At 61.7% G+C, this 57,671-nt stretch carries 45 protein-coding genes (1 of these 45 running past the window's edge); 25 read left to right on the top strand and 20 right to left on the bottom strand.

What is annotated here, in order from left to right; genetic code table 11:
- On the bottom strand, nucleotides 1-1,076 hold the 5' portion of the coding sequence (locus KGJ62_12285) for a glycosyltransferase family 39 protein (protein ID MDE2127359.1). Its footprint begins 769 nt before the window's first position; 1,076 of the gene's 1,845 nt are visible here — the first part of the coding sequence; it begins with the start codon at nucleotides 1,074-1,076; the stop codon falls past the left edge of the window.
- A 202-nt stretch (nucleotides 1,077-1,278) separates the two neighbouring features.
- Here KGJ62_12285 and KGJ62_12280 point away from each other — a divergent pair, with 202 nt between their 5' ends.
- The 3 genes from KGJ62_12280 to KGJ62_12270 all read left to right on the top strand — a co-directional run bounded on the left by KGJ62_12280 (nucleotide 1,279) and on the right by KGJ62_12270 (nucleotide 4,955).
- Nucleotides 1,279-2,394, top strand: a complete 1,116-nt coding sequence (locus KGJ62_12280) for a sugar phosphate isomerase/epimerase (GenBank protein ID MDE2127358.1) — start codon at nucleotides 1,279-1,281, stop codon at nucleotides 2,392-2,394.
- Nucleotides 2,391-3,623 (top strand): PD40 domain-containing protein, encoded by a 1,233-nt coding sequence (locus KGJ62_12275; GenBank protein MDE2127357.1) that lies wholly within the window; start codon nucleotides 2,391-2,393, stop codon nucleotides 3,621-3,623. The genes KGJ62_12280 and KGJ62_12275 overlap by 4 nt, the downstream gene beginning before the upstream one ends.
- Nucleotides 3,624-3,707: 84 nt before the next feature.
- Nucleotides 3,708-4,955: a DegT/DnrJ/EryC1/StrS family aminotransferase gene (locus KGJ62_12270; protein ID MDE2127356.1), complete on the top strand. Its 1,248-nt coding sequence runs from the start codon at nucleotides 3,708-3,710 to the stop codon at nucleotides 4,953-4,955.
- Here the strand turns inward: KGJ62_12270 and uvrA are convergent.
- The 3 genes from uvrA to KGJ62_12255 all read right to left on the bottom strand — a co-directional run bounded on the left by uvrA (nucleotide 4,939) and on the right by KGJ62_12255 (nucleotide 10,614).
- Entirely contained in the window at nucleotides 4,939-7,791 is a 2,853-nt protein-coding gene (gene uvrA / locus KGJ62_12265; protein MDE2127355.1) for an excinuclease ABC subunit UvrA, read from the bottom strand. The genes KGJ62_12270 and uvrA overlap by 17 nt on opposite strands.
- Before the next feature lie 226 nt (nucleotides 7,792-8,017).
- Complete coding sequence (locus KGJ62_12260) at nucleotides 8,018-9,220, bottom strand: insulinase family protein (GenBank protein ID MDE2127354.1); 1,203 nt, start codon at nucleotides 9,218-9,220, stop codon at nucleotides 8,018-8,020.
- A gap of 86 nt (nucleotides 9,221-9,306) precedes the next feature.
- On the bottom strand, nucleotides 9,307-10,614 hold the full coding sequence (locus KGJ62_12255) for an insulinase family protein (protein MDE2127353.1): 1,308 nt from the start codon (nucleotides 10,612-10,614) through the stop codon (nucleotides 9,307-9,309).
- On the opposite strand from KGJ62_12255, the gene KGJ62_12250 reads away from it, so the two are divergent.
- From KGJ62_12250 to KGJ62_12215, 8 genes are all read left to right on the top strand, one after another.
- Nucleotides 10,592-12,853, top strand: coding sequence for a DUF5060 domain-containing protein (locus KGJ62_12250; GenBank protein MDE2127352.1), 2,262 nt, complete (start codon nucleotides 10,592-10,594; stop codon nucleotides 12,851-12,853). The genes KGJ62_12255 and KGJ62_12250 overlap by 23 nt on opposite strands.
- A gap of 34 nt (nucleotides 12,854-12,887) precedes the next feature.
- A complete protein-coding gene (locus KGJ62_12245; protein ID MDE2127351.1) occupies nucleotides 12,888-14,678 on the top strand; it encodes a serine/threonine protein kinase in 1,791 nt (596 codons plus the stop codon).
- A 99-nt stretch (nucleotides 14,679-14,777) separates the two neighbouring features.
- Nucleotides 14,778-16,562 carry a long-chain fatty acid--CoA ligase gene (locus KGJ62_12240; GenBank protein MDE2127350.1) on the top strand — a complete coding sequence of 595 codons (1,785 nt, stop codon included), beginning with the start codon at nucleotides 14,778-14,780 and terminating at the stop codon, nucleotides 16,560-16,562.
- A 10-nt stretch (nucleotides 16,563-16,572) separates the two neighbouring features.
- The gene (locus tag KGJ62_12235; protein ID MDE2127349.1) at nucleotides 16,573-17,502 is read left to right on the top strand and encodes a glycosyltransferase family 2 protein; all 930 of its coding nucleotides are present in this window, start codon (nucleotides 16,573-16,575) and stop codon (nucleotides 17,500-17,502) included.
- A gap of 36 nt (nucleotides 17,503-17,538) precedes the next feature.
- Nucleotides 17,539-18,711, top strand: a complete 1,173-nt coding sequence (locus tag KGJ62_12230; protein ID MDE2127348.1) for a glycosyltransferase family 4 protein — start codon at nucleotides 17,539-17,541, stop codon at nucleotides 18,709-18,711.
- The gene (locus KGJ62_12225) at nucleotides 18,711-19,805 is read left to right on the top strand and encodes an alcohol dehydrogenase catalytic domain-containing protein (protein MDE2127347.1); all 1,095 of its coding nucleotides are present in this window, start codon (nucleotides 18,711-18,713) and stop codon (nucleotides 19,803-19,805) included. The genes KGJ62_12230 and KGJ62_12225 overlap by 1 nt, the downstream gene beginning before the upstream one ends.
- 589 nt (nucleotides 19,806-20,394) lie before the next feature.
- Complete coding sequence (locus KGJ62_12220; GenBank protein MDE2127346.1) at nucleotides 20,395-21,450, top strand: hypothetical protein; 1,056 nt, start codon at nucleotides 20,395-20,397, stop codon at nucleotides 21,448-21,450.
- The gene (locus KGJ62_12215; protein ID MDE2127345.1) at nucleotides 21,450-22,355 is read left to right on the top strand and encodes a hypothetical protein; all 906 of its coding nucleotides are present in this window, start codon (nucleotides 21,450-21,452) and stop codon (nucleotides 22,353-22,355) included. Before KGJ62_12220 ends, KGJ62_12215 begins: the two co-directional genes overlap by 1 nt.
- On the opposite strand, the gene KGJ62_12210 is transcribed toward KGJ62_12215, so the two are convergent.
- Nucleotides 22,346-22,651 (bottom strand): hypothetical protein, encoded by a 306-nt coding sequence (locus KGJ62_12210; GenBank protein ID MDE2127344.1) that lies wholly within the window; start codon nucleotides 22,649-22,651, stop codon nucleotides 22,346-22,348. The two genes, KGJ62_12215 and KGJ62_12210, sit on opposite strands and share 10 nt — an antisense overlap.
- Nucleotides 22,652-22,992: 341 nt before the next feature.
- Between KGJ62_12210 and KGJ62_12205 the strand changes: the two genes are divergently transcribed.
- From KGJ62_12205 to KGJ62_12160, 10 genes are all read left to right on the top strand, one after another.
- Nucleotides 22,993-23,469 (top strand): Rrf2 family transcriptional regulator, encoded by a 477-nt coding sequence (locus tag KGJ62_12205; GenBank protein MDE2127343.1) that lies wholly within the window; start codon nucleotides 22,993-22,995, stop codon nucleotides 23,467-23,469.
- The gene (gene sufB / locus KGJ62_12200) at nucleotides 23,466-24,914 is read left to right on the top strand and encodes a Fe-S cluster assembly protein SufB (GenBank protein ID MDE2127342.1); all 1,449 of its coding nucleotides are present in this window, start codon (nucleotides 23,466-23,468) and stop codon (nucleotides 24,912-24,914) included. Before KGJ62_12205 ends, sufB begins: the two co-directional genes overlap by 4 nt.
- Before the next feature lie 48 nt (nucleotides 24,915-24,962).
- Complete coding sequence (gene sufC / locus KGJ62_12195; GenBank protein ID MDE2127341.1) at nucleotides 24,963-25,730, top strand: Fe-S cluster assembly ATPase SufC; 768 nt, start codon at nucleotides 24,963-24,965, stop codon at nucleotides 25,728-25,730.
- Between the two features lie 81 nt (nucleotides 25,731-25,811).
- Complete coding sequence (sufD, locus tag KGJ62_12190) at nucleotides 25,812-27,134, top strand: Fe-S cluster assembly protein SufD (protein ID MDE2127340.1); 1,323 nt, start codon at nucleotides 25,812-25,814, stop codon at nucleotides 27,132-27,134.
- A 5-nt stretch (nucleotides 27,135-27,139) separates the two neighbouring features.
- Complete coding sequence (locus KGJ62_12185; protein MDE2127339.1) at nucleotides 27,140-28,393, top strand: cysteine desulfurase; 1,254 nt, start codon at nucleotides 27,140-27,142, stop codon at nucleotides 28,391-28,393.
- An 8-nt stretch (nucleotides 28,394-28,401) separates the two neighbouring features.
- On the top strand, nucleotides 28,402-28,878 hold the full coding sequence (locus tag KGJ62_12180) for an SUF system NifU family Fe-S cluster assembly protein (protein MDE2127338.1): 477 nt from the start codon (nucleotides 28,402-28,404) through the stop codon (nucleotides 28,876-28,878).
- On the top strand, nucleotides 28,850-29,221 hold the full coding sequence (locus KGJ62_12175; GenBank protein ID MDE2127337.1) for a DUF59 domain-containing protein: 372 nt from the start codon (nucleotides 28,850-28,852) through the stop codon (nucleotides 29,219-29,221). The genes KGJ62_12180 and KGJ62_12175 overlap by 29 nt, the downstream gene beginning before the upstream one ends.
- A gap of 17 nt (nucleotides 29,222-29,238) precedes the next feature.
- The gene (locus tag KGJ62_12170) at nucleotides 29,239-29,616 is read left to right on the top strand and encodes an iron-sulfur cluster assembly accessory protein (GenBank protein MDE2127336.1); all 378 of its coding nucleotides are present in this window, start codon (nucleotides 29,239-29,241) and stop codon (nucleotides 29,614-29,616) included.
- Nucleotides 29,617-29,637: 21 nt separating this feature from the next.
- Nucleotides 29,638-31,185 carry a glycosyltransferase family 39 protein gene (locus KGJ62_12165; GenBank protein MDE2127335.1) on the top strand — a complete coding sequence of 516 codons (1,548 nt, stop codon included), beginning with the start codon at nucleotides 29,638-29,640 and terminating at the stop codon, nucleotides 31,183-31,185.
- Between the two features lie 167 nt (nucleotides 31,186-31,352).
- Complete coding sequence (locus KGJ62_12160) at nucleotides 31,353-31,544, top strand: hypothetical protein (protein MDE2127334.1); 192 nt, start codon at nucleotides 31,353-31,355, stop codon at nucleotides 31,542-31,544.
- A 25-nt stretch (nucleotides 31,545-31,569) separates the two neighbouring features.
- Here the strand turns inward: KGJ62_12160 and KGJ62_12155 are convergent, their stop codons facing one another.
- The 15 genes from KGJ62_12155 to KGJ62_12085 form a co-directional block, all read right to left on the bottom strand.
- Nucleotides 31,570-32,613, bottom strand: a complete 1,044-nt coding sequence (locus KGJ62_12155) for a hypothetical protein (protein MDE2127333.1) — start codon at nucleotides 32,611-32,613, stop codon at nucleotides 31,570-31,572.
- Nucleotides 32,614-32,765: 152 nt separating this feature from the next.
- Nucleotides 32,766-36,038 carry a glycosyltransferase family 39 protein gene (locus KGJ62_12150; protein MDE2127332.1) on the bottom strand — a complete coding sequence of 1,091 codons (3,273 nt, stop codon included), beginning with the start codon at nucleotides 36,036-36,038 and terminating at the stop codon, nucleotides 32,766-32,768.
- A complete protein-coding gene (locus tag KGJ62_12145) occupies nucleotides 36,035-37,378 on the bottom strand; it encodes a hypothetical protein (GenBank protein ID MDE2127331.1) in 1,344 nt (447 codons plus the stop codon). Before KGJ62_12145 ends, KGJ62_12150 begins: the two co-directional genes overlap by 4 nt.
- On the bottom strand, nucleotides 37,375-38,718 hold the full coding sequence (locus KGJ62_12140; protein MDE2127330.1) for a TolC family protein: 1,344 nt from the start codon (nucleotides 38,716-38,718) through the stop codon (nucleotides 37,375-37,377). Before KGJ62_12140 ends, KGJ62_12145 begins: the two co-directional genes overlap by 4 nt.
- 115 nt (nucleotides 38,719-38,833) lie before the next feature.
- On the bottom strand, nucleotides 38,834-40,540 hold the full coding sequence (locus tag KGJ62_12135; protein MDE2127329.1) for an efflux RND transporter periplasmic adaptor subunit: 1,707 nt from the start codon (nucleotides 40,538-40,540) through the stop codon (nucleotides 38,834-38,836).
- Nucleotides 40,537-41,334 carry a class I SAM-dependent methyltransferase gene (locus KGJ62_12130; protein ID MDE2127328.1) on the bottom strand — a complete coding sequence of 266 codons (798 nt, stop codon included), beginning with the start codon at nucleotides 41,332-41,334 and terminating at the stop codon, nucleotides 40,537-40,539. Before KGJ62_12130 ends, KGJ62_12135 begins: the two co-directional genes overlap by 4 nt.
- A 16-nt stretch (nucleotides 41,335-41,350) precedes the next feature.
- Complete coding sequence (locus tag KGJ62_12125; protein ID MDE2127327.1) at nucleotides 41,351-42,394, bottom strand: flippase-like domain-containing protein; 1,044 nt, start codon at nucleotides 42,392-42,394, stop codon at nucleotides 41,351-41,353.
- Nucleotides 42,395-42,492: 98 nt separating this feature from the next.
- Nucleotides 42,493-43,602, bottom strand: a complete 1,110-nt coding sequence (locus KGJ62_12120; GenBank protein MDE2127326.1) for a glycosyltransferase family 2 protein — start codon at nucleotides 43,600-43,602, stop codon at nucleotides 42,493-42,495.
- Between the two features lie 234 nt (nucleotides 43,603-43,836).
- Entirely contained in the window at nucleotides 43,837-46,251 is a 2,415-nt protein-coding gene (locus KGJ62_12115; GenBank protein ID MDE2127325.1) for a PD40 domain-containing protein, read from the bottom strand.
- Between the two features lie 30 nt (nucleotides 46,252-46,281).
- Nucleotides 46,282-48,036 (bottom strand): threonine--tRNA ligase, encoded by a 1,755-nt coding sequence (gene thrS, locus KGJ62_12110; protein MDE2127324.1) that lies wholly within the window; start codon nucleotides 48,034-48,036, stop codon nucleotides 46,282-46,284.
- 730 nt (nucleotides 48,037-48,766) lie between these two features.
- Nucleotides 48,767-49,021 carry an exodeoxyribonuclease VII small subunit gene (gene xseB / locus KGJ62_12105; protein ID MDE2127323.1) on the bottom strand — a complete coding sequence of 85 codons (255 nt, stop codon included), beginning with the start codon at nucleotides 49,019-49,021 and terminating at the stop codon, nucleotides 48,767-48,769.
- On the bottom strand, nucleotides 49,011-50,390 hold the full coding sequence (xseA, locus tag KGJ62_12100; GenBank protein ID MDE2127322.1) for an exodeoxyribonuclease VII large subunit: 1,380 nt from the start codon (nucleotides 50,388-50,390) through the stop codon (nucleotides 49,011-49,013). Before xseA ends, xseB begins: the two co-directional genes overlap by 11 nt.
- Before the next feature lie 184 nt (nucleotides 50,391-50,574).
- A complete protein-coding gene (locus KGJ62_12095) occupies nucleotides 50,575-51,075 on the bottom strand; it encodes a DUF1854 domain-containing protein (GenBank protein ID MDE2127321.1) in 501 nt (166 codons plus the stop codon).
- The gene (locus tag KGJ62_12090) at nucleotides 51,068-53,290 is read right to left on the bottom strand and encodes an ABC transporter ATP-binding protein (GenBank protein ID MDE2127320.1); all 2,223 of its coding nucleotides are present in this window, start codon (nucleotides 53,288-53,290) and stop codon (nucleotides 51,068-51,070) included. The genes KGJ62_12095 and KGJ62_12090 overlap by 8 nt, the downstream gene beginning before the upstream one ends.
- 381 nt (nucleotides 53,291-53,671) lie before the next feature.
- Nucleotides 53,672-54,028: a hypothetical protein gene (locus tag KGJ62_12085; protein MDE2127319.1), complete on the bottom strand. Its 357-nt coding sequence runs from the start codon at nucleotides 54,026-54,028 to the stop codon at nucleotides 53,672-53,674.
- A gap of 433 nt (nucleotides 54,029-54,461) precedes the next feature.
- On the opposite strand from KGJ62_12085, the gene rpsL reads away from it, so the two are divergent.
- From rpsL to tuf, 4 genes are all read left to right on the top strand, one after another.
- The gene (rpsL, locus tag KGJ62_12080) at nucleotides 54,462-54,833 is read left to right on the top strand and encodes a 30S ribosomal protein S12 (GenBank protein ID MDE2127318.1); all 372 of its coding nucleotides are present in this window, start codon (nucleotides 54,462-54,464) and stop codon (nucleotides 54,831-54,833) included.
- A gap of 56 nt (nucleotides 54,834-54,889) precedes the next feature.
- Entirely contained in the window at nucleotides 54,890-55,360 is a 471-nt protein-coding gene (gene rpsG, locus KGJ62_12075) for a 30S ribosomal protein S7 (GenBank protein ID MDE2127317.1), read from the top strand.
- A gap of 17 nt (nucleotides 55,361-55,377) precedes the next feature.
- Complete coding sequence (gene fusA / locus KGJ62_12070; protein ID MDE2127316.1) at nucleotides 55,378-57,471, top strand: elongation factor G; 2,094 nt, start codon at nucleotides 55,378-55,380, stop codon at nucleotides 57,469-57,471.
- A 53-nt stretch (nucleotides 57,472-57,524) separates the two neighbouring features.
- A partial coding sequence (gene tuf / locus KGJ62_12065) for an elongation factor Tu (GenBank protein MDE2127315.1) occupies nucleotides 57,525-57,671 on the top strand: 147 nt, incomplete at its 3' end.

Raw genomic sequence — 57,671 nt, 5'->3', positions numbered from 1 at the left:
CCGGCGCTGAAGAAGATGAAGATCGTCCAGAACCATACGCGCAAGAACCGCTCCAGTGGTTCGGCGCCGGAACCTCCACTATCCAGTCTCGGCAATCGCCGGCACAACGCAGGAAATGCGAAGCAGCTCCATGGGAAGAAACCGAGTGCGAAGAACAGCAGATAGCTCAGCATCGGTTCGTTGTGAAGCTTATCCAGCCCCTGGAAGCGACCGATATGCTGCCGGATGATGTACTGCTGCACCCAGGTGAAGCCCAGGCCGTCCACGCCCCCGGCCCGCCAGATCAGGTAGTGCCACGGACCCGCGATAACGATCAGTACCAGGCACCCTGGGAGTGGCCGCAGCGCGCGCAGAACCCGTATTGCACCGGGCGCCGGCGTTGGCTGTGGCTCAAGGCTTAAAGTCGCACCGGCGCCAAGTCGGCAGCTAAGGCGCCACTGCCCGCCTGCTATGAAGACGGCGATTACGAGCGCCGGCAGCACGATGCCGATTGCGCCTTTGGTTAATATCGAAAGTGCGCACGACGTCCAGAACAGCAGCCAGCCGGCACGGTGCAGCCATGTGCCGCCGTCGGTTCGCAGAATCGTGGCGTAAGCCAGCCAGAAGCCCGCAAGACTGGCTGCGAAGCAAAGCACCAGTAGCCCATCCGTCGTCATCTGGCGCGCGTCCACGATCGTCATCGGCGCTGCGGCGAAGCAGATCCCGGCAAAAAGGCCAGCCCGCGGGCACCGCCAGCGCCATCCGATCACGGTGATCAATCCAACCGTCAGAAGCGCCACGAGGGCGCTCGGCAGTCGAGCTGCGCCTTCGGAGGATCCGTACAGCTTCATAGATGCCGCGCACAGCCAGTATGCCAGTATCGGCTTTTCGAAGAACGGTACCAGCGTCTGAGCCGGATTGTATGGCGGCCGGAAGTTAATCTGGGGCGTAATGAAGTTGCCGGTGACCAGCATCTCCTTCGCGCACGTCACATACAGCGCCTCATCCAGGTCGAAAAGCGGCACGCGGCCGATGCGCCAGAAGAAGAGGAAGAGACATGCGGCAAGCAGCGCGCCACATGCAATCACGCGTCGCACAGTGCGGCCGCGTCTTGGGTCGAGTGATGCCGGGGTGGTAATGATGCCGTTTTCCGTGCCTGCTGCCCGCACGCGACGTCAAAAACGCTCCCGCGGGCCCCGCACTATTCGGTTCGCTGGCCGCAGGTTCCTTCGCGGGAGGAAGCCGAGACCCATGCCGCGAAGTAGCCTCAGGCAATTCCCGGGTTTGCGGAGGCGAATTATGCAGGTGGACGCAGGTGCTTTAAGCAGTCTGGATTCCGAATTCCCCGGCTATCTGGAGCACGAGGATGTTGACCGGTTCTTCGCACGCTTTGGTATTCGCTTTTCCGCCGGCCACTGGTGCGCCGGGGGCTTCAGCGACCGGTTTTGCAGAACTTACCTTGAGGAGCCGATTGACGAAAGCCCGGTTGGTCAGCTGACGCGGGTCGCGGAGGCCGGCATCGCCGGTGTGGAACTGAATAACGAGATGTTCCTCGATGCAGCGCTACAGCCCAGCGATGCGCTGATTCGCGAGGTGACGCATGCGCTCGATCGCCTGGGACTCGTCGCCACCAACATGAACACGAACATCTGGACGCGGGCCCGCTACAAGATGGGATCGATCACCAACCCGGACGCGGCACGTCGGCGCGAGGCTATTGACTACTGCCTCCAAACCGTCGAACTTGCGCACCGGCTCGGCTGTCCCAGCGTACAACTATGGCCCGGTTCAGACGGATGGGACTACCACTTTGAGGTCAACTATGGTCGGCAGCTGGATTGGTTCATCGACGGCTGCGTGCAGATCGCGCGGAAGGCCGCGTCGCTTGGTCTCCGGTTTGGCACCGAAGCCAAACAGAAGGAGCCGCGCGAGGGCAACATGATTCTGAACACCACGGCCAAGGCGGCCCTGGTGGCAAAAACAGTCAATGAACAATTGGGCAGCACGGTAATGGGCGTTGTGATCGACTATGGGCATGAGCAGATGGTTGGCAATCAGCCGGCAGACAGCCTCTACCTTCTGCGGCGCGTCGGCGTGCCGATTGCTAATTTCCATATCAATGCCGCCAAATACAACTCCAACGACGAAGACCGTGTCACGGGGACGGATGATATCTGGCGGCTGGCCGAGTTCTGCTACGCAGCTATCGATACCGGATACGACGGATGGTTTGGCGAGGACCAGTTCACCTATCGTATGGATCCCGTGCGCGCCATGCGGCTCAGTCGGGAGCTGTTCGCCAACGCCATGAAGAAAGCGCTTCGGATATATGCTCAGAACGATCGCCTGCGACAGGCGCAGGATAGCGGTGAGTCTGCCGACGTTATCGACGTTGTGAAGCGCGTACTCATGTGAGCGAGCGCCTTGCTCGCGACTTTGCGCTGCTCCTCGCTCTCGGTGCGGTTCTTGGCCTCAGCGGCTGCGGTGTACAGCGTACGCTTGCCCAGACGCCGGTTGCAGCGGATCCGGGAAACTGGGCCGACGTCAATCCCTGTTTCTCTCACTCGGGTCATCGGATTGCCTTTCTCCGGACCTGGCCAGATGGTCAGGAGCAGCTCTGCATCACCGATGCGGACCTGGTCCGGTCATCGCCGCTGCTGGAGAAGGAACTTCTTGAGCCGGATCGCGGCTACAGCAGTACGTGGAGGCGTTACGATAGCCCCGAGACGCTCGCATGGTCGCCGGACGACGGCAGTATCGCCTTTGAGCGCGTTGAGTGGTTCACATTTGAGAACGGTGACAATCTGCCGGGTACGGCTCTCTGGGAAATCTCACTCCGCACCGGTGCAATTCAGCCGATTGCCCTGCATCCTCGCAAGTACCTCGGCGGGTTCTACTACTTTCGGGATCCGCAGTGGTCGCCGGACGGCCGGTATATCGCGTTCTGTGGCGAGGGCATGTATGGAGAACGTGCGCTCTTTGTCCGCCCCGTGACGGCGCCATCACCGGTGGCGGCCCGTCCGCGCTACGACTTTTACTCCGAGAGCGACTGGCCGGCGTGGCAGCCGATGAGGCCGCATCGTCTTGCCTTCCGACAGAGCATCCGTCGGAGCGCCGCGGTCGTGCCGGTGGAGACGCTCCGATACCTCACACCCGGCGATCCATCTGTCGCGGCCGCTGGCGAACTGTGGCGGCTGGCCATAGCGCCGGCCATTGCTGCCATGCAGCCTCAACCAGGACATACTGTGGTTCCGCGGATCGGTCAGCCTGCATGGTCGCGCCATGGGTTCCAGTTGGCATTCACCGTAACGCCCGATGCTACCGACTACAGCCGCTACGAAATCTGGACTCTTGACTTGCAAAGCGGGAAAGCGGGCCCGGCAGTCGTCAACCTGTCCGGTTGTCTGCATCCCGTGTGGGTCGACTCGAATCACATCGGAGCGATCCAACTCTCCGGACACGGCTGGTCGGTAGTGGAGATTGACCTGCGCTCGCGCACGGTTCGGAAGCTCGGGCGTATCGATAGTGCCGACTGCTCATGGTCGCCCGACCGCAGCCGGATCGTATACGCATCGCGCAGCCCGGGCCCCGGACCACTGCGGCCAACCACCCTTCGCCTCTTTTATACAGGACTGCACCGGTGACGAACGGGCAGGAATAGCGCCGCCCACACGCGTAGTTGACAGTGTGACCGCACCGGCGCGACGCGTCGAGCATGGGAGAACACCATGGCCGTGAGCTCGGTTGGCAGGCTTGCCATAGACGGCGGTACCCCGGTTCGCGACATTCAGAAACGGCCGTGGCCGCAGTGGCCGGTGTACGACGAACGCGAGCAGGCGGCGCTGGAGCGGGTTCTGAAGAGTGGCCGCTGGTGGTATGTGGAAGGCGACCAATGCGTCACCTTCGAAAAGGAGTTTGCTGCGCTGCAGAACTGCACCTGCGGCGTTACGTGCACAACCGGCAGCGCCGCCCTCGAGATTGCACTCCGAGCGCTCGATATCGGCTGCGAGGATGAGGTGATCGTACCGGCCTACACCTTCGTCGCGACAGCCAGCGCCGTACTGGCGGCCGGCGCCGTACCGGTCTTCGCTGACATTCAGCCCGATACCTTCAACATCGACGCCGCAAGCGTCGAAGCCGCGGTTACTCCCAAGACCCGTGCGATCATTCCGGTCCACATTGGCGGCCGACCCGCGGATATGGATGCAATATGCGCCATCGCAACGCGTCACGGGTTGGCCGTCATCGAGGACGCCGCGCAGGCACATGGCGCGGCGTGGCGCGGTAAGGGCGTCGGCAGCCTGGGTGACCTCGGCACGTTCAGTTTTCAGGCAAGCAAAAACCTGAACGGCGGTGAGGGAGGAATGATCGTAAGCACCGATGCACGCCTGGGCGACAAGGCATGGTCGGTGATGAACGTTGGTCGTGTACGCGATGGACGGTGGTACGAGCACCACGTGCTGGGCAGCAACTTCCGCATGACGGAATGGCAGGCTGCCGTGCTTCGCGTGCAGCTCCAGCGGTTGCCCGAGCAAATGGTCTGTCGCTCGCTGAGCAGCGAATACCTGCACAAGCTGCTCGCAGATGTGCCCGGGATACTCCTGCCATCCGAGGACGATCGGATCACGTCGCATGCGCGGCACCTGATCACGCTGCGTTACCAGGCTGAGGAGTTCGGCGGCAAGCCATTGGACTGGCTGGTTAAGGCTCTCTGCGCCGAAGGCATTCCTTGCTCCATGAGCTATGTGCCGCTCTACCGCGAGGAGATATTCCGGCGGTATGCCGAACGCGACGGAGCTTGGTGCAAGCTGGGTCGTCGAATCGACTATCCGGCAATGCGCTTACCCGCGTGCGAAACGGTCTGCCGTGATACAATCTGGATCACGCAGCATAACCTGCTTGGTCCCCTGCAAAACATGGATGACGTCGCCGAGGCTTTCGGCAAAGTGCGCCGCATCGTCAACGGTCGCGACTAGCACCCGACAGCAACGCCTTTAGATAGCGTCCGGTATGGCTGGCGGCCACACCGGCCACGGTTTCGGGTGTTCCTTGGGCGATGATTTCTCCGCCGGCGTCGCCGCCTTCCGGACCCATGTCGATGATCCAGTCGGCAGTCTTGATCACGTCGAGGTTGTGCTCGATCACCAGCACCGTATTGCCCGCCGAAACCAGGCGGTTGAGCACACCAATCAGCTTCTCCACGTCGGCAAAATGCAGTCCGGTGGTGGGCTCATCCAGGATGTAGAGTGTGCTGCCGGTGCTGCGACGCGCGAGTTCACTCGCTAGCTTTACGCGCTGTGCCTCACCACCGGAGAGTGTCGTTGCCGGCTGTCCGAGACGGATATAGTCCAGTCCCACGTCGTGAAGCGTCTGAAACTTGCGCGCGATCCTCGGTACCGCCCCGAAAAACAAAACGGCCTCGCTCACGGTCAATTCCAGCACGTCGGCAATCGACTTGCCGTTGTACTTCACTTCCAGCGTTTCCCGGTTGTATCGCCGTCCGTGGCACACCTCGCAAGGAACGTACACGTCCGGCAGAAAGTGCATCTCGATACGAATAATGCCATCGCCTTTGCACTGCTCGCATCGCCCGCCGGCAACATTGAACGAGAACCGGCCGGGCGAATAGCCCCGGATCCTTGCGTCCTGCGTACGCGCAAACAGGTCGCGAATCAGATCGAAGACTCCTGTGTACGTGGCCGGATTAGAACGCGGTGTCCGCCCGATCGGAGACTGATCAATATCGATCACCTTGTCAATCGCGTCGATTCCCTCCACGGAGTCGTGCGGGCCCCATACGCCGTACGAGCCGTACAGGCGGTGCATCAGCAGTGGGTAGAGCGTCTCCTGTATTAACGATGACTTGCCGGAACCGGAAACACCGGTCACGGACACGAACAGCCCAAGAGGTATGCGCAGGGTTACGGACTTGAGGTTGTGCGCCCGGGCGCCGGTCAGTGTGAGGAATCGTCCGTCCGGCATCCGTCGTTCGGACGGAATCGGGATTGCGCGGCGGCCACTCAGGTAGTCACCGGTGATACTTGCCGTGTTGGCCTTAATCGCGTCAACATGCCCCTCAGCAACCACATATCCGCCGTGTTCTCCGGCGCCGGGGCCAATATCCACGATCCAGTCGGCACGCTCCATCGTCTCCTGGTCATGCTCCACCACCAGGATCGTATTGCCGAGCTCGCGCAGGCGCTCCAGCGTCTGAAGAAGCCGGGTGTTGTCGCGCTGGTGCAAACCGATGCTGGGTTCATCGAGGATGTAGAGTACACCCATCAATCCGGAACCGATCTGGGTCGCGAGCCGAATCCTCTGCGCTTCGCCACCGGCCAGCGTGGCGGCGCCGCGGTTCAGTGTTAGGTAACCGAGTCCGACGTTCAGCAGAAAGCCCAGCCGTGCTCGGATCTCCTTAATCACCTGGCGCGCCACCAACTGGTCGCGTGGCGATAGCTCCAGGCCCTCAAAGAATCGAGCAAGCCGGTCCAGCGACAAGCAGCAAAGGTCCGAGATGTTGCGGTCACCAACCGTGACCGCGGCGGCGGCCGGCTTAAGCCGTTTGCCGCCGCAGGCGGGGCAGGGGCGTTCGCTTTGATACTGTCGTAGCTCCTCGCGGATCATCTCGCTGCCGGTATCCGAGAGTCGCTTCTCCAGCATGCGGATCAGCCCCACATACGGTGACGTGAAGCTGCGCTGACGGCCGGAGCTGCTCCTGAATTCGATGGTGATGGTGCCCGCAACACCGCGCATCAGGCCCTCCATCTGCAACTCCGAGAGGTCTTCAATCGGGGTGTTTACGGTAAACCCGAGCCGGTGAGCCACCGCGTTGAACATACCCTCGGTATAACGGTGCATCGTCTGCGGTCCCGATTTTGCCGTAAATGGGCGCAGAGCGCCATTCGCAATAGACCGCGTGCGATCGGGGGCGATCAGCACCGGGTCGAATTCGGCTCGCGTTCCCAAACCGTGGCAGTCCGGGCAGGCGCCATACGGCGAGTTGAACGAGAACAGGCGCGGTTCAAGATCGTCAAGGTTGAACTCACCATCTTCTGTCGAAAAACTGTCGTTAAAGCGGAGTTCCGTCTCGGGTTTGCCATCCTTCACCACGAGCGCGGTGGCGCGGCCCTTACCAAGCTTTAGAGCCTGCTCCATCGCGTCGGTAACCCGTGTTTGCAGGCCGCTTTGGATGACCAGCCGATCAATGACCGACTCGATGGTGTGCTGCTTGTAGCGCTCAAGCACCGGAACCTGCTCACTCAAATCCATGATCACGCCGTCGACGCGTGCCCGAACATAACCTGCCTGCAGGAGCTCCTCCATCTCGCTGCGGTATTCGCCCTTTCGGCCAACTACGATCGGCGCCAGCACGAGCACGCGTGACTCCTCAGGTAGGCTCAGGATACGATCGACCATCTCCTCAATTGACTGGCGAGTAAGTCGCTCGCCCGTGCGAGGGTCGTGCGGAATACCAACGCGGGCGTAAAGTAACCTCAGGTAGTCGTAAATCTCGGTTACCGTGCCCACCGTCGAACGGGGATTGCGGCTGGTGGATTTCTGGTCGATCGAAACGGCGGGGCTCAGGCCGTCGATCTGATCGACGTCGGGCTTGTCGTGCTGGCCGAGGAACTGCCGTGCGTACGCGGAAAGGCTCTCCACGTACCGCCGCTGGCCTTCGGCATAGAGTGTATCGAATGCCAGCGATGACTTGCCCGATCCGCTCAGGCCGGTGATAACCACCATTTTGTCGCGCGGAATGTCAATGTCGATGTTCTTCAGGTTGTTCTGGCGGGCGCCACGAACGCGGATCATATTGTGCGATGGCGCGAGTTCTGGGACCGGTGCAATGGTGCGCTCGCTAACGGGCACCTTTGCACCCTGGCGAGGCGGCCGGGCGTTAACTGGCGATTTCGGCATAGCGGTTTCCGGTGGCAATGCGAGGGACAAGATGGCCTGCAGCGAGACCAGCGGCCTATATGGTACCACTTGAGACGTCGATTAACATCGACATAAGTCTACACGTATTCTGCAGTTGCAATCACGGGGCCGTCGGATCTGTGCCCGGAGCGGGCGGCGCGGGTTCCAGTTCTACCACCCGGCAATGGACAAGCGTGCTCTGAGCCGCCGTTTCGAGTTCGCGGCGCGTTATTGCCCGCAGTTCTTGCGGAATCTTCTCATCCATGGTGTATCCGCCACCAAAGGCTTCCAGCCACGCAAGCCACCAGGCGTGATCGGCCGCCCGTTGGTGACCGACGTACCACTGGGTCATCGCAATCGCGCATGCACGCCGCACCTCGGCATCGGTAAAACTCCCCGCTGCAGCGGCGCTCACCCCGGCGCGGAGTGCTGCGCCGAGGACCTTTGACGTCCCCGGCACGCCGGAAATGGCCCACACCGTGAGCGGGCGCCCCAAAGGAAGGTCAGCGGACGCGCCCACCGCGTAAGCCAGGCCTTTGTCAGTTCTTATGTCGGCATACATGCGGCTGGTGTGGCCCTCACCAAGGAGCGCCGCAAGAGCCAGCAGATCCGCAAACGAGCAGTTTGGCGTTATTGCGGACTCTACCGTCGCGGCCGCGCCCGAGGCGTTGGAGTGGTCTGCGATCCGGCGGACGGCCGGAGTCTGCTGGGGCGAAGCGGGCGAGTCCGGTATGGCTGCAGCCGGGCGCAAGAAGTCGTACAGGCGGTCAGCAAGCAGTCCCTTGACAACGGCCTCGTCAAAATCGCCGCAGAGGCAGATCACGGTCCGGGCTGCGGCGTATCGGCGCTCAAACCAGAGTTCGGCTGCGGCGGGCGTAACCGCTGCCAGCGCCGTGCGGTCTATGTGTACGTCGGTGGTCACGCGGAACAGGTCGCCAAGTGGATCGGGCGAAACCGGCGGCATACCCTCCGCCGCCACAACTCGAGAGATTGTTCTGTTGGTGAATCGGGCATTCTTCACCGCTTCGCATAGCAGGTAGATGGCGTCCGGAAGCTGCGACTTGCCCGTGAGCAGCTCCACGCCGGCAAAGTCGTAACCAACTACAGTGCGCACAGAGCCCCCAACCTCGTGCATTCCGCGCGCAAACTCATCGTACGATGCATTCACACTGCCATACAATAACCCACGGGCTACGACCGCGGCCGTGGCGGCTTGCGCGGCAGTGCGCGGAGCGCCGGTACGAACCAGCAAAGCGATTCCGACCCCGGACGCAGCCGGGTCGGGCCGCAGCAGTATGCGGACACCATCGGGGAGTGCGAACATGTGCACTGAAGGGTCGGCTGGCGGCGCCGCGGTTGCCCGCGCGGCCAGGAGTAGCACGGCTACTGTCGCTACACGGATCCTACAGTTCAGCGCGTGCTCCGTTCAGCGGTGGCTACCCAGGGCTTCCGCAACAAATAGGCGCGTGCAAACTGCTGCATTGCTGGGCCATCGACATGGGTTTCCAGGCCGGTCTCCTCTTGAGGCAAAGCGCCGCCTGTAACCTCGGCGAGGCCGATCGTGTGCGCCAGCCCAACATCCGTCTCATCGGTGAAGAGGTCGTTACCAAGTACGGCCGCCGAGCAGGCCAACACCTGCTTTGGTTCGGGAGGCGTTGCAGCAAGGTCGGCCGCAGCGTGTTCTGCCGCGGCAACAAACGCTGCTGCACTTGTCGAGTTGGCTGTCATAGCCGTGCAGATCAGCAGGCTCGACTGTTCGCGGGGGATAACAACCGCGATCACGTGCCGCGCCGTGACGCCGGGGGTCGACCTGATGCGATGCTCCAGCCAGACTGCGCTGGCGCGTGCTGCGGCAGCGGTTCGGAGCCTGGCCTGGGCGGGCGCCGGCCAGGCGACACCTACAAGCTGCTCGCCGGAGTCAAATGCCGGCGAGCCGGCGGGAGCGGGAAGTGGAATCGAGACGCCTGGTCCCGCCGGTGCTGCCGTGGATTTCCAGCTGGCGAATGGCGCAGCGGCCGCGGCTGCGACAGCAGGCTGGATATCACCCACCAGTACCAGAACCGCTCGTCCCGGCTGGTAAAACTGATGGTAAAAGGCCGCGATTGTGTCGCGCCCACGCAGCCGGATATCGGCGGGTTCACCGCCGGGCGACCGGCTGTATGGTTGGTGGCCAAAAGCGTCGCGGAACAACCGGGCAGTAAGTCGCTGAACGGGGTCGATATCTCTCAGGGCGAGTTCGTTCAGAATCACCTGGCGTTCCCGGTCTACGGCCTCCTGGGAAGCGGTGGCATGTTGTACGATATCGGAGAGCACCTGCAGAACCGTGGGTACGGACCCGGCTGGCGCGACGCCAAAGAAGTGAACTCCGTCGGGCAGTGTGGCGCCGGTAAGCGAGCAGCCCACAGCCTCCACCTGCGAGTCGCACTGGGATCCGGGCCGATCTCCGGTTCCGTCGAAAACAACATGCTCCACGAAGTGCGCCGAGCCGGCATCGGAACGCGTTTCCTCCCGCGAGCCTGCGCGGATCCACAGGTCTATAGCCACTATTGGTTCATTCTGGCGCTCGACACAATCAATCCGCATGCCGTTCGACAATGCGGTGGAGACGACTTCGGGCGCAGCGCCCTGACCGCCGGCGCACGCGCAGCACAACGCCACGCTCATCCACGTGGCAAGTCCCAAAAAGGAGAACAGCTTGAGGCGTAAACTTCGGTGCATGATGAAAAAGCTGGCGCGCATCCGGGCTTTGGTTCGGCCAACGTCGGCCGTCGCCGCGGTTCTGGTCTGCATGCTCGCGGCGGCCGGCCTCAAAGCTCAGCCTGGCGCCTGCAGCGTTGCCGGCAGCGGCGACGGCCTGAAAATCGTTTGGCGCGGAGGCGTGGGGGAGTGCGATCTGCTCCACTCCGACGGACAAGTAGAGAGCGCGCTCAGCCTTACCTTCTTGCATGTCGACAAGGGACCGTCTGCCGCCGAGCCATATTTGGCATGGTTCCTGGCACGCAACTCTACGTCAGCCGTCATATTGTGGCTCTATCTTGGCAAAACCGGCAACAGCTTCTGGTGCTGGCTCTACCGCTACCCACATGCAGACGTTACAGCTGTGCTTCTCACGGGCAGCTACCAGTTCGATCCGGCAGCGGCACACGGAGAGCACACGCGTCAGACGGTGGCGCTCGCGGCGCCTCCACAGTATCTCGGCGATCACTTCACCTATGCGAACATTGCCTCGTCCGGCGGTACGCTGGCTGCGCTGCCGCTCTACACATCTGTGGAGAACGAGGTCACGCCAAACCCATCCACGCCGTCGGGTCCTCCCGCAGCCACGCTCAACCAGGTTAAAATCACGCCACTTTCCGACGTGGTGGTTGGCGGCGCCAACGGCTGGCAGCAAAACGGCTGGATGGAGTTGCATTGCATAGCAACTACGCCGGACGGGCGCACCTGGTATCTCGTGATGTACAGCAACTCGACGCGAGGGTACGCCATCGACCTGGGCGATGCGCAGCTCTACACCGCCGACTACGGCGCACCCGTACAGTTTGACACGGTCAGTGATTCCGGCGCGGGCGTTGCCGACCAGCAGATATCCCGGTGGTCAGTATGCGAAGTTCGCCTTGCATCGTCACATGTACCTACGGCGGAGAGCACTCCGTTTCTCTGGATACGTCTGACGCGCCCGGACGGCGCCACGATCCGGCTGCAGGGGTTCTGGAAGGGAGGCGACTCCTGGGCATTTCGATTCGTGCCCTCCATAACCGGCGTCTGGTCATACACAACATCCAGTTACGACAGTGGGCTCAACGGCGTCTCGGGTACGCTGCCGTGTACCTCCTCGGCCAAAGATCGGCACGGTTATATCGAGCCACAGAACCCGGTATTTTCTCCGCAGCAGTTCCAGACCGCCGATGGCGCCTTCTGGCTGCCGAGGCCCGTTGCAGTTCAATCATCCGGCGGTTCCGTGACGTCAACCTTGGTCGCCTTTACAAACGAGGTGCACTCCCTGGCCGGCGAGGGTTTCAACTGGCTGATGGCAGTTGGCGGGTCGAAACCAGATCTGATTGAAGCTGGATTGCCACCTCTATGGCACAAGAGTGCGACACCCGACGTGGCAGCCTTCGCCGAGCTGGATCGTCGGGCGGAAATCTGTGCAGCAAACGGGTTGGTGATATCGCTGGCGTTTGATGTACCTGCGGATGCGGATGCCACAACGTTGGCAAACTTCCGCCGGCGCTTCCTGTACATGGTCAGCCGGTACGGCGCCTTCGACGTATGCTGGGTTCTACGCACGGATGGAACCGGCGCCGGCCACCGTACGGCGCTCAGCCTTGCTGAGACCGCAGCCTCTCAACAGGCGTTTCCACACCCCTTCGCTATCACATCGCTCCCTCAAGCTACTACGAACACGCCCGCCGAGGCATTTGAGGTTTATAGTGGACGAGTGACGGAACTCACTTCCGGTGCGGAGGCGCACCCGACCCTTGTAGCGCTGCCGCTCCAGAGTGGCGATAACAGCGCTGCCATGGATGGCATTCGGCCGCTCTACTGGTCTATCGCCTTTCACGGCGCGGCGCCATTCCCCGTGATCTCTTCGGAGAGCGGAGATAGCGCCGCACTGGAGATGGCGAGCGCGTGCTCCAGATTCCTGGCGGGAACCGACCTGAACCATATGCAGCCCGAGCCGAACCTCCTGGTACGTCCCGCGACTGCCGACCACGCGCCGTCATCGGTTCTGCCGCCGGTTGTTCTGGCGAACACCGGGCTGGAGGTGGCGGCGTATTTACCGCTTGGCGGCAGCGTGGAACTTGATATGCTGGAGGCGGCGGGTACACTGCGCGTGCGTTGGTTTCAGCCTCAGCTGGGAACCTGGGGTCTGGAGACCACCGTGCCTGGCGGCCGGCCGGAAGTATTTCGTGCACCAGGCAGTGGTGACTGGGCCGTGGATATCGTAAGAGAATAGCCGGCGATAGCGTCGGCGTCGGGAACGCTTAACGTTGTCAAACTCTCTCGAGGCCGGCGTACTGCTCAATGGGCGGTACAAAATCCTGGGTGTTTTGGGTCGTGGCGGAATGGGGACGGTATATCTGGCCGAGCACGTCAGGCTCGGCGCTCAGGTTGCCGTCAAGGAAGTGAACATCCCGGATACGCCCAGCCTGGACCTGGACGATGCGTTGGCGGGGTGCGAACAGGAAGCACGGATGCTGGTTCGGCTGCAGCATCCCAACCTGCCGGGAGTGAGTGACGCATTCGCCGAGGGCCGCCGCTTCTATCTGGTTATGGAGCGGATCGTCGGGGCGACCATTGAAACCACGATGCGGTCGTTCGCGGTTGGCCACTTTCCGGTTACCGCTGCCGTGCAGTGCTCGGTGCAGCTTGCCGACGTGCTTGGCTACCTGCATGCGCAGGTTCCTCCCGTGATCTTCCGCGATCTGAAACCGGCGAATGTGATGCTGCAGGCGGATGGCACAGTCCGCCTCATCGACTTCGGCATCGCGCGGCAATTCCAGCCCGGGCTAAGGCAGGACACATCGGTGCTTGGCAGCGTGGGGTATTCGCCGCCGGAACAGTTTGGCTCGCGGCAAACCGACGTGCGTTCCGATATCTACTCGCTTGGCGCAACGCTGCACAACATGCTCACGGGCCGCGATCCCTCAAAGGAGCCATTCCGGTTTCCAGCGGCTTCCGATACCAACCGCGCCGTGCCGCCGGAACTGGATGCAGTAGTGGCGCGATGCGTTCAGGCGAGCCCGGAGGCCCGGTATCAGTCCGCCGCGGAGGTTTCGCAGGCGCTGGCCTACGTCATGTCGATCCTGCCGCCGAGTTCCGTATCACAACAGCTCACCAGCCTGGGCGTGGAGGCGGCGGAGCTTGCGCCACACGCAGGTCCTTCTGCGCGATTGCAGTCGCCGTCGGGCGGCTCCGCGCCAGGCTCTGCAGGCGAGGCCAACGCTCGGACTGTGCTGCCCTCTTCTGCGGGAACGAAGACCGGAGCCCGTTTACCGCGCAGCGTGCAGAGGTCCATCGCCGGAGTTTCGATCGCCGTCATTCTGGGACTTGGAGCGTTCATTCTTCGAACGACGGTGGATAGAAAGCACCCTGCGCCACGGGCCGCCACTGGCACAGCGACGAACCAACTCCCCACTCCCGGCGCAACCTCACCAGCGCCGGTCGCCCGCCCACAGCGAACCGCCGCAGGAGCTATCATCGGCCAAACAGCGGCGAGTTCCGTGGAGGCCGTATCATTTACCGGAATAGGTGCGGGCCGGGACGGCGGCATGCGGCTCCGCTTCGGCTGTGCCGGCACTCTTGTCAACCTCACGGGCAAGCAGGTGCGCATTACGCTGCTGTTCTACACGGCAGATGGTCAACCCGTACCGGTGCCTGGCGCCGTGGGGCAACCGAACCAGCCGACACCGCAGCTCTGCGTCTTTCAGACCTATACGCCACAGCAGGATCGCGAATCATTCGATATTCCCCTCGACCTGCCGGTAACGGGGTTGCCCGAGGGTGTTGCAGGTCCCGTGTTTGTACGAGGCGCCATCTACAAAGATGGCGTCCGTATCGCCGCAACGGACCGCCTGCGGATGCCGGTCAACTACCCGGCGTCGGCCAGTGGTTCGACGGGCAGCTCCGCCGCGACGCCACCCGCCGGCGCAGCGCCGCCGTCGGGTAACGCACCGCCGGATGGCAGTCAGGCGGCGCCCAGTTCACCAGGCGCCGACGTTGGTTCACCTGCAGGCGGGCGCAACCCCTCCGGCGGTACTGCTGTGCAGCCGCCAAATTGATGGGCCGTACGGTTCCGCTCGGCCGGCGCGAGTATCGCGCCACATACTGCTCGGGAACTCGGTCGGAGTTGCCAGCGCCATGCTGTCTGGGAGGTGGCAATGGCCGGCGAAACTCTCTATAGCACTTTCCAACAGATCGTAGCTCGGTATCCGGCCGAACCGGCAGTATCGTTCAAGGAAACGAAGGCGCCGGCCTATACCGTATGGACGTACCGCGATCTGGACGGCCACGTGCGGACTGCAGCCTCCGCGCTTCTGGAAGCGGGGATATCGCGTGGTGATCGCGTTGGCATACTTGCAGAGAATCGCGTCGAGTGGGCCGTGATCGACCTTGCCGCGCAGTCTATCGGCGCGATAGTCGTCGGGCCCTACGCATCTCTGCCTGCCCAGCAAATTGCAGAGATTGTGAACGACGCAGGCGTATGGCTGTTGTTTCTTTCGTACCCCAGCCAGCGGAAGAAGCTCGGAGAGATAGCCCGCCTGGTTGGCGACCGCTTGCACTGTATTGCATTCGACCTGGATACGGCTGACGACGCCAAGCCGGGACTGCAGAGTTTCGAGTCGTTCCTGGCGCTGGCGACAAGCGCTGTCGCCGAAAGGTTGATCGATGCACAGCACGCCGTAGCTCCAACCGACACAGCGACGCTAATCTACACCAGCGGAACCACCGGAGAGCCCAAGGGAGCTATTCTGAGCCAACGCGCGATGCTCCATGCTCCGCTTGCGGTGCCGGAGGAGCGAATAGCCACAATTGGGCCCGGGGACCTCTTCCTCTCGTTCCTGCCGCTCAGCCACATAACCGAGCGCGTTGGCGGCCACTACTTGCCGCTGCTGAGCGGCGCCCAGATCGTCTACTCCCAGGGGCTCGCCACCTTGGCGCGTGAGATACAGACGTTGCAGCCAACTGTGATGCTCTGTGTACCGCGGCTGCTGGAGGCAATGAGCGCCAAACTGCGCTCCGGGATTGACGCGCTTCCGCGTATGCCACGGGAACTTGTGATCTGGTCATTGCGCGAGGGAGCGGCGGTTGCAAACGTGCGCAGCAACGGACATGAACCGGCCGGAGTCCGTCGAATCCTGTTCCGTATAGCCGACCGTGTGGCTCTGCGCAAACTTCGCGCGCGCGCGACTGGCGGGCGCATCCGGTACATCGTGTCGGGCGGCGCGCCGCTGGACGCACACACGGGAATGTTCCTGCTCTCGATGGGGTTGCCAATCCTGGAGGGATATGGCCTTTCGGAAGCCGGTATCATCAGCATCAACCGACCGGGACGTCAACGGACGGGCACGGTAGGTCCACCACTGCCGGGTGTTGAGCTGAAGCTGGCTGACGACGGTGAAATCTGCATGCGCGGCGTGGGCAAAATGGATGGCTACTGGCGTCGCCCGGAAGCCACGCATGAGGCGATTGACGCGGACGGATGGCTTCGCACCGGCGACGTTGGCGAACTGGATGCGGACGGCGCGCTGCGTATCACGGATCGGAAGAAGGACATCATCGTCCTGTCAAACGGAAAGAAGGTGGCGCCACAGCCCATCGAAAACGCGCTTAAGGCCAGTCCGTTCATTGCAGAGGCGGTTTTGATCGGTGACGGTGCCTCCACGATTTCCGCGGTAATAGTGCCCGAGTTCGACAAGCTGACACTTTGGGCGGCAGGCCACGGCATGTCATCACAGAGCGCCGCGGAGCTCGTCGCCGAGGTCGCCGTGCGCACGATGCTTCGGCAGGAGATCGACCGTCTTACCGCCGGGCTGGCCGACTATGAAAAGGTACGTGCCTTCGTCGTTGCCGATGCTCCCTTCTCGATTGAGACCGGCGAACTGACGCCGACGCTCAAGGTGCGCCGCGCGGTGGTGCTTGCGCGCTACCCGGCGCCGGTCTGAGGCGATGTTGTTGGCAGACCTCGGAGACGAGATAGACGGGAATCGCGCCGGCGGGATAGAGCTCGATCTGTCGATTGTGGTCGTCAGCTACAACACCGTCGACCTGCTCCGAGCCTGCCTTGCGTCGCTGCCGGCTGCCTGCACGCCTCTCGTGTGGGATGCCTGGGTGGTTGACAATGCGTCTCACGACGGGAGTCAGGAAATGGTGGCCGCGGAGTTTCCGGCCGTGCATCTCATTGCAAATGCTGAGAACGCCGGGTTTACAAAGGCCAACAACCAGGCTTTACGCCGAGCCTCGGGCCAGGTGCTATTGATCCTGAATCCCGACACGGAGCCGGAGCCGGGCTCGCTGGCGCTGATGGTGAGCGCGTTGAGAGCCGATAACACTATCGGCGCGGTTGGCCCGATGCTGCTGAACACCGATGGATCGCTGCAGCGGAATGGACGGCGTTTCCCAACCGTGTGGCGTGAATTCCTTGGCCATGCCGGCCTTGCTGCCCTGAGCCGCAGGGCGTTTGATCGGCGGCTGGAATATGGTCGGGAGGACTTTGCCGTTCCTGCCGACGTAGACGAAGTATCCGGCGCGTGCCTGATGCTCCGGCGCGACGTTACCGACCGCGTTGGGTTCATGAGCGAGGAGTTCTTCATGTTCTATGAAGAGACGGAGTGGTGCTGGCGCATACGAAAAGCCGGTTTCCGCGTGCAGTACCTGCCGGCGGCGCGCGTGAAGCACCACTGGATGGCCAGTGTAAAGCGCGACAGCCGCCGTATGACGCAGGTTCTTTATCGCAGTGCACGAACCTATTGGCGCAAAACAGGAGGATTGCCCGCGCAATGCGCCATCGAGTGCGTCATTCTCATCGGCTCCGCACGTAATAGTCTGTTGCATCTCGGCGTCTGGGTGAAGCGGCAGTTGCGCCGCGCTCGCATGATCCGGTAGATCGGTGGGAGTTGGAATAGTCCAATGAGAGTGGCGATGCTAACCACTATCGGTGACCGATGCGGCGTCGCGGCGTACACGCGTGAGCTTACGCGTGCGCTTGACCGACTTCCCGGGATCGAGGTCGAGACGATCCCGATCACGGTGGGCCGGCAGCCTACCGAGCACTACGTGGAGCAGGCGAAAAGCCTCAACGCGGGCGATATTGATCTGGTGCACGTTCAGCACGAACACAGCTTTTGGGGCGGAGTGATGCCGCGCGCCTCTGCATGGTGGGAGCTGCGGTATCTCATTTCCAAGCCTATCGTACTTACGGCGCACACCACCTTTTCGCTGGCTCAACTACTGCGCTTGCCCACGGAACGCCGCCCGCACAAGTGGCTGGTAAAGCGGCTGCTCATCGCTTCGCGGCGTTACCGCGACAGCGTGGATGCCGCGCCGTTCGCCACGGCCGTCACGATTGTTCATACCGAAGCGGCCAGAACGGAACTGATCGGGCGAGGCGTCGATCCTCGGTATGTCATTACAATTCCAACCGGGGTACCGGCCGCTACTCCCGTGCCGGACGGCGGAGCCGGATTCCGCAGGCGCTTCGGTCTGGATGGTAAAACCACGCTGACGGTGTTCGGCTACATCGCACCGAACAAGGGCTATGAGCTTATGTTCGATGTGCTCGGGAGTTTGTCACCGGAGGTCGTGCTGGTCATCGCCGGCGGGGCACGAACGGCCGATATGGAGCCATACCGGCGACGCCTGGAACAGCAGATGCACGAGTTGGGCCTCTCGGAGCGCGTAGTCATTACGGGTTACCTCTCCGATGAAGAGGTAGCCGCCGCTATGGAGGCCAGCGATCTGGCGCTGGCTCCGCATACCGAAGCGACCGGCAGCTATTCTGTGATGCTGCCTATGAGTCATGGCCGGCCGATCCTGGCGTCAGACCTGGACTGCTTCAAGGAGGCGTTTGGTCGCCGGCCATGCCTTCAACTGTTCCGCAATGGTGATAGGCGCGACCTGGTGCTTCACCTTCGGCAGTTACTGGCAGATGGCCCGCGGCGGGCGGAACTTGGCCGGGAGGCCGCCGCTTATGCTGCAGACCACTCGTGGGCAAAAACAGCCGAGCGAACCGTGGCTGTTTACAGGCGCGCGTTAAGCACTTACTCACCGGCATTGCACCAACGGCGCCGGGCGCGCCGCGAGGAGGGCTCGTGATGACGACCGCAGAGGCAAACCTGCCGCAAACGATGGACGGAATACGGTGCCATGGTCCGAGGGACTATCGAAAGGAGCGGATCCCGGTGCCGGCCGCCGGCCCGGGTGAGGTGGTGATCCGGGTGGATGCTTGCGGCATCTGCGCTTCCGACATCAAGTGCTGGATCGGCGCTCCACTCTTCTGGGGCGACGCGAACCGCCCCGCCTATGTGCAGGCGCCGGTCACACCCGGGCATGAGTTCATCGGCACCGTGGTGGCCCTGGGGGATGGCGCCGGCGAAAAGTATGGCCTCGCGCTGGGCGACCGCGCAATTTCGGAGCAGATCGTTCCGTGTAACGCCTGCTTCTACTGCCGGCGGGGCCAGTACTGGCTCTGCGAGGTGAACGACATCTACGGCTTTCACCGGAGCGTGCAGGGTGGCATGGCCGAGTACATGGTCTTTCCCGCAAACGGACTGAACTACAGGGTGCCGGTCGATCTTCCCGTGCAGAAAGCGGCGCTCATTGAACCGCTCGCCTGCTCGATGCGGGCTGTCGAGCGCGCCCAGATGCAGTTTGGCGACGTTGCCGTAATCGCCGGCGCCGGTACGTTAGGCCTGGGCATGGTGGCGTGCGCAAGGCTGAAGAATCCCGGCAAGCTGGTGGTGATCGACCGAAACAGCGCCCGGCTCGATCTTGCACGTGAACTTGGCGCCGATGAGACGCTCAATCCAGACGATCAGGACGTGGTGGCGGCGATCCGCGCGATGACCGGCGGACATGGCTGCGACGTCTACATCGAGGCGACCGGCTTTCCCGATGCCGTCAACCAGGGGCTGTACGCCATCAGGAAAGGTGGCAACTTTGTGGAGTTCTCAGTAATGAAGGAGCCCACAACCACCGACTGGACGATTATCGGTGACAGCAAGGAGTTGAATATCTACGGCGCGCACCTGGGCCCCGGCTGCTATCCGATCGTTATCGACTATCTTGTGCGCGGCCTGCTGAACGTGGATGGTATCGTTACGCACCAGCTGCCGCTGGATGGCTTTCAGGAAGGCCTTGAACTGGTTCATTCCGGTGCGTCCAGCATAAAGGTGCTGCTCATCCCGTGACGGATCGGCCGCCCGTACGCTGGTATGTCTGGTGACAAGCGGCCACCGGTGCCGTGACCGCCTGCCACCAACCAATCACTTGCAATTCACCGTTGAATCCGGAAGGCGAGGGCTGCCCGCGCCGCGAAGACATCGAAGGTCGCTCGGCCATCCCGGCTTCCTGTCGCCATCTTGAGTGAAGTCGAGGGACCTGCCCTGAGCGAAGCCGAAGGATAAAAAGTGATGGCTCGGGCTCCGCCGCCAGTTCTGCGTCGAGTGTCATTGCGGCGCGGGTCCTTGCTGGAGTTCCCATCTCGTCCAACCGGCTGCAGCGATGTTGGTGCCGCGCAGAGGGCGTCGCCCCGCTCCGCTCTGCCGCCAACCAGCGACTCGTTATCATGAGCGAGTCCGAAGGAACAGCAGTCGATGTCTCTGCCGGCGCTCGCCGCCATGCCTTTCCAGCCTTAAACGTGAAAAACAATCCAAAAAAGAGCCGCCCGAATGGAACTTTCCGGCCCAAAAAGCTCGCTTTACCTTTTGAGTGCAGGGTGCGTGCGAACATTTTCCAAGAAAGTTTGTATAATCCCTGACAGGCTTGTTCTGTTAGATTATGATTACGTTGGTTTCGATTTCGTACACCCTGGACCCGGTAGGAAACCGCACCGGCGAGACGGTGGGAAGCACCTCTACGAGCTTCACGATGGATAACGACGATGAGCTTACGGCCACCAGCGGGGGATTCGCGAACAGCTATTCGTACAACGCCAATGGCGAGCAGACCGGCCGCACGCTGGCCGGCACGGCGTACACCCTCGCCTTCGATTACGACGGCCAGCTCAAGTCGATCACGCAGGGTACGGCGGCGACCGGTTTCGGCTATGACGCTCTGGGCCGGCGCGTGAGCCGCACGGCCTCGGGTACCACCACCTCCACGCAGTACGCAGGCGGCGCGCCGGTGACGGAGACGCAGGGCAGCACGTCCACGGCGGCTTACACCCTTGGTAACGACCTGCTGCGCCGTAACGGCGAGTACCCGGCCTTCGATGGGCTGGGCTCCGCCCGCGCCGCAACCAACAGCTCCGGCACAGCCACGGCGACGCAGGATTTCGATGCGTTTGGAAACACGATCGCGAGCAGTGGCTCAACTTCCAGCCTGTACAACTTCGCTGCCGACTGGGCCTACCAGAGCAACGGCGACGCGGGGCTACAGCATGTAGGCGCCAGGTATTACGACCCGCAGGTTGGGAGGTTCGCCAGCCGCGACAGCATGCTGGACCAGATTCCGTACGCGTACTGCGGCGGTGAACCGAACGACTTCGTGGATCCGAGCGGGCATTTTGGCGGCCCGCAAGAAATAGGCGGCATTCTCCTGGGTGGTCTCGGCTCGTCGCTCTACCTCGGCGGCGGCGAGGAGACGGTGATTGCGATAGGTCTTGTCGGTGTATCTCTGCCGGAGATAGGTTTAGGCTTGATAGTAATCGCCGCCGGTCTGGCCATTTGGGGGGCCATCGACGACATCCGCGACGGAGGGGGTATGGTCTCGTGGATCGGCCACAAAATCGGCATCCAGATGCCGTCGGACCGGCCGCCGGGACCCTATATTCCTCCGGGTTCAGCGCCCGGCGTAGCCGGGGGGTTGGCGCCGAGGCCGGCGGGCGCCGTCTGATGGGTTGGACACGTAAACCACTGCCCAGGTTGCTGCCGAACGGACTCCCGTCATCTACCCTCTGGTTCATTGCAGTGTATGCCGGTCTATCGTCGGCGATCGTTCTAAAGTTCGGCGTGGCAGCCGCCTCGGCGCTGTTCTTCTCAACCGCCCACCTGGGCTCGCCGCTCCTGGTCCTAAGCCGAGCGCCATCCGTTGCGGGTTGGGAAGTCAGCGCGCTGGTGTACGGTTCGCTCAGCGGGGCGGCCATCGCCTCCGCAGGGGCCGTTTGGTGGGTCGGCTTCCTTCTGCGGCGCGTTGCGCCGATCAGCGCGGGCCTCGCGTGGGTCTGTGGCGCCACCGCCGCTGCCACCTGGGGCGCGATCGTATTTGCGGCTGCCCGCACAGTTTGGAACGTGGCGTGGTGGGGGACAGCACTGGTGTTGCTTACGGCCGCCGCCGTCGGGCTTCGCGCGACGGGCCCGATGGTAGAAATACTCCAGTCACGGACGTGGGCGCGCCGCGCGCTCGCCGCCGGTGCCGCCATTCTGTTTGCGGCTCTCGCGATTGCCGGCCAGCGATACCGGGGATACGGCGATGCATTGCAGGTTTCTCACCGGGTGGACCTTTCAATGGCCCATCTCCGGTCGCGCGGTCCGGAGGCGTGGCGCCGCGTGATGCTCGATGATTACTATGCGGACGACATGGGCGCGATGGCTACGGATGCGGCGGCGGAATACGAGATGTGGCCGGATGCTTCGCGGCGCCTGGGTCTTGGCGAGGCGTTGGCATTGGCGGGTCGGCAACACGATGCAGCGGCCGACTTTCGCGCGGTGATTAGCGCCACACGCGATGCACCTGTAGGCTCCGCCGACCAGGTCCTGCACGGCATGGCGGAGCAGGACCTGCAAGAGGTTCAGCGGTAATCCGGAGTGCGGGATGGAACACGTGCTATTTTCCGGCGCGCGCCATCAACGGGCAGTGGCGATGGCGCCGTATGCAGTATCCGCGGATATTCTCGTGGTGGCGATAGAACGTCATCGCCTGCGGTATGGTGCGGCCGAAGCATCGGATCGATTGGCCCGATGGAGTTGACCTGACCGATGGCGTTAACTGCGGTTACCTCCTTGTGAGACACAAGCAGTGTAATGCGCTTCTGTTCCGGGTTGTTTTCGACTGCACCGACCAACCACAGCGGCGTCTGCGCCGCGTGAGTCACCACTCATCGCGTTCTCATCCGGGCCCCCAGTCGTCTTCCCAAGCAACGTAGAGGGATAGGCCGTTGATGGTTCCGGTTCAGCCGGAACCAGCCACGCGGGCGGCGCTTCATGCCGCGATCGTCGGAGCAGAGAGATCGTTCGCATTGCTCAGGATCACAGCTTGTGGCGTTGTCTGCTGCGGATGGAACGTAATCAACGGTGATTCGGTGCGGCCGAAGCAGCCGACCGATCCGTGTATCCGGCCCAAAGAGCGCCCGTGGTCCACCTCCGGCTAACAGGTGTTGACCCGACCGGCGGATTGCGGGTACATTAACTGCGACCGTTTTGGTCGGAGATCGGCAAGATGCTTACACTGAGCAAAAAAACGGATTATGCGCTTCTCGCCCTGTCGGACTTGCGCGGACTGCCTCCCAGTGAGGCGGTGCCGGCGCGGGATATTGCCGAGCGCTACCAGATTCCGGCCGAACTGATGGCCAAGATACTGCAGCGGCTGGCACGCGCCGGCATCGTGACCTCCAGCGCAGGCAAGAGCGGTGGATACCGCCTGGCCCGCGCCGCCGGCGCGATAAGTGTTGGCGCCGTGATTGAGGCGATTGACGGCGCGCCGGCGATTGTTCACTGCCTGAAGTCGGTGGATAACCTGTGCCAGCAATACACCACCTGCACAGTGCGAACGCCGATGACGCGGATCAACGAGCGGATTGTGCAGATGCTGCATCTTCTCACCGTGGAAGAGATTGCCGGTGACCAGGCGCGAGCGACGATAGCGCTTATGCCGATGAGCGGTACCGACTGGCTGCCGACTGCGAGGAAGCAATGACTACTGCCCCAGATACGATAGAACAGCTTGCCGGCGCCGAGTACAAGTACGGCTTTGTAACGGACGTAGATACCGAGATCGCGCCGCCCGGCCTGAACGAGGACACCGTGCGCAGGATCTCCGCGACGAAGCAGGAGCCGGAGTGGCTGCTGGAGTGGCGCCTGAAGGCGCTTCGCACATGGCTGAAGATGGAGAACCGAGCCACATGGGCAAACCTGCGGTATCCGGCTATCGACTTTCAGGCGATAAGCTACTACGCAGCCCCAAAGCCAAAGAAGCAGTTGAACAGCCTCGATGAGGTCGATCCGGAGGTGCGCGAAGCATTCAACAAGCTCGGTATTTCGCTGGACGAACAGAAGCGCCTGACCAATGTAGCCGTCGACGCAGTATTCGACAGCGTCTCTGTAGCCACAACCTTCCGCGAAACGCTTTCAAAGCTCGGCATCATCTTTGGATCGTTCTCCGATGCGGTGCAGAACCACCCGGACCTGGTTCGCCAGTACCTGGGCAGCGTGGTGCCGTACACCGACAACTTCTACGCAACCTTGAACTCTGCCGTCTTCTCCGATGGCAGCTTTTGCTATATTCCGCCGGGCGTCCAGTGCCCCATGGAGCTCTCGACGTATTTCCGCATCAATGCGGCAAATACCGGGCAGTTCGAGCGGACGCTGATCATCGCGGATGCCGGCGCCACCGTCAGCTACCTCGAAGGCTGTACTGCGCCGATGCGCGATGAGAATCAGCTGCATGCTGCCGTCGTAGAACTCGTGGCGCTCGACGACGCCACAATCAAGTACTCCACCGTGCAGAACTGGTATCCCGGCGACCGCGATGGGCGTGGCGGCATTCTGAACCTTGTGACCAAGCGGGGCAAATGCGTTGGCGTCAACTCCAAAATCACCTGGACGCAGGTCGAGACGGGTTCTGCAATCACCTGGAAGTATCCCGGCTGCATCCTGATGGGCGACAACTCGGTTGGCGAGTTCTACTCCGTCGCCGTAACCAACAATCTTCAACAGGCCGATACCGGGACCAAAATGGTGCACATAGGCCGCAATACGCGCAGCACCATCGTGTCGAAGGGAATATCTGCGGGCCGTGGTCAAAACACCTATCGCGGTTTGGTGCGCATGAATCCCGGCGCCGCCGGGGCGCGGAACTACTCTCAGTGCGACTCGCTGTTGATCGGAGACCGGTGTGGCGCGCACACATTTCCCTACATCGATGTTCGCAATCCAACGGCACAGGTGGAGCACGAAGCCTCCACGTCTAAAATCGGCGAAGACCAGATCTTCTATCTGAGGCAGCGCGGCATCTCAACGGAAGATGCCGTCAACATGATCGTGAATGGATTCTGCAAGGAGGTCTTCCGCGAACTGCCGATGGAGTTTGCCGTAGAAGCGCAAAAGCTGCTGGGGATCAGCCTTGAAGGCAGCGTCGGTTAGTCGGCTGATTGGCCGCAACTGTGGAGAGGGAATGGAGACCTGTTTCTGATGCTGGTAATTGAGGATCTGCACGCAAGCATTGGCGAGCGCGAAATACTGAAAGGGATCAGCCTGCGCGTTGGCGCGGGCGAAGTCCACGCGATAATGGGGCCGAACGGATCGGGGAAAAGCACGCTGGCGGCCGTACTTGCCGGGCGCGACAGCTACCACGTGACTGGCGGCTCGGTTACATTTCGCGGTAGCGATCTGTTGGAGATGGAGCCTGAAGTACGCGCTCGCGAGGGGATCTTCCTGGCGTTTCAATATCCGGTAGAGATTCCGGGCGTCAACAACACCTATTTTCTCAAGGCGGCGCTCAATGCGATCCGAGCCTACCGTGGCGAGCCTGAGTTGGACGCTATGGATTTTCTCAAACTGGCGCGCAAAAAGGTGGCTGCCCTTAACATGGACGCCGAGCTTCTGACACGACCCGTGAATGCAGGCTTCTCGGGCGGCGAAAAGAAGCGGAACGAGATTTTCCAGATGGCAGTACTGGAGCCGGCGCTGGCGATTCTGGATGAGACCGACTCTGGTCTGGACATCGACGCGCTGCAAACGGTTGCGGCGGGGGTCAATGCCCTGCGATCGCCGGACCGCGCCATTGTGGTGGTAACCCACTATCAACGCCTGCTCAACTACATCGTTCCGGATTTCGTCCACGTGCTCAGCGCGGGCAAGATCGTTCGAAGCGGCGACCGCTCTTTGGCTCTCGAACTGGAGCAGCGCGGATATTCCTGGCTCACCGGAGCGCCGGATACCGAAGCGGTAACGGCATAACTCGATGATCATGACTTCGACTGTTGGGTTAGATGTTCGGTGTACCGGCGACGCGCCGCGGATGCACGGTGGGGCGAAACGATGGCGCAGGTAACCGAGGTGCAGCAGGAGCTTTACACGCAGTTTGAGCGGCTGCGGTCCGGCAGCGCGCCGGCCTGGCTGGCAGAATTGCGCGAACGCGGCATGCGCGCATTCGACACCGTTGGCTTTCCCACCCGCAGCAATGAGGAGTGGCGCTTTACCCCAACGGCGCCAATTGTGGAGACCAGCTTCGAGCCGGCGCTGACCGATCCGGGTCATGAGGCGGAGGTGAGGTCCGCCGTGTTGGCGGCAGTTGGCAGCCAGGGGGCACGGCTAGTCTTCGTCAACGGCGTGTGTTCGCCCACGCTGTCGCAACTACCGGATGCGCTGCCAGGGATGTTGCTCACCACGCTCCGCTCGGGAGCGGAGAGCGACGAGTGGCTCACGACGCTGGGCTCGCTAGCGCCGATCGACAATCAACCGTTTGCCGCACTCAACACGGCATTCCTGCACGACGGCGCCGTGGTCCGAATTGGCCGTGGATGCGCGCCGCCGCCGATTGACCTGGTCCTTGTCTCCGTCGCCGGCGCCGTACCCTCGGCGTGCTGGCCGAGAATCCTCATCCTGGTGGAAGCAGGCGCCGAAGGAGTGGTAACTGAGACGTGGCTCACGGTTGGTGATGGGCCGGTCTTCACGAATGCCGTTACCGAAGTTCGCTGCGACGCAGGGTCGCGTCTGCACCACCACAGGATGATGCTCGAGGGACCAGCGGCCATTCACGTAGCCTCAACCCAGTTTCACCTTGGTGAGGGCGCGGTGGTCACTTCCCACAATCTAACGCGCGGCGGCCGCCTTGTGCGGAACGATATTGGAGCTGTTCTCGCGGGTCGTCGTGCCGAATGTACGCTCGACGGCATCTGTCTGGCCGATGGCGTGCAAGTGGTAGATAACCATACCGTGATCGACCACGCCGCACCAGACTGCTCGTCCCATGAACTGTACAAATCGGTTCTCTCCGGCAGTTCTCACGGCATCTTCAACGGCAAGATCTTCGTCCGTCAGGATGCGCAGAAGACCGACGCAAAGCAGACCAACCAGACACTGCTGCTCAGCGATACCGCCCGAATCAACACGAAGCCGCAGCTGGAGATCTTTGCCGACGACGTGCGGTGTACGCATGGCGCCACGGTTGGCCAACTGAACGAGGACGCCATCTTCTATCTGCAGGCGCGTGGGATAGGGCACGAAGACGCCCGCAGGCTTCTCACCTGGGCATTCGCGGCCGGAGTGGCCGACCGTATCGCTTCGGCGGAGGTTCGTCGCCGGGTTATGGCCGTACTCGATCACCACCTCCCACATGGCGGCGCGGACGGAGTGGCCTAGCCCAAATGGAGACTCGCGCTGTCATACCGCAGGAGTACGCCGTCGAGAGTGTGCGTGCCCAGTTTCCGGCGCTCCATCAGTTGGTGCACGGCAAGCCGCTCATCTACCTCGACAACGCAGCAACCACTCAAAAGCCCGATGTGGTGCTGGACGCGCTGAGCGGGTACTACCGCAACGACAACGCCAACGTGCACCGCGGCGTCCACGAGCTCAGCGCCCGCGCCACCGACGCGTACGAAGGTGCTCGCGACCAGGTCCGGTCTTTCCTCGGCGCAAACAAGGTTGAGGAGATTATCTTCACCCGCGGCGCCACCGAGTCGATCAATCTGGTGGCGCAGTCGTTCGGCCGCGCCAACGTTGGCGCCGGTGACGAAGTGCTCATAACCGGCATGGAGCACCACTCCAACATCGTGCCGTGGCAGATGCTCTGTACCGAACGTGGAGCAAAGCTGTGCGTGGCGCCGATTTCGGTCAGCGGTGAACTGATGCCGGGTGAATGGGAGCGGCGGCTAACACCAAGAACGCGTATCGCCGCCGTTACGCATATGTCCAACGCGTTGGGCACCGTGAATCCCGTGCGCGAACTGGTGGCGATCGCCCACCGCGCCGGCGTCCCGGTATTGGTCGATGGCGCACAGGCGGCCTATCATGTGCCTGTGAATGTAGCGGACCTCGGCTGCGATTTCTACGCATTCTCCGGGCACAAGGTGTATGGCCCTACCGGCATTGGCGTTCTGTACGGCCGTGAAGATCTGCTTCGTGCCATGCCACCCTGGCAGGGCGGTGGAGATATGATAGCCTCGGTAACCTTTACTGGCAGTACCTGGAACGACCTGCCCTGGAAGTTTGAAGCCGGTACGCCGCATATCGCCGGCGCGATCGGCCTCGCTGCAGCGCTGCGGTTCCTATCCGGACTGGGAATGGCGGCGGTCGGCAAACATGAGCACGATCTGCTCAAGTATGCAGAGGAGCGCCTCATGGAAGTGCCGGGTCTGCGGATCGTCGGCACGGCTGCCGCCAAGGCCAGCGTCCACTCGTTTGTGATGCAGGCCGCCCATCCGCATGATATCGGAACCATTGTAGATCGGGAGGGCGTGGCGATCCGTACCGGACACCACTGTGCGCAGCCCGTGATGCAGCGGTTTGGCATACCGGCGACGGCGCGCATGTCGCTGGCGTGCTACAACACCCGAGCAGACGTCGACGCCCTGGCCCAGAGTTTGTACAAGGTTGTTCGGTTAATGGGAGGGGAGGGCTAGAGCTTCCGATGGCCGATCTTGACGATCTGTACCAGGAGACCATTCTGGATCACAATCGCCGGCCGCGCAACTTTGGCGCCTTGCCGGGCGCCAACTGCACGGCCGAAGGGTACAACCCGCTATGTGGCGACCATATTCACGTGTATGCTCGCGTGGAGGACGGCACCATTCGCGAGCTGCGCTTCGAAAGTACGGGCTGCGCAATCTCACGTGCGTCGGCATCGCTCATGACCGAAGCACTGATCGGTCGCACCGTGGAGGAGGCAGACAGGCTGTTTGCCGAAATGCGCGTGTTGCTCACGGGAGGTATGGTGCAAGGCGATGCGGAGGAACTCATGGGCAAACTTGCGGTACTCTCCGGAGTTCACCAGTTCCCTACGAGAATAAAATGCGCCGTCCTCGCCTGGCATGCACTCGACGCGGCCTTGCATCAACGCGGTGAAGTCAGCACCGAGAATGAGGAGGCCGTCCGTGAGGAACGATAGCTCCGATGCCGCGGAGAAACAGCTGACTCCGCTGGAGGTCTCTCTGATTGAGGATCAGATTGTTGAGGTTCTGAAGGGCATCTACGACCCGGAAGTGCCGGTCAACATCTATGAGATGGGCTTGATCTATAATCTGGAGGTGAGTGACACCGGTGCGGTGGAAGTTACCATGACGCTGACCTCGCCTGCCTGCCCGGTGGCTGAGTCTTTGCCGCCGGAGGTGGAGCAGAAGGTGCGCGACGTAGCCGGCGTGACCGCGGTGGATTTGCGACTGGTTTGGGAGCCGCCGTGGAGCCTGATGATGATGTCGGAGGCTGCCAAGCTGGAACTGGGGTTCTTTTGATGGATGACGCCGCAATGATGGAAACAGCCACCGCCGGGAGCGCAGCGGTAACACTGACGCCGGCCGCAGCTAACCGTGTGCGCCTGTTGATGGACCGGAAGGGCGCGCAGCCCTGGGTGCTTCGGGTGGGTGTGCGTGGCGGCGGCTGCTCCGGCCTTTCGTACTATCTGGAGCTTGCCGAGGCGCCCCGTGCCGGAGATACGGAACTGGATGCACACGGTATAACCGTTGTGGTCGACCCTAAAAGTCTGAAGCACATTACCGGCCTCGTTCTGGACTACTCCACGAAGAACCTTCTGGAAGGCGGCTGGAAGTTCTCCAACCCAAACGCGGCCCGCAGTTGCGGATGCGGTACCTCGTTCACACCCGCGGCTCACAAGACGTCCGAGCGCTGAACACCACCTGCATCTAACGCCATGCGCTCTCGTGCTGTCCTGGTGGTGCTCGCGCTGCTCTTCGCAGGCATTGTTGCGTATCGCTCACCGCGCAGCGCCTCCAGCCTGGAGGTGGTCCCCGACTCGGTGGAGTATGCGGTGGTTGCGCAGCGAAGCGCAACGCTCGGCCGGGTCGATATCGCCATAAACGGTCGTGACTGGCCGTCTCGCTACCCGCCCTGGTTCTCTTGTGGTGTTCTCGCTCCGTTATACCGTCTCTGGCCGAGTCTGCCTGGCGTTGGCATTATCGCGGTCCTGTTCTTTTCGTTAGCGGGCATCGCCGCAGCCTTTCGCATCGGCGTGCTGCTCAGTGGTTCCTCCTGGGGCGGGCTTTTTGCCGCATCGCTTCTGGCCGCCTACAAAGGCTGGCTCTATATGGCGCGCCTTGTTATGACCGACGTCCCTTTCGCCGCGGTGGCGTTGTGGCTGTGCCTGATCTACCTTCAAATCCGTCGGCAGCCCTCCATGCGCCTCTACATGGCAGCCGGAATTCTCGCAGCAATCGGATACGCGCTGAGAGCCGAGGGAGTGGTACTGGCGATTCCCTTTCTGGTTGCGGGATGGAGCGATGGCAAGAACCGTACGCGGCGGATGGCATGCGTCGCACTGCCCATTGCCACGATGTTCGCTGCTACCGCAGCCTATAATCGCACGGTGTTCGGCAGTGCGTTCCGGACCGGCTATCAGTTTTGGTGCGGAGTGCCGTACGACTATCCGGCGATGTTCTTCGGACCTCGTTTCATTGGCGCAAACCTGCATCTGTTGGCGGCGCGCCAGTCGCTCTACGCGATTGGTATTGGGCTTGCCGGCGTCATCTTGCTTATGCGGCGGCGCACACCTGTTCACTCGTGGACCGCAACGTTTGCCCTGCTTGGCGTGATACCTGCCGCGGCAGCGCACCTGATGTACGCTTACCAGGGCTGGCGGTTCTTTCTGCCGCTTTACGCGCTGCTGCTCATCGCCGGCGGCGCTGCGCTGGGGCGCATCGTCGACTCCGCACTGGGTGCAAATCGGCGGGCCATGATGCTCTTCGGCGTTGGCGCTTGTATCGTAGGCGCCCTCCTTCGGCCGCGGCAGCCAACAAGCGATCGCTATACCGCGCTTCGCGAGATCGCCCAATTTGCTCCGGGCAATGCCGCGGTGATCTCGGCGCTGGACCCGGTCTACCTTGAGCCATGGGCACTGCGCGGCACCCACCGCATTGCCGTTCCACTATCACGCCAGGTGGAGTACGCCTCGAAATGCGTCACGCCGGTTCGCATCGCGCATCCGTTTCCACCGCCCAAATCTCTGCTGGATGCTCGATCACTGCTGGCATCCGGCGCGCTGGAGGCTATTCCTTTTACGGCAACCGGCTCGCCACAGAAGATTCTGGAACTGCTGCGTTCCGGCAGGCCGGTGTGCCTTGAGGAGCGTGACGCACCGCCCGACGCCGTCTCGGCGCTTATGCACCGTCTTACAGGTGTAACCGAGCAGCCGCTGGCGCCAACGCTGGCGCAGCTTGAATTACGTCCGGCTGCGAGGCATTGACGTGCGCATAACGCCGCGATAACCACTCCAAAACGAATGGCTGCCGCGAGCAGATTAAATGTTCTTTAAGCCCGCAGGGATTCCACTGTGCCGCGCAAAACGGTGTCGGTGCGGACCTGTTTCCGCCAAAACCCGGTCGATGTGGAGAGCGATTGATGGTGGTGCGTGTGAAAGGTCTCAGTCCGTTTAAGCTGGCGGCCGCCGCAGCGATCTGTCTCCTGGCGATATCGGCTGCGCTCATCACCAACTGCAGCGCGCCGCAGCCCGGCAGATTTCACAAGCGAGTCAAAGCGACCGGAACGCGGCCGGGAGCAACAGCCCCGAACGTGAGCCAGCCGGGATCCGACAACTCGTACTGAGTGCCGGTGGGTGATAGTCGCCGGACTACTTTAGCCAGTGCTCAAATGTGGCGACCTTTGTTGCGTCGTCCATCCACCGGTGGGAGCCGGTCTGCATCGCGCGCCAATAGTAAGCGCGGAAAACCATTGTGTAGGCGATGTGCTTCACCTGACCCGTGTACTTCTTCTCCTCACCGCCCGTTCGTGTGTTACCGGCGGCACTGATTTCACCAGATGGCAGCATGCGGCGCTCCTCCCACTTGAGGCCTTTGTCTGCCATGGCTGCCATTTGCGGCACGAGTGGGTCATTCGGAAGAAAAGTCATATAATACTCGGCATAGCAGAGCCCTACGGCGTGATAGCTGCTGTCGGCGCCGCCCTTCTCCGGATTGTAGCCACTGGGGTCCTGTCGTGGAATCGCGTCGGAGATGAGCCAGTGCGCCTTGTCGAGCAGGCTTTGATCCCCGGTGAGCAGGCTTGTTTCACCCAGCGCTGCAGCCTCCAGATATCGCCGGTGCGTGAACCTGCCGTTCGGTCCAATCGATTTATCCCAAACGGAAGGCTTTATCATCCACAGCGCCGCACGATGCAGAAGCGGTACATCGCGGTCTATCTGACTCTGGAACTGCGCGGCATACGGCGATTGCTGGAGGGCCAGAATCGTGTGAGCCACAGCTTCGATAAAAAATGAGGCGCTGTGAAACTCGCCGGCAACACTTCCGGCGCAGGAACCCTCAAAGTTGCCCTCGCGATCCATGTGCTGGAATCCCCAGTCGAAGACCTTCCAGCCGTCATCCACCGTCTGCGGCTCGTGATGAAGCAGCCCACCGAGGATCATCATGTATCCGTATTGCTGATACTCGATGTACCACGTGGGGCGTTTGCCGGCTTCCCAATCCGCGTTCGCCTGGAACGCGCCGTCGGGACCCATTTTGGTGGAGAACCGATGTCCAGGTCTCGAATACAGCACGTGGCTGGCAGTTTTGGACGACTCGATCTGCCACATAGTGGGTCCCTGAGCCAGGGCAGCCACGGCAGGAAGCGTTGCAAGCAGCACGGCAAACAGCGTCGCCACGGTTCTTGAAGCCATATTACTCTCCCATCCGCGACTGTCAGCAGGATTCCGTCTCGTACGGTTTACGGAGTGACGCCATCGCCCGGTGACGTTGGACGCACATTGCAGCGGTTTGTGGCGGCCGAGCAGACTGTTTATGCACCGGTCCCAGTTCCTTATCATGGCACTTAGAAGTCGATTTGATCCATTCCACTGCTGTTCAGCCGGTCGCGATAGTGGTTCAGAGATGCATCCCACAGCCAGACCTGACAATTGAGCGAATGAAATACCACCCTGAAGTTGGCAGAGAGTTCGCTGTTCAACTGGTTCACGGGCAGGTAGTGTGAGGCGCTGAGGTTTCTAGGTGGGAAGATGAGCCAAACGCGCGGGTAGTGGCTGATCACCCAGCGCAGCTTGTCCACATTATCGATCACGACCGCGCCGGAGTCACGCTCACGCAGTCTGCCATCGTCGGCGATGTACTTGTCTTCCGCCTGATTGTAGGGCCGCCAGAAGTAATCGCATTGGTCCAGTTCAACCATGGCCACTTCAGGATTGAAGGCCATTATCTTGTCACCCGGTTTTCGGTGCTGTTCGATGAAGTGGGCTGCAGAGGTAAAGCTGCTGTCGTAGGTACGGCTGTCGGCGTGGAGCGTCCGGAGCGGCCGGTATGCGGCCGCCGCGACGCAAACAATACCCACGGCATAGAGCAGTGTGGAGTAGCGTGAAGCAAGCGATGCGGCGCCCCCGTCGAACCATCGGGCAAGTCTGCTGCCGATCTCGCGCGCCATGCAGGCAGCGATGAGTCCGGTCAGCGCGATAAATCCCACGGCGTAGCGGCTCGCCGGATGTGGACTGATGATGGTGAGCACGAAGAGTGGCGCCAGCGTTACCACGTAAAGATAGTTCCACCAACGCCAGGGCCGTTCTGCCGCCGACTCCTCGGTGGGTTTGGTGAACACGCGATAGAGGAGATAGAGTGCGCCGCCAAGTACCAGAATGCCAATCACAATCTGCGCGCGTTCATTGTTGGTCAGGAGGATCGACGTTGTCAAGTCGAGATCATCCACATGGAATGCGAGGAGCGGATACGCGTTTACATCCACCCAGGGCAGTGCGGTAACGCAATAGTGGAAATAGAGCCAGAGGTCAAGGCTCATCACAACCACCACCGCCACCATTGCAGTCGCTACCCAGCGCTTCAGCCACAGCCGGCCCTGGCCGGCCAGCAGCACCACCAGCATCATCGCGGGTATGGCGGTGAACATGATCTCCTGGCTCAGGTAGCCGCCCATGTAGGCGAGAAGTGTGGCAAAGCGATACCGGTCATTATCCGGATTGCGAACGCTCTTGAGCAGCAGATAGAAAGTGAGCGTGGAGAAGAAGGCAAACTGGCTGTAGAAGCGCACTTCTCGGGCATAGTAGAGCGCGTAGGGAGAGAAAGCGATCAGCGCAGCGGCAAGCAGTCCGGTACGGCGGTCTTTCAGCTCCCGTCCAAAGAGGTAAGTGACGACGATCAGGGCAAGGTGCCACAAACCGGAGAGCACTCGCGTGAACGCCAGGTTGCCGGTGTGGTATCCCCAGGCCTCAAACGGAGCAAGCAGATAATGGTAGAGCGAGCTGCGTGGATAGAGGATGCCGCTTTTTTGATATAGTGGCAGCCCCGTGCGGAGGATGCCCCGAGCGGCGAGCAGTGAGACGTACTCATCGGGAATGAAGCCGTTCCGCCGAAGACCGGTGAAAGTAAAAACTGCGGCAGCAACCAGCATCAGGCACATCGCGACGGCCGGCCCGTGCCTTATGGCTAACCGCCAGAACGGGCGGCGTAAGTCTGCCTCCGCCGACTGGGCTGGCTCTGACCTCCGGCTTAGCGCCAAAGCCGCGACACCGGCCAGCCAAGCGCACAGCGCCACCCACAACACGGCCTCGGCGTATCTGCTCGAGCTGAAGAGGAACGCCTGTGTAGATGGGGCAAAGATCACCTGAAGCATCCACGCTACTGCAAGCACCAGCGCCGGCGGCATAAATACGCCTCCAACTCGGCGCATCGGTGAAACCGACGGAGGGGCAGGTTGCCCAAGCAGACGTGCGACGACGAAGCCGGCGAGCAGCATCAGAAGTGCAAGAACCACGCCGTTACGGAGCAGCCGAACACGGGAGCCGGCGGCGGAAGTCACCTTGGCGTCAACGAAAAGGTGCTCGATTCCCGGGGTGATGAGGTCCGGCCGCGTGGCCACGCGTGCGCCGGACCACTCGCCGCGCCCTCCGGGAACACGCGCCTGCCATAACGCGTTAGTGAACACGCGCCCTGTAGTGCCATCTGCAAACCGAAGAAGCCCATCCACATAAACCGTTGGAAGCGCCGAGTCGGCAGTGATCTCCTTTGGGTGCAGTGTAACTTCGATCGAGTTCCGCCCACGAACCAACACATCCTTGAGGATGTAGACCGCCATCCGGGCCGAAACTTCATCGGCCGGATAGTCGCGTGCGGAACCACTCTTGCGCGCATTGAGCAGGCCGATTGCATTATCACCCTGCACCACAAGCGGCCGCCGGTACCGCGCTACCATCGAGTCGGTGCCGATCAGCGTGCCATCCAGGACCAGATCGTATGGACGCGTGGTGGAAATGCGCAGCCAGCCGCTTACAACCCGATCCGGCGCCTGAATGGTGCTGCGGAACTCGGCGCCACCCGCCAAATCAAGGTTGTTGGCGCCGATATATGCCGCCCGCATCGGCGTATTGAGGACGGTTACGTCGCCATCGACGGGCAGGTGCGGGATTCGTCCGGTCACGGCGGACGGGAGCCACGACGCGCCGTCGAAATAGAGCGGCGACGTCCACGGAATGCCGTTCCGCGTCTGCTCGTACGGTGAGCACATCCAGCTGGCATCCGACACGAACGGGTGCCAGCCTGCGGTTTCCACACTGCCTTCCGCAACCAAACCCGGGTCGCCACGATCGGTTTGAACCATCATCGTGATCACATTGATGCCGGAGTGCAGGATCATGGAGAGGTTATAGCAGTGGCCCAGCTCCGCCGTTTCGGGGTAGCCCAGCGCTGTGTATCGGGTCGCCTGACCGCCGATTGGATCCGGGTTCAGGCGGTATTCATCGGCCGCGGCGTTGAAGAACGGCGCCATACTCTTGCCGTTGATCCAGATATCGATGAAGCTGTGGGCGGCGAGCACCATCCAGGCATTGCGCACCTGGCCATTAACGAATAGCTCCTTCCTGAACATCGCCACGTTGCCGGAGTGGTAGGGAGACTGGATCCAACCGGCATGCCACGTGAACGGATAGTATCGGAACTGCTGGTTATAGCGCGCCTGATCGTAAAAGTGCGAGGCGACAGCTGCCGACAACAGAACGGGTGTGAGCGCAATCGCCGCTATGGCACCACGTACAAGCAGCCTTCGCCGCCGCGTCGGGATAGCGCCTCCGGCCGATGGTGAGGTCACGGGCTCGCCACGTCGGCGGCGGACGAGGGTCCCTCCAGCCCCGACCTGTACCGGCACGACATGGCTCGCTGCACATCGCCCAGCTTGTAGTAGCACCAGCCCATTTTCTGCCAGGCGCGAGCGGTTATCACTTTGCGGTACTCATCAGCGGCGAAGTACTTCATCCAGAACAGGCCCACGCTGTTGTTCAGGTGGATGATCTGCTTCCACTGTGCAACTGCCTCACGGTAGTTTCCATTCATCGTGTACGCCGTCGCCAGGGCGTTACGGATCTCCAGGTTTGTTGGTTCCAGTCGGAGCGCGGCCTGCCAGACATCGACCGCCATTCCAGTGCGGTAAGCGGCAAACCAGTCGGCCCCGTACTTGTACAGTGTGTTTGCATACCGGAGTCGCACGGTTGGGTTTTGATCTATGTCAACGATGTGATGCCGGTACAGATCGTATGCAGCGGTCGTCTCGCCGGACCGCATGTACACATCGCCCCGCGAAGCCCAGTAATCCGGCTTCCACCACATTCCCAGCTTCTGGTAGAGCCTTCCTAACTCGAAGTGGTAGACCAGATCGTAATTGAGGCGCTCATCCCAACTCCGCGCATGGTGGTACATGAGCAGCGCGCCGGCGTAGTCAGACCGCATCATGTCGCTACGCGCAGCGTTCCAGTACGCGAACGAGACTCCGCTTCGCAGCGCGACGGCGGCAACCGGCGCCAAACCGCACACAGCAAGCAGACCCCGCCACCGCCTCACAAGCAGTCGCTGAGCGCGAGAGTTATCGAGCCATGCCGCCGGCAGCAAGAGCAGGCCGGCCAACAGCGAGGCGTACCAGCCTCCCTTGCAAAACATCGCAACGGCAACACAGCCGTCTACAATCGTGTACTCATTGCGTGCGAGCGGTGAGGCGCCGATGTCGAAGTTGTGGTTCCACGAAAGCGCAGGGTAGAGATCCTTGTTCGAAAGCCCACTGATTAGCCTGGCTGCCTGATCGGTTTGATCCACGGCGCCGGCAATGCCGGCCGGGTAGAGTTGCTCAATGCCGGCGACCAGGATCAAAGGTAGGGCAAGCGCCATCGCTGTGGACGTAAACAACCCGGATGCGCGGAAGCGAGGCAGGACGATGGCCACGACGGACGCCGCTAGCGGGCAAATCGCTATCAAACGTACCGCGGAAATGAACCATGGCTCTGCCGCGCCTGTCAGGTGCCACCATGGCAGCAGAACCGCCGCGGCCAGCAGCACTGTTCCACTGACGGTTAGCAGCATTACTGCCGTTGGCGCCGGACTCCCGATATGTTCACGTGCAACCGGCGAATCCGACTCCAGTGTCACCGCAGAAGCCGTCATTTCTTGGGCTTCAGCACCGGCGCAGGCAGCAAATCGGCGTAACCGCCGGTAAGGGTGTTAAGCGTCTGCTCGGCAATATCGCGCGCCGTGAGTTCCAGAGCAAGGTTATCCTGTGCAGTTGCTAAAAGGTGGATGGCATCCAGGACGGAGGTCTGCGTGCCTTTGCCAACCTGATACTGCTCCTGGGCCAGACGGAGCGCTTCGCGCGCGGCCATAACGCTGTCGCGGTCCGCCACGACCGCTGCCGCGCCTGAAACATAGTTGGAGTAGATGGTCTCCACTTGCTCCTTCAGATCGGCCTGATCCTGCTCTGCCGCTACCGACAGCTTGTGAACCGCATCCAGCTGCTCACGTTCGCGGGCGTGCACATTCTCCTGCTCAAACAGTGGGATGCCAAGGTCGGCCGAGGCCACCACATACGGCCCGAAGTTGTTGTTGGTGGCAAACAGATATCCAAACGACGCGCCAATGGAGACGACTGGCGAGAGGTCGGCGCGGATCGTGGAAAGCTGGTACCGTGCACTGGCTCGTTGATCGTAAATGGCCTGCTTCTGCGGGTCGAACGCCATCGCCTCGGCAACCAGCTTGTCGCGCGAGTCGGTGATCGGGAGCTCCTCGGCCGGATCGCTCACTTTCGGCACCAGAGTCGCCGGGTCGCCGCCGAGCAGGTTTGCCAGATGCGCGCGAGATGCGCTGAGGAGGCCGTTGCGTGCCTCCTCCACGGCGATGGCCTGCGATAGGGCGCTCTGGGCTGTAAGTACCTCGCCCTTGGCCACCAGCCCCACCTGCAGGCGGGCTTGCGCGTCAACCAGATGCTGCCTGGCTGCCGCCACCGCAGCGCCACTGGAAGCAACCAGGCGTTGGTTCTGGAGGGTCGTATAGAATGCGATCAGCGTATTCATTAACGCGGAAACCTGATCGGTGCGGACGCCATCCACTGCGCTGCGGTAGGCAGCGGTGTCGCTGTGAAGCTGTGCGAGGCGCTTTCCGCCGTCATACACCGGATACTCCACATCCACACCAGCCCGTGTGTGTCCACGGGCGAATCCTGCAAACCCTCCGACCTCCGACGAGAAGAGCGTCACGTTGCCGCTGGAAACGGCCGATACGCCCAATACGCCTGTGACAACCGGCAGAAACGCTGCCCGCGACACGTTGATATGGCTCGCCGAGGCATCGGTGGTCAACTGCCACGTGGTGGAGGTACGAGGATTGGCAAGCGAGGCCCTCAAAGCCTGCGTCAGCGTAAAGGTGGCGTTGGACGGCCGGGCTGTTGTGGCGCCGTTTGGCTGCTGCTGAGCGGCGAGCGCCGCGCCACCGACCAGGCATGCCGTGGTCACAGCGACTGCGTGGGAACCGGCGCGCCGAATACGTTGTAACTGGCAGAGCGCGATGGGCAATGGAGTGGCTTTCTAAAACGGCTTGACCTGGGCGATGAACCGAGCGAGGCGCCGGCTAAAACGCTTCGCCATTCGGAGCTCCGGTGGCCTGCTGCGCGTTCACGGTCATTCCGTCACGCAGGTTCAGCGTGTTGGAGACAACAACATGCTCCCCCGCCTTAAGACCGCTCAGCACGCGGATGTTGGCATTGGTGTTCCCGTCGTACGTGATGCTTCTGGCGTGGATAACACCACTATCCTCCACGTAGACGATACCTTCACCCAGCGTGAACGAGGCAAGCGCGCTTTCCGGGATGATCAGACCCGTGCGTACGCGATGCAGCCGGATCAACCCGATCTGGCCAGGCACCAGCTTGTGGGCTGTGTTGGTAACCCGCACCCACACGGAGAACGTGAGCGGCGATGTGGGGTTGATCACCGCGCGGCCCGGATTGAGCCGATCCGACTCGATGTTTGGGTTGATCTGCGTCACGATACCGCGGAAGCTCTGGCCCGGGTACGCCTCAACCTCGACGTCTGCCGGCTGGCCGATGTGAACACTACCGAAGAACTTTTGATCGACGGCGGCCTGAAACTCCAGAACGCGGTCATCCGCGATCTCGAACAGCTCCTTGTTGGTGTCTTTGGTGGGATTCATATCATCGGTGTGGACGGCGCCGGGGGTAGCAATCTCTCCCGGGTTGATATTCCGTGCGATGACAACGCCATCGATCGGCGCACGCACGAACCGATGTCCGTAGATGTGCTGCTGGTGGACAGCGGCATATTGCAGATTCTCCATGGTTGCGGCTGCCTGCTTGATCTGCTCTTTGCGCGAGCCTTTCAGCGTGATCTGATACTGCAGTGCTGCCCAGTCAAGATTGGCCTTCGCCTGTTGAATCGCCTCAGGTCTTGAGCCCAGCTCCATAACGGTGAGTGTCTGCTCGTCCGACTCGTACAGGGAGCGCGCCTGCGCCACGGTAGCCTTCTGCGAATCGATCTGCTCCGTGCGGAAGCCTGCCTGCATCAGACTGAGGCTCTGTTTTGCCGAGGTAAGAGCCGCCTGCGCGATCGCGGCGTCCGTCTGATCCTTGTCCAGGTCTGCCCGTGCAATGAGACTGCGCTGGTAAAGGATGGTATCCCGGTTCAACGTCTCCTGCGCGTACCGTGCCTGGGCCTTCGCCGTGGTCACTGCTGCTTCCGCCTCCACAATCTGCTGTGGACGATTGCCATGCTGGAGCAGCTCTAGCTGAGCCTGAGCGGCCAGCATCGCCTGCCGATCCGATTCCACTTTGTCGGCCTGAGCCTGAATCTCTTGTGGTCGGTGTGGGTGAAGGACCAGATCGTAGGCTTTCTGTGCCTCAACCATCTTGGCCCGTGCCTGCTCGATCTCCTCCGGCCGGTGCGGCTTGAGCACCAGTCGGAACGCCGCCTGCGATGCGGCGGCAGCGGCGTCGGCCTCATTGACCAGGTCCCCCTGCTCAAGCGGATCCAGCGTGGCCAAAATCTGGCCCTTCTTTACGTGGTCGCCGTGATCCACGAAAACCTGGTCCACCTGAGCGCTATAGGACGGGAGCCCGGCAACGTTGCTCACCGTGAAAGGCACAATCTGGCCTTCGGCCATCACATCGTCCGTAACCGAACCCGTTCCAACGGTTACTATGGCGACCGTCGGCGTCCGGGCGCCGGCCACGACGCCAGCCGCTTCGTGAAGCGCAAGGGGTATCGCAACGGTGAGTGCACTTGCTGCCACCAGCAGCAGCAACAGTCGATTCCGCATCATGATCCGTCCCTTCCAGTGCCGTTCGCGCCGACAGGTTGCGGTTTATATGCAAACGCCACTGAAGTATCCTGAACCCACGTGATTGGCGCCGGGAGCCGGCAGCGCTGTACGCCCGCCTGTACCGACCTCCAGCGATAATCGTGCCAGATGATCATTCCTCCCGGTTTCAGGCAGCTCCACGCGGTCTGCGTATCGCGATAAGCGGGCTCGGCATCGTGACAGCCATCTACAAAGAAGCTGTCGATCTGCGCGGCCCATGGAGCAAAGTCCATCGTTGTAGAATCACCGAACAACTGCTCGATCTTTCCCGGAAGCTGTCGGTTGCGGTACGCGAGCCCAACCTGGCGTCGCTCCACGCCTCTGGCTACCATCCGATGCAACGCGCCGACCGCTCCGCGCGCATACTGCTGCTCCACAACCTGCTCAAACGTTAGCTCCTGTGGCAGGTCCAACGTATAGAGTGTGAATCCCTCCGGTGCATTGAGCGCCATGGTGAGGGCCGTTACGCCCCGGAACGTTCCGATTTCGAACAGCGTCATTGGCGCGTGGCGCCGGACGAGCGCGCCGAGAGCAAGCCGCTCCAACAGCGACGCCGACGCGAATTCAAGATCCTCCTCGTACCTGCCCAACGACCGCGACTTCTGCTCAAATGTCGGCAGTTGTACCGCTCCGGCGATATCACTGTATAACAGGTCGTTGACCGTGACGGTGTGATCGCACGCCGGCGGCTTCCAGGTTTTGGCCGCAGCGCGAAGCTTGCGAAACGGTTTGTGAAGTTTGTGAAGACCTGGCATCCGTTTGCGCCTGTATTCAGGATGTGAGGGGTTCTGCAGAGTTTGCCACGCTTTCGGCCGATTGTAAAGGCGAAGCCGTCGCCTCTTGAACGCCGGGAGCAAGCTTGCGGATTGCACTTCCCAGGAACAGCCATGTGAGGGCAACGCTCACGGTCTCGGCCAGTAGCATCATCGCCCGGCTGGCGATAGCGAGCATCAGCGCGTGTGACTGCGGCATCACCGGTCGCAGCATCAGCCACATCGCTCCTTCGCGGACACCCAGGCCGGCCGGTGCGATGATAGAGAAGTATCCCGCCAGCCACGAGCCGGCGAACGCCGGCACACACGCAAACCAACGCGCGCGGGTCATCGGTCCCAGCGCGCGGGCCAGTACGCCAAATGTCAAGCCGGAGTAGGCCCAGTAGAGCGTATAGTAGGTCAACAGCGCCATGCTGCGCCAGGCCGGCATGGTTGGAAGCGCGTCCAGGTTCGCGGTGCGGCCCGTGATCCTGCGGAATGCAGCCGCGGCCAACCGGAATCTACAGGCTCGCACCAGCACGGCGGGGCGTATCGCCACCGCTCCAGCGCAAACCAGGACGAGTACGGCTGCGCCGAGTCCGGCGCGCCCGATGTTGTTGGCCAACACGCCGCGCAGCGTAGCTCCGGCAAAGGCGCCGACAACAATGAAGCCACCCATGAGCATGTAGGTGAGCTCCAACAAAATCGCAATGGTAAAAGCCGGAATGGCTACGCCCGACTCACGCGCAAAGTAGCCGCGTGCTGAAAAGTACCAGATGCGGCCCGGCATCCAACGGGCGATCACACTGAGGTACCAGGCACGGATACTAAGCCGCATTGGCACCCGTTGACCAAGTGCCCGTAGGATAAAGTGCGCGCCGATCGCCTGAACAAAGTAGTGCAGCAAAAACATCACAAACGCCACCGTCAACCACATAAAGTTGGGGCGCGGCAGCGCTGCGGCGTCGTGCGCGCTGCGGGTGATCGCTGCGGCCAGAAAGAAGACCACCAGGGCCGCCGCCAACCAGAAAAGTAGCCGGCGTAGGACCAGTTCAGCTCTCACGGCGCAGGTTCCGTACAGGCATCGGGACGACAGCCCACCAATGGCTTGGAACCGTGCAGGTCGGTCTCACGTCGCGGCCACTTGAGGATAGGCGGCCGTCAAACGCCAACAACTTCGTCTTGTGTGGTCGAGCGCGCCCGGTGCAGTTCCGATAGCACGTATCTCGGAGTGTTGTGGTACGAGGCGTGAGCTACCATCTCTCCGATTAGGCCGGTGCAGATGACCTGTACACCGGCTACCAGCAGGATGCTGCTTAGCGCGCCTAGAACGTGGTGGCTTACACCCAGCATCATCTGGATCACCGTATAGCCGCCGAGCGCGGTGCCGGCCAGCAACATCATGAGCCCGAGCGTGCCGAAGAAATGCAGAGGCTTTTGATAGAATCGTGTGAGCAGGATGCTGGCAAGAAAGTCGTAACCGCCGGTGAGGAGGCGCCGGGCGCCGTATTTCGATGCGCCATGCAGTCGCGGTTTGTGGACGACCTCGCACTCACCAACCGTGAACCCGCTGGTAGCGGCCATTACCGGAATGAACCGGTGCATCTCCCCATAGAGACGGAGGCTGCGGGCAACATCACCCCGCATCACCTTTAGCCCGCAGTTAAAGTCGTGGATGCGGATTTTGAAGTATGCCGACACCGTGCGGTTGAAGACGCGCGACGGAACCCTTTTGCTCAGAGGGTCCTTCCGGTTCTTCTTCCAACCCGTCACCAGGTCGTATCCCTCGTCAAGTTTCGCCACCAACTTGGGCAGCTCTTCAGGTTGATCTTGAAGGTCGGCATCGATCATGGCGACCACATCGCCACGAACCCGGTCGAAGCCAGCTGAGAGGGCGGCGGCTTTTCCGAAGTTCCTTCGGAACCGGATGACCGTCACCGTCGGGTCGGACCGCCAAATCCGCATCAACCGGCAGTGCGACTGATCGCGGCTACCGTCGTCAACAAACAGTATCTCGTGAACGGGCGCCATGTGGCACAGCACGGCCTTGAGACGCGCATACAAATCGTCCAGATTCTCTTCCTCGTTCAGCAAAGCAATCACCACGCTTAGCATCGCCGTGCCGTTGTGAAGGCTCTCGGCGAGCGACGCGGACGCGTCGGCATCGGCAGGCGTATCGCGCAGATCGACCAGGTCGATACTGACGGTGGCGGCTTCCGGGCTGCGACCACGCAGTGGTTCTCGAGGCGCTATCCGTGCCAAATCGCTCAACGATTGCTCCCAGTTCACTGCGGCGTCGTGGCCGCTTGAATCACAGTCTGATGGCCCCTGTTAGACTGGTCCGTGCGTTCGATTGTTTCGAAGAGACGGAAGCCACACAGCCGAGGGGTGCACCACCGTTAGTGCCTGGTTCCGACCTCGGCGATTCGACAGCGAACTGGTACGGCGCCGTTCTGCTGGTACCACGCCAGGCTCTCTCTTCGGCGGGGCATCAGTGCTCAACAACTACTCCGACGGCGAGAGTATTCGCACCAGCCCGTCACCACCTCCACAAGCAATTTGACGACCACTGGGTGAGTATGCTATGCATTGTACCACATTCGCGCAAACGCGGACTGGAGCGAGAGGCGAGTGTGTTCTAATGTGATAAAAGCGCAACATGCCATCCTGACCACCGGCCGCGAGTATGTCGCTCCTGGGGTCGAATGCCAATGACCACGTGGCCAGCGCGCCACCATCCAGCGTGCCCAACGAGCGGCCGTTGCGCGGGTTCCACAAGCTGATCGAGGTATCGGCGCCCGCAGTGGCAAGCACCGAGCCATTGGCAGCCCAGGCTACGGTATAAACGCCGGTGCTGTTTGCATGGTCGCGCCACAGCCAGCGGTGCGCGGTGAGGCTGAACACGCCAATCGCGCCTGCGCGCCCGGAGCGATCTCCAGCATCCTCGCCAATCGCCAGCAACCGTGAATCGGGGCTGAATGCCAGCGCATCGGCCGAGCTTTTGATCTGGAGTGCTGTCTCCGTTCGGCGAGAGGTAACCGTCCAGACGAGGATTTCACCGTCGTCACAGCCGGCCGCCGCCAGCATGCCGTTGGGCGAGAGGCAGACGGCGCGCACTGCCGAGCGACCGAAGCGCAACTCCTGTCGCACCACTTGTGCGGATGTGTCCCATAGTTTCACTGCCCCGGGTTCCAACTGGCCACCACTGCCAACTGCCAGCGTTCGTCCGTCGGGTGACCATGTAACGGCGTTCACGTCTCCGGCATATCCATACGACAGGCTGCCCTGTTCGTCGCCGGTTTCTGCGTTCCATATCTGCACATCGCCGCCCGTGCGATCGGCATCGGACACTCCGGACGCCGCCGCAATCCGTTTGCCGTCCGGCGACCAGGCTACGCTGTGAACTGCCGCGCCAGACCCAGCAAGCGCCAGGATGCTGGTATGGCGGTATCGTGCCAGTGCGGTCGTGGCCGGAGCGATGGCGCACAGCGCCGCGCCTGCCGCAATGGAAGCATTCGCAGTTCGACGACCGGCGCCGGAGAGCCGTCTCGAATACCCGTACCCGAAGGCGCCGGTGCCGGCTGCCAACACGCCCGCCGCCAGATGGAACGGTGTTATAGCTCCAACAATGGCGAGGGTTGCTCCGATAAGCGACCAGTGATTCTCGACGCGGTGTGCCGGAAGATGCGGCGGGTGAATGAGCGGCGCCGGACGGCTTTGTGGCGGCGGCGCCGGCGCTGGCCGCCGTACGCGCGGGGTAGGCGAAGCGGCTGAAATCACGGTCTCGTGGCGGATTCGCGGGCGGCGGGCGGCTGCAACGATGTTGTTGCCTTGTGCCGGAAAGGGATCGAGGCCGCCGGTTTCGAGCAGTCGCTTGCACCACGGGCAACGGCCCACATGGCTGGCAAACCGGTGATTGCTGTTCACTGCGCAAGTCGTCAGGTCTGCTTCAGCGGCCTCCAGAGCGTGTATCCACGTCGCGGCGGATGGCCTTACCCGAGGGCGCTGCAAGCCCTCCTCGAAACATCGCACGAACAGGTGGCGCAGCACGGGATGCAGCGTCTCGAACTCCGGCGCCCACGGCATTGGCGCCAGGTCGCGTCGTGTGGCGGAGTAGGGATAGAGGCCGCCGGCGATTCGCTGCGCCACGTCGGGCGCTTCGCCCGCACCGCGATAGACGCCGGCGAACGGGTGAACGCCCTCCATGAGGAGCATGAAAATCAGAACCGCCAGCCCAAACAGGTCCTGGTCGTCGCGGCGCACCACGCGGCCCAGGTCATGGTGCTGAAGCTCCGGCGCCGTGAACTCCGGCTTGGCAACCCGGCACCGGTGGATCCGGGCCGGCCCAGCACCGGGAACCTGAAACGAGTCGGTATCCACCAGGGTGATCAGCGCGGTATCGGCCACAAGCACGTTCGACTCGTTAAGGTCGCCGATTACATATCCGGCCGCGTGAACTGCGCGAACGGCGCCGGCCAGGTTTCGCGCGGCACGGTGAAGGTAAAACGTGTTGAACAGCGGGGTGGCTCGCCGCCGTATCCAGGGATTGTAGATTTCGAACAGCGGTCGCGAGGCAGGAGCGCGCGGCATCACATAACCAACCACGGCGCCGGCGCCGTCCAACACCAACTCCTGGGGCCACGCGATGGAGATGTGGCCGGAAGATGCCGATGGGTCGGACGGCGGGTTCGCCAGCATGGCGAGCAGCTTGTGCGCCCGTTCTTCGGATGGCGTGTGAAAGATCTTGACCACGCGGCGGCGGTCGGCCGGCAGGGCGTACACGCGGGCCTCGCCGCCCTGGCCGAGTACCGGCTCGGTCGACAGGTCGATGACGCGTCCACTCGCACGTACGGTCAGCCGGTGAGCGGGACTGTAACCGGGCCTGTCTGCTGCGACGTTCCGATTTCGAATGGCCGTCATCTCAATCCGCGCTTCCCCGGCCTCGGCGAGCTATTCGACGGCCCAGGCCCGCATCATCGCGATCGCGTTTGCCACAGTCTGGGCGCCCAGGTCGCCTTCGCCATGCCTGCGGATGCTGACGCTGCCGGCCTCCACATCCCGGTCACCGGCGATCAGCATTACCGGTACTTTTTGCAATTCACTTTCGCGGATGCGCTTGCCCATCTTCTCGTTGCGGGAATCGATCGCCGAACGGATCCCCGCTTCGCGAAGCTGATCCTGAACCTGCACGCAGTAGGCATGATGCCGATCCGCGATCGGTATGAGCGCCACTTGCTGTGGAGCAAGCCAGAACGGAAATGCGCCGGCATAGTGTTCCACCAGAAGGCCGATCATCCTGTCGAGAGAGCCGAACGGCGCGCGGTGAATCATGACGGGACGGTGTTTTTGACCGTCCTCACCGATATACTCCAGCCCGAATCGCTCCGGCAGGTTGTAATCCACCTGTACCGTACCCATTTGCCATTCGCGACGCAGGGCGTCACGGACCATGAGGTCCAGCTTGGGTCCGTAAAAGGCGGCATCGCCCGGCGATACCTCGTACTCCAGACCGATATGCCTCACGGCGTCGATGATCGCGTGCTCGGCCACCTCCCAGTTTTCCTGTGAGCCGATGTACTTGTCATCCGATGGATCTCGCGTGCCGATCCGCACCCGGTACTCCGTAAGGCCCAGCCGTCTGAGCGTGAACAGCATCAGGTCTACGACGCCGGCGAATTCACCGCGAAGCTGGTCCGGCGTGACAAACAGGTGCGAGTCGTCTTGCGTAAACCCGCGCACCCGCAGCATACCGGCCAGTTCTCCGCTCTGTTCGTACCGGTATACCGTGCCGAACTCGGCGTAACGGATCGGCAGATCGCGGTACGAGCGCAGGTCACTGGCATAGATCATGATGTGGTGCGGACAGTTCATCGGCTTCAGAACGTACGTCTCGCCTTCTTCATCACCCACCATCAAGGGAAACATCTTGGCGCGGAACGACTGCAGATGTCCGCTCCTGGCGTAGAGGCGGGCGTTACCGATGTTGGGCGTCACCACCCCCTGGTATCCCCGCTTCAGCTGCTCCACCTTCATAAAGTCGATCAGCGTGTCGCGCAGCGTAGCGCCCTTTGGCAGCCACAGTGGCAGGCCCGGACCGACATCATGCGAGAACATGAAGAGGCCCAACTCGCGCCCGAGTACGCGGTGGTCGCGCTTCCGCGCTTCTTCCAATCGATTCAGGTACTCATCCAGGTCCGCCTGCGTGAGCCACGCCGTGCCATATACGCGCGTCAGCATCTTGTTCTTTTCGCTGCCCCGCCAATAGGCGCCGGCCGTATGCAGCAGCTTGAAGTGGCGGATGTGACCCGTGCTGGGCACGTGCGGGCCGCGGCACAGATCGGACCAGTTGCCCTGCCGGTAGAACGACAAAGCCTCGCCAGCGGGAATCGCGTCGATCAGCTCCAGCTTGTATGGCTGGTTCTGCTGCTCAGCCAACGAGCGTGCCTGGTCGCGCGACACCTCCAGACGCTCGATCGGTAGGTTACGCGCGGCGATCTCCGCCATCTTCTGCTCGATGGCGGGCAGGTCTTCATCTTTCAGCGGTTCGGCCAGATCGAAATCATAATAGAAGCCATCTTCAATCGGAGGCCCGATCGCATATCTCACCTCCGGATGGAGCTCGCCTACGGCTTCCGCCATCAGGTGGGCTGCGCTGTGGCGCAGGCGGTAGAGTTCGTCTTTTTCCAGTTCCGGCATTATCGTCATCCTCTCGTCTATTCTGTATCAGAAAAAGAAAGGACCGTCGCTTTCAGATGTTCTGAGAAGCGGCGGCCACTGCGAATCGGTCTAAATTGCGGTTTGGGATCAAGTATGCAAGCTGCCAGACCCCAAGCGCAGTGGCGCCTCGGGTGTGGTAGTTTGCTCCGGGCCGGGTCGGCCCCCAAATCGGTATGGCTGGTAGTTCTGCATGATCTGCGTCGTGCGCCTGATTACGTACATTATACGCGTTGCGTAGGCGGCTGTCAAGGTGACGCAATGCCACAGTTGAAACCTTCTCTGCAGGCGGTCTGGCAGGAGCCGGCGGACGAGCCGGAACCATCAACTGCCTATCCCTGCACCTCGGTCCGTACGACGACTATCAGCTAGGCGCGCGGACCGGGAGTGGTCGGTTTAGCGAGGAAAACATCCGTGCTCAGCTTGAAAGCCACCAATGCGTTAGGCCAACTGCAGCGTACAGCGCATATGGCGTATTCGTCCCATCTGGCGCATGCCGACCTTGTCGCCGCAGTCGCTGGCGGCCTCCACCGAGCCGCGAAATGGGACTCCGGGACGTGTAAGACCTACGGCCGAGCCAGAACCGGGACCACCCCGGTGAGATTCTTCCACGATGGCCAGCGGCCGCACTTCGTGTTCAAACCGACAGCCGCCACATACCTCTACGCGGAGGCAGAGAAACAGCTATCTCCATATTGCTCCGCACGCGACGCGCGGCCGCCTACTCCAGGGCCACCAGACTGGTCGGACCGGAGCTGCCGGCAGTGCCTTCGTCCTCCTCCAGTTCCCGCAGTGCACCATCCACCTCCTGTTCGGCAGAGCGCAGGCGCTCCCGGCAGGTGCGAATGAGCATGGCCGCTCGCTTGACGGAGTCGGCGACGGTATCAATCTCTTCCTCGCCCGTCTCGAGCTTCCGTAGGATCTCCTGAAGTTCCGCCATTGCTTCCGTGTATTTGATAGGCCGACTATCCGTCATTCTCTTGTTCCGTTTCTACGCGGCTCATAATGGCGCCGTCCGCCAGCTGCGTCTCCATGAGGGCGTGGGTCACCGCCGCATCGATACTCCGAATGGCGCGGCCATCAATGCGCGAAATCGAGTATCCACGTCGCAGCGTGGCCTCCGGCTGAAGCCGATCAACGCCCGTCTCCACCGCCAGAACCAGCGCGGAGGAGCGCTCCAGAAGGCTTCCGGAACTTCTGAGTATCCGTTCCTGCAAGAGCGACAACCGTACGTCCATTCCGCGTGCGCGCTCTGCAAAGCTGCGCCCTATGAGGCCGGCCGACCGGCGCAGCATGCTCTTTTGCCCCGCCAGTCGCAGTTGCGCCGCGCCAGGGATCCGCCGCAGAAGCACGCGACACGCTTCGCGCTGCACTGCGATCTCGCTTTGCGATCTGCGCGCGAGTCGCATTGCGTACTGAACGCACGCCGCGCGCTCCTCTCGAAGTATGCCTCGTGCCGCGCGTGCCGCGCGGATTCCGGCCTCCAGTAGGTGGCTGTCAAATTCAGCGGCCAGCTCGATGATGGCATCGGCTGCGCCGGTCGGCGTCTTTACCCGTGTGTGCGCCACCATATCGGCCACGCTGTCGTCACGCTGGTGGCCAATCCCGGTGATCACCGGAATCGGCATGCTGGCAATCGCGGAAGCCAGGTCGTAACCGTCGAATGCGTCCAGGTCAACGGTAGATCCGCCGCCACGGACAATCACGGCGACATCGAACTTCGCCGCCATGCCACGGATACCGTCCAGCGCGGACACGATGGAGCGCTCCGCTTCGGCGCCTTGCATCAGCGCGGGAAACAGCGTTACCTTATACCGGAATCCCTGCGAGTTGGCTTCGAGCTGGTGACAAAAATCGCCGTAGCCGGCCGCCTGTGCCGACGAGATGACCGCGATCCGCTGCATCACCAAAGGCATTGCAATCCGGCCGTTTACCTCGATGAGGCCCTCGGTTTGAAGGCGCGTGATCGTCTCTTGCCGTCGACGCGCGGCATCGCCCAGGGTGAACGCCGGGTCAACCCTGAGAATGTTGATGCTGAGGCCGTACCGCGCGTGAAACTGTACCGTTCCCTGTGCGAGAACCGTGAGCCCCTTGCGCAGCTCCGCGCCAGTGGCGGCCGTGAACTCCTGCCTCACTTGCCACCAGGTGGTCTTCCAGATCGTGGCGCGAAATTGCGCGGCGACCTGCCCGTTTTGCGTTTCAATAAGGTCCAGGTAACAGTGACCAACGCCGGCCACATTGAGCGCTGCAATTTCGGCAACAAACCAGACAGGCTCTGGAAACGCCGACACAACAACGGCGCCGGTTCGCGCCGCGATTTCTGAGAGCTTTAACCACGACTCCATCGCTCCATTATATGCCAGGCATGCGTGACCGTCAACCGCCGGTAGGCCGAAGCGCTCTCCGATTTCAGCCGGGCAGAATCCCAGTCGGCACACGTATTCCCGGTTCGCGCCGGCCTGCGGAGCGGCGTGCGCTTGCCTGGTGGCCACGTCTTGAGGCCCGGTCAGCTGGGGGCGCCGCTCGACGCTATACCATCCGGTTGAGCCTGCTGCGGCTGAGCGCGTCCAACCGGTCAACATCGGGAATCTCAAACCGATTGCCGTCTACATCAACGAGCATCAACCGTGTCTCGGAGTACCAGAGCACGTTCTCGTGCAGACTCTCCGTTACGAACTCACGATCTCCACGGTCGGTGGTTACCGACCAGTAGCCGGTGCCGAATGCCACCCGAACCGATAGGATGCGCTCCACGCGAGCGGACAGATACCGCCGCCGGATCTCCGTTTGCAGGCATTTGAGATCCTCCGGCGCCAGCAGCTCCAACCGATCCAGAACGCCAATCTCGGTGTCGCTCCCATCCAGAAGAGCCAGTTGCCGACCGGGTTCCGTGACTGGCGCAAACCAGGTAGGGCGCACGGTCAGCCAGGTGATCTGGTCGCGAATTGTCAGCCTGAGGTGGCCTTCGGGTTGGAAGTAGAATCGGCAGTCTGCCGGCTGCAAGACCGTGACATTGGTGGATTCAAGCATCCTGAACACTCCATTCGACGGCGGTTGGCATTGCGCCGGACTCGGCGCTTAGAATCTCATTGAGGCGGCTCTGCGCAGCGACCATGCGGCTGAACGAGCCACCTTTCTCCATCAGTTCGGCATGCGTGCCCATTTCGGCGAGCTCGCCGCGGTCCAGCACAATAAGTCGCGTGGCATTTCGCAGTGTCGAAAGCCGGTGGGCGATGGCGAAGGTGGTTCTTCCATGCACCAACCGGGCAAGCGCTTCCTGAATCTGCCGCTCGGTCTCAACATCCACCGAGGATGTTGCTTCATCCAGGATCAGAATGCGCGGGTCGTGCAGGATTGCGCGCGCGATCGAGATTCGCTGTCGCTCACCCCCGGAGAGCGTAACTCCCTTCTCGCCGATCATCGAATCGTAACCCTCAGGCTTGGTCAGAATGAATGCATGGGCATTTGCCGTGCGCGCGGCAGCAACCACCTCGGCCAGCGAAGCGCCCGGCTTGCCGTATCGAATGTTCTCCGCAATGGTTCCGTTGAACAGGAACGGGTCTTGCAGCACCACGCCGATCTGGCGGCGGAGTGAGCGGAGAGGCATTGTGCGGTAGTCATCACCATCGAACTTGATCGTGCCGGAATCTGGCTCGTAGAACCGTGAGATCAGGTTGATGGTCGTCGATTTGCCGGCGCCTGATTTGCCGACGAGGCCAATCATCTCACCCTTGCGCGCGGTGAATGAGAGCCCTTTCAGCACCGGATTCGCCTTGTCGTAGCCAAACTGCACATTACAAAACTCCACATCACCTTGCAAGGTGCGCCACTCTCCCTCATCGGTAGTTGGCTCGCGCTCCATGTCCATAATCTCAAAGATCCGCTCGGCGCCCGCCATTGCCCGCGTGAACCAGTTGTTGATCATGGCGAACCACTGAAGCGGCCCATAGACCAGTATCAGGTAGGCGTTCACCTTCCAGAAGTCACCGAGGCTGAGCTGGTGACTGAAGACCATACGGCCGCCGACAACCCAGTTGATGATGACGCCGAGGCCGGTGAAGACCGACAGGCAGCCAAACATCGTTTGCCACCGTGTATCAGCGGCGATCCCGGCCATTCGCAGCGCGGCATTGTGTCGCATGAACTTCTCGTTTTCGCCGGGCTCTTGCGCAAACGCCTTGACCACGCGAATGCCGGAGAGCGACTCGTTGAGATGCGTGTGGAATCTTGCCCATTTTTGCCCGAGCCGGTGGTAGAGCTGCGACACGGGCTTCCAGCAGACTCCGCTGATCGCCACAACCACAGGTACCGGCGAAAGTATCCAGAGCGTGAGTGGCAAACTGATCCGCACCAGAAACAGCACGACGCCGACCAGCATCAACAGGTTGGTGATAAAGTAGGGTGCGCCTTCAACCAGAAACTCCCAAACCCGGTCCGTATCCTGCGTCACGCGGCTGGTAATGGCGCCGACCTGCTTCTTGTCGAAGAACTGCAGCTGCAGATACTGGATGGAGGTGTAGAGGCGGGCTCGCAAGTCAGCGGCGATGCAGGCGCTGAGGCGGGCCACCAAGGCGCCCATAGCCGTCTGAATGGCGGTGGTCATCAGAATCACCGCCAACCAGATGGCGGCAAGCCGGTACATGAGCGGCAAGTTGCGGTGTACGAGCAGGACCTTGTCGATAAGCTCGCCCTGAATCCAGGGCGGTGCCAGGCCGATGGCGGTGGCTGTTACCGACAGTGCCGCGAGGCCGATTGAGAGCGCCATATACGGGCGCATGTACGACACAATCCGCAGCAGCGTGCGTCCGCGCCTCACGCACGCCGGGCATACTCCCTCTTTTTCGGGCAGCAGGCGCGAGCAGCGCGGGCAGCGTGTCGCCGCGTCGTGGAGCTCCACGCTCAGACTCTCTCCGCGGACGATCTGCAGGATGCCGCGGGCCATCTCCGCGAATTGATCCGCTCTGGTTTTCGTGTAAGCAGCGCAGATGTGGGCGCGGCCACCAGAGTCAACCAGCACCAACCTGGCGCCGCCGATCAATGGCTCGCATCGAACTGAGCGGATTGCTGCAATGGGTACACGCATCAGGATCTCGCGATGCGCGTTGCGCGTGCGCACCTCGTCTGCGGTGACCTCCACAACGCTGGCGCCAAACGCGCCCGAAGCGGTGATATCCGCCTGCAGGCGCATCAGAACCGGCTCCGTAGCGGAAAGGTTACGTTCGATCGTTTCGATCTCTAGTTTCATCGGATAGTAGCTTCTCACGCTGCCGGCGCGCTGCGCCAGGGCTTTTCGATGCAACCGTTTCGGGTGATTCACGGGGCGGCAGCAAAAAAACGCCACGGCCCCGTCGCGGTGTGCGGCGGGGCCGTGGCGTAAACGCAAAAGGTAAAGAGAATTGCCTAACTCGAAGTATTCCCTCCAACCACACGACCGTACCGCTTGCCGTACCGACCGCCGAATCTGCCAGGCAGAATCCGGCCGTCAGTCGAGGAAAAGACGGGCACCTGGGTTTGGTATCTCAGCTGTTTCATAAGGTCGCGCACTCCTGCCTGTGCGGAGGTTCACCAGTGTACCACAATCCGTCACCGTTCAGTCGCTGCTGGATGCGTCCGGTCGCCGTGCAGGCTACGGTGGCGTGTCGCGATCGCCGAAGAGCGGTCGAAAGCGATCGGCGGCCTGCTGCTCAATCGAGAAGAACGACATCTCGAGCGCCAGCGTCCAGAGCGCGATGATGGCCTCATCGGTTGGCCGGTCGAGGACATCGGAGAAGAAATCCTTCAGAATCTCTTCGTACGTGGTTTTGCTCTCGCGAAGCTCAATCGGCGCCTTTGGCCGTCCGTGGAGCATCTCTTCCTCATGCCGATCCAGGAATTCCCGGACATTGGCAGGCGTGGCCTTTTCCAGATTCGCGCCGAACTCGCGGCGAACCGTAGCCCGGAAGCGCTTCAATAGGGTATGCTCATTCGACGGGCCGTCCGGCATCCGTAGCTGCTCCTCAAGACCAGGTTGTAGCGCGACTCAATCTGCTTCACCGGGCCAGGGCATTGTTCCTGCCGTGGTCACGGGGAACTGGTGGGGCGTTGATGCGGATTCCACAGGCGATGCCGTTGACAACAACTTTACCGTTGGTGTACAATACCCCGGTTTGCACGGAGCTGATCCGGGCAGAGACAATTCGGTTGCGGTAAAGGAGGCTACGGGAAAGGCGTTTCACCTTTCGCTCGTGACAAACGGGCACTAAGTTCCGCTTAGTACGTGCCTTCTGCCCCTGCCGAACGTGACAGGGGTTTTTTGTCGGCAGCGCCGGTATTCCGGCCTTGCCGTGATGTCCGGCGGTTCCGCGCCGGCGACAATCAATCGGAACGGATCCCCGTGTTCGCCCGCGGTGCATCGTGGCGAGGAGAACGGCTGCAACATGCCAACCATTAATCAACTTGTCCGCAATGGACGCAAACGGATCAATAAAAAGACCAAGGCGCCGGCGCTTCGCGGCAACCCGCAGCTGCGCGGCGTGTGTCTTATCGTCCGTACGGTGCCACCGAAAAAGCCAAACTCCGCACTGCGGAAAATCGCCCGGGTGAGGCTTACCAACAAAACGGAAGTGACCGCGTACATTCCTGGCATCGGCCACAACCTGCAGGAGCACAGCGTGGTGATGATCCGCGGCGGCCGCGTCAAGGATCTACCCGGCGTGCGATACCACGTGATCCGCGGCACGCTGGATGCCTCCGGAACGCGGGAACGGATGTCCAGCCGGTCCAAGTACGGCACCAAGAAGGCAAAGTAATCCCGTTCAGGGCACTGAGCCCGGACAGCTAGCAGACCAGAGGAAACAGCAACCCGATGCCAAGAAAAGGCGCCGTCCGGCCACGGACGATCATACCGGACCCGGTCTATAACAGCGTGCTCGCGCAGCGGTTCATAAACCGGCTGATGGTCGATGGAAAAAAGAGCATCTCGGAGCACATCTTCTACGGCGCGATGACGATTCTGGAAGAGCGCTCCGGCAAGCCGGCGCTGGAAGCCTTCGAGCAGGCGGTGCGTAACGTGATGCCGGCAGTGGAAGTGCGTGCGCGCCGCGTTGGCGGACAGAGTTATCAGGTGCCCATTGAGGTGCGGCAGGAGCGGCGAATCGCACTGGCGATCCGGTGGCTGGTTAACAATTCAAGGCGCCGCGGTGGGCGGACGATGATCGACAAGCTCGCTGGGGAGCTTACGGACGCAACAAACAACACGGGAACGTCGGTTAAACGGAAAGAGGATGTTCATCGCATGGCCGAGTCCAACAAGGCCTTTGCACACTACAGATGGTAGGGAACTGACAGCTCTATATGGCACGACAGTATTCGCTGGAAAAAACACGGAATATCGGCATCGCCGCTCATATCGACGCGGGCAAAACCACCTGCACGGAGCGGATTCTGTTCTACACGGGCCGCACGCACAAGATCGGTGAGGTGCACGAAGGCGCGGCGACCATGGACTGGATGGTCCAAGAACAGGAGCGGGGTATCACGATTACCTCGGCCGCTACCACCTGCTTCTGGGATGAACACCGGATCAACATTATCGACACGCCGGGTCATGTCGACTTTACGGTGGAAGTGGAGCGATCGCTGCGCGTTCTCGATGGCGTGGTTGCTATATTCTGCGCAGTCGGTGGCGTGCAGCCGCAGAGCGAAACGGTATGGCGGCAGGCAAACCGCTACAAGGTGCCGCGGATTGCGTTCATCAACAAGATGGACCGTATGGGCGCTAACTTCTACAGCGTGGTGGAAAAGATGCGCGATCGCCTGGGCGCCAACGCAATCCCAATCCAGCTGCCCATTGGCGCGGAAAGTGGATTTACCGGTGTGATCGACCTGATCGCCATGGAATCCCACATCTATCTGGACGACCTTGGCCTGAATGTGGAGACCGGCCCAATACCGGCGGAATTGCAGGAACTGGCAAACGAGCACCACACGCGCCTGGTTGAAGCCGTGGCTGATGTAGACGAGGGATTGATCGAGAAGTACCTCGACGGTCAGCCGATCTCTGCCGACGAAATCCGCCACTCGCTGCGCAAAGGCACCGTGGCTGGCGCAATCGTTCCCGTTCTGTGCGGCTCTGCCTACAAAAACAAGGGCGTACAGCTGCTGCTCGATGCCGTCGTGGCTTACCTGCCCGCCCCGAATGATGTGGAAGGCATACCCGGCACCAACCCGAACAACGGCGAAGTGATCACACGACTGCCATCGGATGAGGAGCCGTTCAGCGCGCTTGCATTTAAACTGGCGACCGATAAATACGGTCTGCTCACGTTTTTTCGCGTCTATTCCGGAACGCTGGCCTGTGGCAACACGGTATTGAACGCCTCGAAGGCGCGCAAGGAGCGCGTTGGTCGAATCGTTCGGATGCATGCCAACAGCCGGGAGGATGTTGAGGAGGTATTCGCCGGAGATATCGCCGCAATCGTCGGTCTCAAGTATTCGCAAACCGGCGACACGCTGTGTGCCGAGAAGCACCCTGTGCTGCTGGAAAGCATCACATTTCCCGACCCCGTCATATCCATCGCGATCGAGCCGAAGACGAAGGTGGATCAGGATAAGCTTGCCATCGCGCTGCAGAAGCTTGCCAATGAGGACCCAACCTTCCGCGTAAATACCGACTATGAAACCGGGCAGACGATCTTGAGCGGAATGGGCGAGCTGCAGCTGGATATCAAAATCGACATCCTGAAGCGCGAATATGGCGTGGAGGCCAACTACGGTGCGCCTCAGGTGGCATACCGCGAAAGCATCCACTCCAAGGCGCTGGCGCGTGTGCCGTTCAAGCGACAAACCGGCGGTTCCGGCCAATACGGTGATTGCGAGCTGGAAGTGTCGCCGCTGGAGAGTGGTCAGGGCTTCGTATTCGTGAACAAGGTCATCGGTGGCAGCATCCCGAAGGAGTTTATCCCGGCGATTGAAAAGGGCGTTCGCGAGGCGCTCGAAAGTGGCGTTATTGCCGGCTATCCCGTGGTAGATCTCCAGGTTGCCGTGGTCGATGGCTCGTACCACGATGTCGACTCGTCGGAGATAGCCTTCAAGGTAGCTGCGTCTCAAACAATGCGGGAGGCGCTTCGCAAGGGACGCTCTTACCTTAAGGAGCCGATAATGTCTCTGGAGATCGTAACACCCGAGAGCTTTATGGGCGATGTGATCGGAGACCTGAACCGTCGCCGCGGCCGGGTTGAAGGAATGGAACCCGGCCCAGGCGCCATCCAGACGATACGTGCCCTGGTGCCGTTGGCCGAGATGTTTGGATATGCAACCGATATTCGCGGCGCCACACAGGGCCGTGCCTCGTTCAGCATGGAGCCTTCCCACTATGACGAGGTTCCACGGAACGTAGCTGAAGAGCTTCTCGCTCGGGCACAGGGCAAGCAGTTGGCACGAGCCTGACCAAGTTCGGATTATCAACTCAGCGCAGAGACCTTTGACAGGGACGAAAACCAATGGGCAAGCAGAAGTTTGAGCGAACCAAGCCGCATGTGAACATCGGCACGATCGGCCACGTGGATCATGGCAAGACCACGCTGACGGCCGCCATGACGCGTGTGCTGGCTGAGTATAACGGCAGCAAGGCGCTGAAGTATGATGAG

Source organism: Armatimonadota bacterium (assembly GCA_028871815.1).
Taxonomy (GTDB): Bacteria; Armatimonadota; Chthonomonadetes; order Chthonomonadales; family Chthonomonadaceae; genus REEB205.
Note: the sequence above shows the minus strand (reverse complement) of the source record. Positions and strands in the feature narration are given on the sequence as shown.

Excerpts from the sequence above, each read along its gene's own strand:
- KGJ62_12280 (MDE2127358.1), top strand. The coding sequence starts at position 1,279 with ATGCAGGTGGACGCAGGTGCTTTAAGCAGTCTGGATTCCGAATTCCCC.
- KGJ62_12270 (MDE2127356.1), top strand. The coding sequence starts at position 3,708 with ATGGCCGTGAGCTCGGTTGGCAGGCTTGCCATAGACGGCGGTACCCCG.
- uvrA (MDE2127355.1), bottom strand. The coding sequence starts at position 7,791 with ATGATCCGCGTTCGTGGCGCCCGCCAGAACAACCTGAAGAACATCGAC.
- KGJ62_12260 (MDE2127354.1), bottom strand. The coding sequence starts at position 9,220 with ATGTTCGCACTCCCCGATGGTGTCCGCATACTGCTGCGGCCCGACCCG.
- KGJ62_12255 (MDE2127353.1), bottom strand. The coding sequence starts at position 10,614 with ATGCACCGAAGTTTACGCCTCAAGCTGTTCTCCTTTTTGGGACTTGCC.
- KGJ62_12240 (MDE2127350.1), top strand. The coding sequence starts at position 14,778 with ATGGCCGGCGAAACTCTCTATAGCACTTTCCAACAGATCGTAGCTCGG.
- KGJ62_12230 (MDE2127348.1), top strand. The coding sequence starts at position 17,539 with ATGCTAACCACTATCGGTGACCGATGCGGCGTCGCGGCGTACACGCGT.
- KGJ62_12225 (MDE2127347.1), top strand. The coding sequence starts at position 18,711 with ATGACGACCGCAGAGGCAAACCTGCCGCAAACGATGGACGGAATACGG.
- KGJ62_12220 (MDE2127346.1), top strand. The coding sequence starts at position 20,395 with ATGATTACGTTGGTTTCGATTTCGTACACCCTGGACCCGGTAGGAAAC.
- KGJ62_12215 (MDE2127345.1), top strand. The coding sequence starts at position 21,450 with ATGGGTTGGACACGTAAACCACTGCCCAGGTTGCTGCCGAACGGACTC.
- KGJ62_12205 (MDE2127343.1), top strand. The coding sequence starts at position 22,993 with ATGCTTACACTGAGCAAAAAAACGGATTATGCGCTTCTCGCCCTGTCG.
- sufB (MDE2127342.1), top strand. The coding sequence starts at position 23,466 with ATGACTACTGCCCCAGATACGATAGAACAGCTTGCCGGCGCCGAGTAC.
- sufC (MDE2127341.1), top strand. The coding sequence starts at position 24,963 with ATGCTGGTAATTGAGGATCTGCACGCAAGCATTGGCGAGCGCGAAATA.
- sufD (MDE2127340.1), top strand. The coding sequence starts at position 25,812 with ATGGCGCAGGTAACCGAGGTGCAGCAGGAGCTTTACACGCAGTTTGAG.
- KGJ62_12185 (MDE2127339.1), top strand. The coding sequence starts at position 27,140 with ATGGAGACTCGCGCTGTCATACCGCAGGAGTACGCCGTCGAGAGTGTG.
- KGJ62_12180 (MDE2127338.1), top strand. The coding sequence starts at position 28,402 with ATGGCCGATCTTGACGATCTGTACCAGGAGACCATTCTGGATCACAAT.
- KGJ62_12175 (MDE2127337.1), top strand. The coding sequence starts at position 28,850 with ATGAGGAGGCCGTCCGTGAGGAACGATAGCTCCGATGCCGCGGAGAAA.
- KGJ62_12170 (MDE2127336.1), top strand. The coding sequence starts at position 29,239 with ATGGAAACAGCCACCGCCGGGAGCGCAGCGGTAACACTGACGCCGGCC.
- KGJ62_12165 (MDE2127335.1), top strand. The coding sequence starts at position 29,638 with ATGCGCTCTCGTGCTGTCCTGGTGGTGCTCGCGCTGCTCTTCGCAGGC.
- KGJ62_12155 (MDE2127333.1), bottom strand. The coding sequence starts at position 32,613 with ATGGCTTCAAGAACCGTGGCGACGCTGTTTGCCGTGCTGCTTGCAACG.
- KGJ62_12145 (MDE2127331.1), bottom strand. The coding sequence starts at position 37,378 with ATGACGGCTTCTGCGGTGACACTGGAGTCGGATTCGCCGGTTGCACGT.
- KGJ62_12135 (MDE2127329.1), bottom strand. The coding sequence starts at position 40,540 with ATGATGCGGAATCGACTGTTGCTGCTGCTGGTGGCAGCAAGTGCACTC.
- KGJ62_12130 (MDE2127328.1), bottom strand. The coding sequence starts at position 41,334 with ATGCCAGGTCTTCACAAACTTCACAAACCGTTTCGCAAGCTTCGCGCT.
- KGJ62_12115 (MDE2127325.1), bottom strand. The coding sequence starts at position 46,251 with ATGACGGCCATTCGAAATCGGAACGTCGCAGCAGACAGGCCCGGTTAC.
- thrS (MDE2127324.1), bottom strand. The coding sequence starts at position 48,036 with ATGACGATAATGCCGGAACTGGAAAAAGACGAACTCTACCGCCTGCGC.
- xseB (MDE2127323.1), bottom strand. The coding sequence starts at position 49,021 with ATGACGGATAGTCGGCCTATCAAATACACGGAAGCAATGGCGGAACTT.
- xseA (MDE2127322.1), bottom strand. The coding sequence starts at position 50,390 with ATGGAGTCGTGGTTAAAGCTCTCAGAAATCGCGGCGCGAACCGGCGCC.
- KGJ62_12095 (MDE2127321.1), bottom strand. The coding sequence starts at position 51,075 with ATGCTTGAATCCACCAATGTCACGGTCTTGCAGCCGGCAGACTGCCGA.
- KGJ62_12090 (MDE2127320.1), bottom strand. The coding sequence starts at position 53,290 with ATGAAACTAGAGATCGAAACGATCGAACGTAACCTTTCCGCTACGGAG.
- KGJ62_12085 (MDE2127319.1), bottom strand. The coding sequence starts at position 54,028 with ATGCCGGACGGCCCGTCGAATGAGCATACCCTATTGAAGCGCTTCCGG.
- rpsL (MDE2127318.1), top strand. The coding sequence starts at position 54,462 with ATGCCAACCATTAATCAACTTGTCCGCAATGGACGCAAACGGATCAAT.
- rpsG (MDE2127317.1), top strand. The coding sequence starts at position 54,890 with ATGCCAAGAAAAGGCGCCGTCCGGCCACGGACGATCATACCGGACCCG.
- fusA (MDE2127316.1), top strand. The coding sequence starts at position 55,378 with ATGGCACGACAGTATTCGCTGGAAAAAACACGGAATATCGGCATCGCC.